The 57,671-nt window shown below is 45.8% G+C and carries 52 protein-coding genes, 1 pseudogene and 1 riboswitch (1 of these 54 running past the window's edge); of the genes and pseudogenes, 26 read left to right on the forward strand and 27 right to left on the reverse strand.

Translation table 11 applies throughout. The annotated features are described in order from the left end of the window. Positions 1-413, reverse strand: a pseudogene (locus tag Q0R37_RS02340) (nitrogenase); the annotation flags it as partial. Positions 414-626: 213 nt separating this feature from the next. Between Q0R37_RS02340 and Q0R37_RS02345 the strand changes: the two are divergent. Then, entirely contained in the window at positions 627-1,079 is a 453-nt protein-coding gene (locus Q0R37_RS02345; RefSeq protein ID WP_294750668.1) for a GNAT family N-acetyltransferase, read from the forward strand. A 42-nt stretch (positions 1,080-1,121) separates the two neighbouring features. Here Q0R37_RS02345 and Q0R37_RS02350 read toward each other — a convergent pair whose 3' ends face one another. Further along, on the reverse strand, positions 1,122-2,042 hold the full coding sequence (locus tag Q0R37_RS02350; protein ID WP_294750670.1) for a LysR family transcriptional regulator: 921 nt from the start codon (positions 2,040-2,042) through the stop codon (positions 1,122-1,124). A gap of 365 nt (positions 2,043-2,407) precedes the next feature. Further along, positions 2,408-2,710, reverse strand: a complete 303-nt coding sequence (locus Q0R37_RS02355; RefSeq protein WP_294750672.1) for a rhodanese-like domain-containing protein — start codon at positions 2,708-2,710, stop codon at positions 2,408-2,410. A 25-nt stretch (positions 2,711-2,735) separates the two neighbouring features. Between Q0R37_RS02355 and moeB the strand changes: the two genes are divergently transcribed. Continuing rightward, a complete protein-coding gene (gene moeB / locus Q0R37_RS02360; RefSeq protein ID WP_294750674.1) occupies positions 2,736-3,548 on the forward strand; it encodes a molybdopterin-synthase adenylyltransferase MoeB in 813 nt (270 codons plus the stop codon). Here the strand turns inward: moeB and Q0R37_RS02365 are convergent. Continuing rightward, on the reverse strand, positions 3,535-4,290 hold the full coding sequence (locus tag Q0R37_RS02365) for a tRNA threonylcarbamoyladenosine dehydratase (protein WP_294750676.1): 756 nt from the start codon (positions 4,288-4,290) through the stop codon (positions 3,535-3,537). The two genes, moeB and Q0R37_RS02365, sit on opposite strands and share 14 nt — an antisense overlap. Positions 4,291-4,592: 302 nt before the next feature. On the opposite strand from Q0R37_RS02365, the gene Q0R37_RS02370 reads away from it, so the two are divergent. From Q0R37_RS02370 to metK, 7 genes are all read left to right on the forward strand, one after another. Further along, positions 4,593-4,838 (forward strand): hypothetical protein, encoded by a 246-nt coding sequence (locus Q0R37_RS02370; RefSeq protein WP_294750678.1) that lies wholly within the window; start codon positions 4,593-4,595, stop codon positions 4,836-4,838. 10 nt (positions 4,839-4,848) lie between these two features. Further along, positions 4,849-6,231, forward strand: coding sequence for a glutamylcysteine synthetase (locus Q0R37_RS02375; protein ID WP_294750680.1), 1,383 nt, complete (start codon positions 4,849-4,851; stop codon positions 6,229-6,231). 9 nt (positions 6,232-6,240) lie between these two features. After that, the gene (locus Q0R37_RS02380) at positions 6,241-7,386 is read left to right on the forward strand and encodes a glutathione synthase (RefSeq protein WP_294750681.1); all 1,146 of its coding nucleotides are present in this window, start codon (positions 6,241-6,243) and stop codon (positions 7,384-7,386) included. A gap of 21 nt (positions 7,387-7,407) precedes the next feature. Beyond that, on the forward strand, positions 7,408-8,166 hold the full coding sequence (locus tag Q0R37_RS02385; protein ID WP_294750683.1) for a class II glutamine amidotransferase: 759 nt from the start codon (positions 7,408-7,410) through the stop codon (positions 8,164-8,166). Positions 8,167-8,174: 8 nt separating this feature from the next. After that, positions 8,175-8,624 (forward strand): hypothetical protein, encoded by a 450-nt coding sequence (locus Q0R37_RS02390; RefSeq protein WP_294750686.1) that lies wholly within the window; start codon positions 8,175-8,177, stop codon positions 8,622-8,624. Beyond that, positions 8,611-8,820, forward strand: a complete 210-nt coding sequence (locus Q0R37_RS02395; protein WP_294750687.1) for a hypothetical protein — start codon at positions 8,611-8,613, stop codon at positions 8,818-8,820. The genes Q0R37_RS02390 and Q0R37_RS02395 overlap by 14 nt, the downstream gene beginning before the upstream one ends. A gap of 257 nt (positions 8,821-9,077) precedes the next feature. Continuing rightward, a complete protein-coding gene (gene metK / locus Q0R37_RS02400) occupies positions 9,078-10,268 on the forward strand; it encodes a methionine adenosyltransferase (RefSeq protein ID WP_294750688.1) in 1,191 nt (396 codons plus the stop codon). Positions 10,269-10,307: 39 nt separating this feature from the next. Here metK and Q0R37_RS02405 read toward each other — a convergent pair whose 3' ends face one another. Continuing rightward, positions 10,308-10,988: a hypothetical protein gene (locus tag Q0R37_RS02405; RefSeq protein ID WP_294750690.1), complete on the reverse strand. Its 681-nt coding sequence runs from the start codon at positions 10,986-10,988 to the stop codon at positions 10,308-10,310. A gap of 399 nt (positions 10,989-11,387) precedes the next feature. On the opposite strand from Q0R37_RS02405, the gene Q0R37_RS02410 reads away from it, so the two are divergent. After that, a complete protein-coding gene (locus Q0R37_RS02410; protein ID WP_294750692.1) occupies positions 11,388-13,337 on the forward strand; it encodes a BspA family leucine-rich repeat surface protein in 1,950 nt (649 codons plus the stop codon). A gap of 174 nt (positions 13,338-13,511) precedes the next feature. On the opposite strand, the gene Q0R37_RS02415 is transcribed toward Q0R37_RS02410, so the two are convergent. The 5 genes from Q0R37_RS02415 to Q0R37_RS02435 all read right to left on the reverse strand — a co-directional run bounded on the left by Q0R37_RS02415 (position 13,512) and on the right by Q0R37_RS02435 (position 17,746). After that, positions 13,512-15,227 carry an ABC transporter ATP-binding protein gene (locus tag Q0R37_RS02415; protein WP_294750694.1) on the reverse strand — a complete coding sequence of 572 codons (1,716 nt, stop codon included), beginning with the start codon at positions 15,225-15,227 and terminating at the stop codon, positions 13,512-13,514. Continuing rightward, on the reverse strand, positions 15,224-15,649 hold the full coding sequence (locus tag Q0R37_RS02420) for a S24/S26 family peptidase (protein ID WP_294750697.1): 426 nt from the start codon (positions 15,647-15,649) through the stop codon (positions 15,224-15,226). The genes Q0R37_RS02415 and Q0R37_RS02420 overlap by 4 nt, the downstream gene beginning before the upstream one ends. Beyond that, a complete protein-coding gene (locus Q0R37_RS02425; RefSeq protein WP_294750699.1) occupies positions 15,649-15,909 on the reverse strand; it encodes a PqqD family protein in 261 nt (86 codons plus the stop codon). The genes Q0R37_RS02420 and Q0R37_RS02425 overlap by 1 nt, the downstream gene beginning before the upstream one ends. Before the next feature lie 5 nt (positions 15,910-15,914). After that, entirely contained in the window at positions 15,915-16,649 is a 735-nt protein-coding gene (locus Q0R37_RS02430; RefSeq protein WP_294750701.1) for a hypothetical protein, read from the reverse strand. A 257-nt stretch (positions 16,650-16,906) separates the two neighbouring features. Continuing rightward, on the reverse strand, positions 16,907-17,746 hold the full coding sequence (locus Q0R37_RS02435) for a VanW family protein (RefSeq protein ID WP_294750703.1): 840 nt from the start codon (positions 17,744-17,746) through the stop codon (positions 16,907-16,909). 232 nt (positions 17,747-17,978) lie between these two features. Between Q0R37_RS02435 and Q0R37_RS02440 the strand changes: the two genes are divergently transcribed. Together Q0R37_RS02440 and Q0R37_RS02445 are read left to right on the forward strand one after the other, a co-directional pair. Further along, positions 17,979-19,433 carry a polysaccharide biosynthesis C-terminal domain-containing protein gene (locus Q0R37_RS02440; RefSeq protein WP_294750705.1) on the forward strand — a complete coding sequence of 485 codons (1,455 nt, stop codon included), beginning with the start codon at positions 17,979-17,981 and terminating at the stop codon, positions 19,431-19,433. Between the two features lie 250 nt (positions 19,434-19,683). Further along, on the forward strand, positions 19,684-20,343 hold the full coding sequence (locus Q0R37_RS02445) for an N-acetyltransferase (RefSeq protein WP_294750707.1): 660 nt from the start codon (positions 19,684-19,686) through the stop codon (positions 20,341-20,343). Positions 20,344-20,473: 130 nt separating this feature from the next. On the opposite strand, the gene Q0R37_RS02450 is transcribed toward Q0R37_RS02445, so the two are convergent. From Q0R37_RS02450 to Q0R37_RS02490, 9 genes are all read right to left on the reverse strand, one after another. Beyond that, positions 20,474-21,163 carry an L-ribulose-5-phosphate 4-epimerase gene (locus Q0R37_RS02450; protein ID WP_294750709.1) on the reverse strand — a complete coding sequence of 230 codons (690 nt, stop codon included), beginning with the start codon at positions 21,161-21,163 and terminating at the stop codon, positions 20,474-20,476. Then, on the reverse strand, positions 21,153-22,586 hold the full coding sequence (araA, locus tag Q0R37_RS02455; RefSeq protein ID WP_294750711.1) for an L-arabinose isomerase: 1,434 nt from the start codon (positions 22,584-22,586) through the stop codon (positions 21,153-21,155). Before araA ends, Q0R37_RS02450 begins: the two co-directional genes overlap by 11 nt. Positions 22,587-22,605: 19 nt before the next feature. Then, positions 22,606-24,192 (reverse strand): FGGY-family carbohydrate kinase, encoded by a 1,587-nt coding sequence (locus Q0R37_RS02460; RefSeq protein WP_294750713.1) that lies wholly within the window; start codon positions 24,190-24,192, stop codon positions 22,606-22,608. Further along, entirely contained in the window at positions 24,189-25,280 is a 1,092-nt protein-coding gene (locus Q0R37_RS02465; RefSeq protein ID WP_294750715.1) for a sugar ABC transporter permease YjfF, read from the reverse strand. Before Q0R37_RS02465 ends, Q0R37_RS02460 begins: the two co-directional genes overlap by 4 nt. A gap of 30 nt (positions 25,281-25,310) precedes the next feature. Further along, positions 25,311-26,408 carry an ABC transporter permease gene (locus Q0R37_RS02470; protein ID WP_294750717.1) on the reverse strand — a complete coding sequence of 366 codons (1,098 nt, stop codon included), beginning with the start codon at positions 26,406-26,408 and terminating at the stop codon, positions 25,311-25,313. Continuing rightward, positions 26,408-27,919, reverse strand: coding sequence for a sugar ABC transporter ATP-binding protein (locus Q0R37_RS02475; protein ID WP_294750719.1), 1,512 nt, complete (start codon positions 27,917-27,919; stop codon positions 26,408-26,410). Before Q0R37_RS02475 ends, Q0R37_RS02470 begins: the two co-directional genes overlap by 1 nt. Positions 27,920-28,063: 144 nt before the next feature. Next, positions 28,064-29,107, reverse strand: coding sequence for an ABC transporter substrate-binding protein (locus tag Q0R37_RS02480; RefSeq protein WP_294750721.1), 1,044 nt, complete (start codon positions 29,105-29,107; stop codon positions 28,064-28,066). A 149-nt stretch (positions 29,108-29,256) separates the two neighbouring features. Then, a complete protein-coding gene (locus Q0R37_RS02485; RefSeq protein ID WP_294750723.1) occupies positions 29,257-29,949 on the reverse strand; it encodes an AraC family transcriptional regulator in 693 nt (230 codons plus the stop codon). A 52-nt stretch (positions 29,950-30,001) separates the two neighbouring features. Beyond that, entirely contained in the window at positions 30,002-31,090 is a 1,089-nt protein-coding gene (locus Q0R37_RS02490) for a GntR family transcriptional regulator (protein ID WP_294750725.1), read from the reverse strand. A 329-nt stretch (positions 31,091-31,419) separates the two neighbouring features. On the opposite strand from Q0R37_RS02490, the gene Q0R37_RS02495 reads away from it, so the two are divergent. Beyond that, the gene (locus Q0R37_RS02495; protein ID WP_294750727.1) at positions 31,420-32,835 is read left to right on the forward strand and encodes a GGDEF domain-containing protein; all 1,416 of its coding nucleotides are present in this window, start codon (positions 31,420-31,422) and stop codon (positions 32,833-32,835) included. 125 nt (positions 32,836-32,960) lie between these two features. After that, a complete protein-coding gene (locus Q0R37_RS02500) occupies positions 32,961-34,949 on the forward strand; it encodes a metallophosphoesterase (protein WP_294750729.1) in 1,989 nt (662 codons plus the stop codon). A gap of 65 nt (positions 34,950-35,014) precedes the next feature. On the opposite strand, the gene abc-f is transcribed toward Q0R37_RS02500, so the two are convergent. The 7 genes from abc-f to Q0R37_RS02535 all read right to left on the reverse strand — a co-directional run bounded on the left by abc-f (position 35,015) and on the right by Q0R37_RS02535 (position 43,609). Continuing rightward, positions 35,015-36,541 (reverse strand): ribosomal protection-like ABC-F family protein, encoded by a 1,527-nt coding sequence (gene abc-f / locus Q0R37_RS02505; RefSeq protein ID WP_294750731.1) that lies wholly within the window; start codon positions 36,539-36,541, stop codon positions 35,015-35,017. A 335-nt stretch (positions 36,542-36,876) separates the two neighbouring features. Next, positions 36,877-38,757, reverse strand: a complete 1,881-nt coding sequence (locus Q0R37_RS02510) for a serine hydrolase domain-containing protein (RefSeq protein WP_294750733.1) — start codon at positions 38,755-38,757, stop codon at positions 36,877-36,879. Between the two features lie 11 nt (positions 38,758-38,768). Then, a complete protein-coding gene (locus Q0R37_RS02515; protein WP_294750735.1) occupies positions 38,769-39,545 on the reverse strand; it encodes an ABC-2 transporter permease in 777 nt (258 codons plus the stop codon). An 11-nt stretch (positions 39,546-39,556) separates the two neighbouring features. Then, a complete protein-coding gene (locus Q0R37_RS02520) occupies positions 39,557-40,297 on the reverse strand; it encodes a hypothetical protein (RefSeq protein ID WP_294750737.1) in 741 nt (246 codons plus the stop codon). Next, positions 40,266-41,150, reverse strand: coding sequence for an ABC transporter ATP-binding protein (locus tag Q0R37_RS02525; protein WP_294750739.1), 885 nt, complete (start codon positions 41,148-41,150; stop codon positions 40,266-40,268). Before Q0R37_RS02525 ends, Q0R37_RS02520 begins: the two co-directional genes overlap by 32 nt. A 3-nt stretch (positions 41,151-41,153) precedes the next feature. After that, complete coding sequence (locus Q0R37_RS02530) at positions 41,154-41,525, reverse strand: GntR family transcriptional regulator (RefSeq protein WP_294750741.1); 372 nt, start codon at positions 41,523-41,525, stop codon at positions 41,154-41,156. 197 nt (positions 41,526-41,722) lie between these two features. After that, the gene (locus tag Q0R37_RS02535; protein ID WP_294750743.1) at positions 41,723-43,609 is read right to left on the reverse strand and encodes a glycoside hydrolase family 3 protein; all 1,887 of its coding nucleotides are present in this window, start codon (positions 43,607-43,609) and stop codon (positions 41,723-41,725) included. Between the two features lie 225 nt (positions 43,610-43,834). Between Q0R37_RS02535 and Q0R37_RS02540 the strand changes: the two genes are divergently transcribed. The 10 genes from Q0R37_RS02540 to Q0R37_RS02585 all read left to right on the forward strand — a co-directional run bounded on the left by Q0R37_RS02540 (position 43,835) and on the right by Q0R37_RS02585 (position 55,127). Next, a complete protein-coding gene (locus Q0R37_RS02540; RefSeq protein WP_294750745.1) occupies positions 43,835-45,370 on the forward strand; it encodes a serpin family protein in 1,536 nt (511 codons plus the stop codon). 252 nt (positions 45,371-45,622) lie between these two features. Then, positions 45,623-46,084, forward strand: a complete 462-nt coding sequence (locus Q0R37_RS02545; RefSeq protein WP_294750747.1) for a sigma-70 family RNA polymerase sigma factor — start codon at positions 45,623-45,625, stop codon at positions 46,082-46,084. Further along, positions 46,081-47,247 (forward strand): hypothetical protein, encoded by a 1,167-nt coding sequence (locus Q0R37_RS02550; RefSeq protein ID WP_294750750.1) that lies wholly within the window; start codon positions 46,081-46,083, stop codon positions 47,245-47,247. Before Q0R37_RS02545 ends, Q0R37_RS02550 begins: the two co-directional genes overlap by 4 nt. A gap of 120 nt (positions 47,248-47,367) precedes the next feature. Continuing rightward, on the forward strand, positions 47,368-48,759 hold the full coding sequence (locus Q0R37_RS02555) for a dockerin type I domain-containing protein (protein ID WP_294750753.1): 1,392 nt from the start codon (positions 47,368-47,370) through the stop codon (positions 48,757-48,759). Between the two features lie 16 nt (positions 48,760-48,775). Next, complete coding sequence (locus Q0R37_RS02560) at positions 48,776-49,603, forward strand: hypothetical protein (RefSeq protein WP_294750755.1); 828 nt, start codon at positions 48,776-48,778, stop codon at positions 49,601-49,603. Next, the gene (locus Q0R37_RS02565; RefSeq protein WP_294750758.1) at positions 49,597-50,646 is read left to right on the forward strand and encodes an acyltransferase; all 1,050 of its coding nucleotides are present in this window, start codon (positions 49,597-49,599) and stop codon (positions 50,644-50,646) included. Before Q0R37_RS02560 ends, Q0R37_RS02565 begins: the two co-directional genes overlap by 7 nt. 46 nt (positions 50,647-50,692) lie before the next feature. Further along, positions 50,693-51,430 carry a GNAT family N-acetyltransferase gene (locus Q0R37_RS02570; RefSeq protein ID WP_294750761.1) on the forward strand — a complete coding sequence of 246 codons (738 nt, stop codon included), beginning with the start codon at positions 50,693-50,695 and terminating at the stop codon, positions 51,428-51,430. 46 nt (positions 51,431-51,476) lie between these two features. Next, the gene (locus Q0R37_RS02575; RefSeq protein ID WP_294750763.1) at positions 51,477-51,821 is read left to right on the forward strand and encodes a hypothetical protein; all 345 of its coding nucleotides are present in this window, start codon (positions 51,477-51,479) and stop codon (positions 51,819-51,821) included. A 48-nt stretch (positions 51,822-51,869) separates the two neighbouring features. After that, positions 51,870-54,092, forward strand: coding sequence for an ATP-dependent RecD-like DNA helicase (locus Q0R37_RS02580; protein WP_294750765.1), 2,223 nt, complete (start codon positions 51,870-51,872; stop codon positions 54,090-54,092). 15 nt (positions 54,093-54,107) lie between these two features. Next, a complete protein-coding gene (locus Q0R37_RS02585; RefSeq protein WP_294750767.1) occupies positions 54,108-55,127 on the forward strand; it encodes a rod shape-determining protein in 1,020 nt (339 codons plus the stop codon). Positions 55,128-55,209: 82 nt separating this feature from the next. Here Q0R37_RS02585 and Q0R37_RS02590 read toward each other — a convergent pair whose 3' ends face one another. After that, positions 55,210-56,040: an Mrp/NBP35 family ATP-binding protein gene (locus Q0R37_RS02590; protein ID WP_294750769.1), complete on the reverse strand. Its 831-nt coding sequence runs from the start codon at positions 56,038-56,040 to the stop codon at positions 55,210-55,212. Between the two features lie 139 nt (positions 56,041-56,179). After that, a riboswitch (FMN riboswitch) is annotated at positions 56,180-56,294 on the forward strand. 105 nt (positions 56,295-56,399) lie between these two features. Here Q0R37_RS02590 and ribD point away from each other — a divergent pair. Together ribD and Q0R37_RS02600 are read left to right on the forward strand one after the other, a co-directional pair. Beyond that, on the forward strand, positions 56,400-57,509 hold the full coding sequence (gene ribD, locus Q0R37_RS02595) for a bifunctional diaminohydroxyphosphoribosylaminopyrimidine deaminase/5-amino-6-(5-phosphoribosylamino)uracil reductase RibD (RefSeq protein WP_294750771.1): 1,110 nt from the start codon (positions 56,400-56,402) through the stop codon (positions 57,507-57,509). Continuing rightward, positions 57,490-57,671, forward strand: partial view of a riboflavin synthase gene (locus Q0R37_RS02600; protein WP_294750774.1) — the 5' portion only. Its footprint extends 463 nt past the window's final position; the window shows 182 of its 645 coding nt (coding positions 1-182); the start codon lies at positions 57,490-57,492; its stop codon lies beyond the right edge, outside the window. Before ribD ends, Q0R37_RS02600 begins: the two co-directional genes overlap by 20 nt.

The following is a 57,671-nucleotide window of genomic DNA, read 5'->3' on the forward strand; positions in this document are numbered from 1 at the left end:
AGGTTGGTGCAGAATATCCTGAGATTCTGTACAGGCTTGTGTCTTCGGGTAAGTCCCATTTTGAACGCAAGATTGAACCACGCATTGTCAGCCGCACAGCCTATCGGTGAATGCTGTATAAGTATGCAGTCAGTAAGATTTCCTATCTGACATTCCACAATTGCATTGGCGCACATGGTCTGCTGATTGAGCGGAGTTTTCAGTTCGCACAAACGACAGGCTTTACTGCCGTTTCCGGGACAGCCTCCGTGCTTCTGAGCGTGAATATCATTGCCTTTCTTTTTTTCTTTTCTGCCTTCATAGTCCGATTCTTCAACAAGTTCGGAAGCGGCACCGTCCCATGCGATGATCGTACCGAGACGCATTTCACGGTTTTCAACGCTGGTCATTTCAAGATTTATTTTCTTAGCCATTATCAGTTCTCCTTTGTTTTGGGGTATACATATATTATACATAGGCAAAGTATGATTTGTCCAATACTTGTTTCCGAGATTCTATTCTCAGAAATTCCGATAACCACGGTTAACACACGGAAATTCTTCAATATATCGTCAGTTATAGTTGACAGATGTGTTCTTTTACAGTATAATTATTATAATCGGCTCAGTACAAAGGAGGTGAACACAATGGCACTGATCTACAGAAAACTTACAGAAAAAGACCTTGTTACATTTATAGAAATGCGTATAAACCAGCTTCGTGAGGAAGGTGCAAAAGAAGACATCGACCTCAGGCCTGCACTGAAGGACTACTACACTCGGCATATGTCAGACGGCACATTTTTATCATGGCTGGCTGTAGATAATGATAAAATTATCGGCACAAGCGGTATGTCAATAGTCGAAAAACCGCCGTATTTTGGCTGTCCAAGCGGCAGGATAGGGCTTCTTTCAAGTATGTTCACCGATAAAAACTACCGCCGACAGGGTATTGCCAAAGAGCTGCTTTCAAGAGTTGTAAATGAAGCCAAAGAGTGTGGCTGCGGAACTGTTCAGATAACGGCTTCGGATATGGGAGTTCTGCTATATACTGATTTCGGATTTACGAAGAACAATAATTTCATGCAATACAAATTATAAAGAAAAGCCTGAAAGCTGTAATTCTGCTTTCAGGCTTTTTCCTTATTCTCTTACTTTCAGTTCACGTTTCACTTCGTCAATAAACTGCTTTCCCATACTGCTAAGCGCATTGTTTTTCTTTGTAATATAACCGATATTCATCGTACTCTGGGCACTGTCCGCGTTTTTGAACGGTATCACAATGAACTGGTCTCCGCTGAGCTTTTCGGAATAGATACTGGAACACAGCGTGTAGCCGTTAAGTCCTGCCATAAGATTCATCATTGTTGCACGGTCAGTCGCCTTGACGGTCTTCTGATAGGCGTGTTCAATGAGTATCTCCTCGGCGAAATATATCTCCGTATCATTTTCCTGTTCAAAGGAAAGACAGGGGTAAGGATCAAGCTGCTCAAATGTCAGTTCTTTTTCTTTGGCGAGAGGGTGTGAACGGGCAAGATAGACACTGGCGGGACATTCTATCAGCGATATAAAATTCAGTTCATTCTCACGGAGAAGCCTGTTTATCACACGCTGATTCGCCTCGCATGTGTAGATTATGCCTATCTCACTTTTCAGCGAGCTTACGTCCTTTATCACGTTTGCAGTCGCAGTTTCTCTCAGTGCAAGGTCAAACTGGTTAGAGTCGTAATGCTTAGCCATTTCAATAAATGCCTTGACCGCAAAGGAGTAGTGCTGCATTGACACCGCAAAACGTCTGCGGAAGTTCATTTCCTCGCCGTATTCCTCCATTACTTCCTCATACTGCTGATAGACTCGTTTTATTTTTGCAAGAAATGTCTCCCCCTCAACAGTAGTGGTAACACCTTTGTGGGTTCGGTGAAATATCTGTATGCCCAGTTCATTTTCAACGTCCCTGACAGCGCCTGTCAGTGTAGGCTGAGCGATGAACAGCTTTTCAGCCGCCTTGTTCATCGAACGTGATTCTGCTATTGTAATTAGATAGTTTATCTGTTGTAAAGTCATAAAACACCTCGTAAAAAAACAGCCTCTTCATTGAAGAAGAAGCTGTTTTGTCATTCATTAATGTATTTTTAGGAGGTCATACACTTAATGTTTCAGCTAAATATTGCTTTCTTATGTAACATCGGCTTTTGCTGCACATTCGGTCTGTTCCTCTCACGATGGAGCGGAGCATATCAAGCATATAGGAAATAGTTTTTTTCATTTTTTAACCGCTCCTTTCGTTTGGTATGGTTTAATTATATCACCGTAAAATGAACTTGTCCAATGCAAAAAATCCATTGCCGACTATAGAAAAATATTATATCCGATATCCTTGAAAAGCTAATGCGTATATGGTATACTTATTAAATAAGTAGGAATTGTTTTTACAGTTTTGAACTCACCAGACTTACGATATATGCAGCATGACCGCCCTCAATATTATAAACTTCATACCCGCGGTCTTCCAGTATCTCTGCAACTTCTTCGCTGAGATCACCAGTTCTGCACAGAACGTAAACAGGCTTATCTTTCGGCAGCTTTGAAAGTCCGGATGAGATCTCGTCAAATGGCACATTTACCGAACCCTTGATACTATTGCTTTCAAATTCTTTTCTGCTTCGTATATCAAGAAGAAGCACTTTTCCTGTATCAAGAGCGGATATTTCCGATGCATTTATTCTTTTCATATCAAATTCCTTTCAGGAGGTAAAAATGGCTTTAACAGATAAGCAGCTCGAACGTTATTCGAGGCATATAACTTTAAAAGAAATTGGGGTAAGAGGGCAGAAAAAACTCCTTGCCGCAAAAGTACTCATCATAGGTGCAGGAGGTCTCGGCGCACCTGCCGCAATGTATCTTGCCGCCGCAGGTGTCGGAACCACAGGTATTGCCGACTGCGACAGCGTGGAACTTTCAAACCTGCAAAGGCAGATAATCCACACTACCGGTGATATAGGCAAGCCTAAAGTTCAGTCCGCCGCCGAAACTATAAAGTCTCTCAATCCCGATGTTGAAGTTATCACATATCACGAATACGTAAACAGTAAGAACATCGCATCCATGATAGCGGATTACGACTTCATCATTGACGGCGCGGACAACTTCCCTACCAAATTTCTCATAAATGATGCCTGCGTACTTGGTCACAAGCCCTTCTGTCACGCTGGTATACTGCGTTTTGAGGGACAGCTTATGACTTATGTTCCCGATGTTTCCCCATGCTATCGCTGTGTATTTGAAGCTCCGCCTCCGAAAGACGCTGTACCAAGCTGCCGTGAAGCAGGTGTAATAGGTGCAATGGCAGGGATAATCGGGGCGATGCAGGCTCTTGAAGCCGTGAAGTACATCACAGGTCAGGGAGAACTGCTTACAGGCAGTATGCTCGTATTCGACGGGCTGAAAATGGAGTGGCGAAAAGTAAAACTCCCGAAAAGAAATCACCACTGTCCCGTATGCGGTGATACTCCGGCTATAACAGAACTTGCAGATGAGGAACAGGTATCCTGTTCTCTCAGACCGCAGTAAGGTCCTTTACGACCTCTCCTGCAATAATAAGTCCGACAACAGAAGGGACAAATGCTGTACTGCCAGGAATGTCACGACGCTCTGTACACTTATGCTTTGCTCCGGGAGGACAGATGCAATGTGTACGGCAGGATATGGACATATCCTCGATAGGACGTGTCGGCTGTTCCTCGGAATATACTACTTTGAGTCTTTTGACCTTTCGTTTGCGGCACTCTATTCGCATCACCTTTGCAAGGGGACACACCTTAGTCTTATAAATATCAGCAACACGAAACGCCGTGGGATCAAGCTTGTTGCCTGCGCCCATACTGCTGATAATAGGGATATGAAGCTCCTGTGCCTTCATAACAAGAGCAAGTTTTGCCGTAACGGTATCGACTGCATCAACAATATAATCATACTCTCCGAATTGGAACTCATCTTCGTTTTCTGGCAAGAAAAAGCACTTATGTATACGGATATCAACATCGGGATTTATCTCCCTCATTCGTTCAGCCATAACCTCTGCCTTATACTTTCCCACTGTTTTTCTTGTGGCGATTATCTGGCGGTTAAGATTTGTAAGACAGACCTTATCATCGTCAATAAGGTCGAATTTATATACACCGCTTCTCACAAGAGCCTCGCAGACATATCCCCCCACACCGCCGATACCGAACACTGCTACTCTTGCGTTTGCAAGCCTGTTAATTCCTTCGCTGCCTATCAGAAGCTGTGTTCTTGAAAACTGATTCAGCATTTATCTCACCTGTTTCCATAGTATTATTATAGTTATAATATGATTATATAACCGCTTAGAGTAAATGTCAATAAGCAATTCACAGAAAACCTATTGACAAAGTATGCGTATTATAGTATAATATTAACATAGCAAATCAGTATGAATTGGCGGAGGTGTTTGTTATGCAGGTATATATGTGTAAGATGAATATGAATATGTGTATAATAGCAAGCTCCGCGCTTACTGTATCATAGGCTTTTTCTGCCTGTAAACTGACAGTCTGCCGCGGAGGCAGACTATTTTTTTACAGGAGTGATAATATGAAAAGGATAGAAGTGATTTCCCTCGACAGAATAGGGCTTGTAGGTGAGATTTCCAACGTCATCAGACGTCTTAACGGTAACATTATAACCCATACAGCCAATGTATTGACAGACGAAAAGAATAACCTCGTTTCACATTTTACTGCCGATATCCACTTTGAAACAGCTTCTGAAGATGAAACTGTTTCACGCAGACTTCGCAGGATAAAAAATGTCAGACAGGTAATAATATCCGATCTGTGAGGTGATAGCAATGAACGAAACAATCAGAAAAGCAATATACGATAAATACATAGCACCAACTACAAAAGAACGTCCTGACTATATCGGCGTGGAAATTGAAATGCCTGTAGTAAACCTCTGCGGGCAGCCTGTTGACGAAGCTGTTTCCATTAAGACTGCCGAAAGCTTCATCAGGCAGTTTGGTTTCATCGCCTCAGGCAGTGACACTGACGGCAATATAACCTCTGCGAAGCATGAGCAGACAGGTGATATACTGTCCTTTGACTGCTGTTATTCAAATCTTGAATTATCCCTCGGCAAGGCTGTAGGTCTTTTTGAAATAAAGGATAGATTTGAGCGCTACTGCTGCTTTCTCAATACTGAATTTGCAAAGCACGGCTATACTCTTACGGGTATGGGCGTAAATCCCAATGCGGATATAAATCACAATCAGCCTATCCAGAATGAGCGCTACCGTATGCTTTATCATTACCTGCACTCTTACCCGCAGCATAAGAATGAAGTGGCGATGCGTTTCCATGAACGTCCTGATTTTGGAACTTTTACAAGTGCCTCACAGGTACAGCTTGACGTGAGATATGAGGAGCTTACAGACGTTATCAACGTTTTCGGCCTGCTTGAACCATACAAGGCTCTGCTGTTTGCAAATTCATATCTCTCCGATTATCCCGAATTCCTGTGTGTGAGGAATATGCTCTGGGAGCACAGTATGCAGGGCTATAATTCCCATAATGTCGGAATGTTCGGCAAAAAGGTGTCGAGCATAGACGAGCTTATTGACTATATAGGTACGCAGTCCATTTACTGCACCATGCGCGACGGCAGATACATTGATTTCACACCTTTGACTTTAGATGAGTTCTTCTCCCGTGACTCTGTTGAGGGAGAATACTTCGACGGCGAAAAGTATCAGAAGATAAGGTTTACGCCTCAAATTTCCGACCTTGAATACCTGCGTACATTCAAATTCGAGGATCTGACGTTCAGAGGTACTATCGAATACAGAAGCTCCTGCTGTCAGCCTCTTTCGGAGGCTCTGACAGTTGCGGCATTCCACACAGGTCTGAAAGAAAAGCTGTATGAGCTGAAGGAACTGCTTGAAAACGATAACGTGATCTATTCTCACGGCTTCAATGCATTAGAGCTTCAGAAGCTGCTGTCCAAGCGCAGTAAGCCATATTTCGTTGACGAAAACAGGATAGAACAGCAGCTTATACGCATACTCGACCTTTCATCAGAGGGACTGAAACAGCGCAAGCTCGGCGAGGAGATACTGCTCGCTCCACTGTATGAAAGAGCACAACGACATACTAATCCTGCCAGAACAATGCTTGACGGAATAAATAACGGCATCCCCATGATAAACTACATTGAGCAGTACGCTGCTATATGAGGTGAAAATATGACCACAAGCAAATATTACTACAGCGGAAAATTCGGCATTGAGCGTGAAACTCTCCGTGTGGACGGTCAGGGCAGACTTGCTCAGACTCCTCACCCTTTCGGCAATGACGAGCATATCACAAGGGATTTCTGTGAGAATCAGATTGAGCTTGTAACTCCTGTCTGTCATAGCGTTGACGAAGCAGTTGAAGCCCTTGCAGAGCTTGATAAAAGAGCCCGTGAGGAGCTGACTAAAAACGGTGAGAGCATCTGGCTGTACAGCAATCCTCCACACTTTGACAGCGAGGACGATATACCAATTGCAGACTTCACAGGAGACCACTCCTCAAAGCGTGCCTACCGCGAAGTCCTTGAACAGAAATACGGAAAAAAACTTATGCTTTTTTCGGGAATACACTTCAATTTCTCATTTTCAGAGGAATTTCTCCGCGAACTTAATACAAATAATGAGGACTTTCATACATTCCGCGACGAGCTTTATCTCAGGCTTTACAAGCAGCTTATGATACACAGCTGGCTTCTGGTATTGCTGACCGCAGCAAGTCCTTACTATGACGCTTCACTTGACAAGGACGGAAAAAGCGGTATAATTATGAGTGAATATTCGTCCCTGCGAAACAGCAAACGGGGTTACTGGAACAAGTTCCTGCCCATACTCGACCACAGGAGCTTAAAGACATTCACAGGCAGTATCAAGAAGCATATTGTGACGGGTTCGCTGTACTCCGCAAGCGAGCTTTATCTGCCCATACGTCTTAAACCAAAGGGCGTGAACAGCCTTGAAAATCTTGCGGCAAACGGAGTTGACCATATCGAGCTGAGAATGTTCGACCTTAACCCGTCCGCACCTCTCGGTATAGAAGGCAGAGATCTTGAATTTTCTCATCTGCTTATTCTTTATCTGCTCTCGCAGCCTGATTTTGACTTCACTCCGGAGCTACAGGAAAAGGCAGTGCGCGATCATAAAAATGCGGCTCTGCTTGAACCCGATACAAAACTTTTGGAGCGCGGACTTGAGGTTATTGAAGAAATGGAAAAGCATTTTTCTGATAACGAAAAGGCACTTGAAGTAATTGCGTTTGAAAAGAATAAAATAACCAGCAATGCCTGTTTAAGTAAAACGATTCTGAATTATGCATTATGAACGGAAAAGGCGGTGACATAAATGTGCGAGCTTCTCGGCTTCACTTCTGAAAAAAATACGGATATATCGGACTATCTGCGTACCTTTTTTGCTCATAGCAGAAGCAATCCTCATGGCTGGGGAATGATGTACGAAAACGGCAGCAGAATAATTCTGAAAGAGCCTGTCTGCGCCGCTGAAAGCTCTTTTCTCGGCGATATGATAGATAGTCTTGCCCCACAGAAAAACCTTCTCGCACATATAAGATTTGCCACCGTAGGTTCTATAAATGAAAACAACTGCCACCCTTTCACAGGCAGGGATATCTCAGGCAGAGAATGGACTCTCATACATAATGGTACTATCTTCAACAGCAGGCATAATCACCGATATGCTGCTGCTCAGGCAGGTGATACAGACTCCGAGAGGTTCTTCCTCTCGCTGCTCGACCATATGAACGAGCATATCTCACGAGTTGCTCCCAAGGAGCATGAACGCTTTGAGATAGTCAATCATTTCATAGTTGAGAATGCTCCTCGAAATAAGCTGAATCTGATGATATACGACGGTGATATGCTCTATGTACACAAGAATCTGAAAAATACCCTGTGCTTCAAACGTCTTGAAAGCGGTATGATATTCTCCACAAAGCCCCTTGATGACGGAGTGTGGATACCGTTTCCGATGGCACAGGTCATCGCCTACAAGCAAGGACATGAGGTATATCGCGGCGACCGCCACAAGGGTACTTTTGTACCGACTTTAGAATACATCACAGCTATGGACGCAATGTATATATGAGGTGAATTATGAGCTATAATTTCTACGGCTGGGAAACTGCATTAGTACCGCCGATAAATAACAAATTCAAGGGCATAGATACTCCGCGGAAACTATATGATGCATTAACAGAGATATGGTGTGAGTACACCTGCGCTCCACGTCTGCGCGTCAAGTGGAGTAAGGATAATATAACTCTCGGACAGTGCTCCATAACCGCTTTTTTAGCGCAGGATATCTTCGGCGGAAAGGTCTTAGGAATACTCCGTCCGGGTGGAAATTACCACTGTTACAACGTTATTGGTGATGTGATTTTTGACCTTACAAGCGAGCAGTTCGGCGATGAAATACTTGATTATACCGATAATCCCGAACAGTTTCGAGAAGTACATTTTTCAAAAGCTGAGAAATATGAGAGATATGAGTATCTCAAAGAAAAACTTAAAGAGTATACGGAGATGAATCATGAGCACGAATGAACTCAGACAAGCCCTTGTCGCAGACGATGAACTGAGCTTTTCTCATAACGGCAGGGATTATCTTTTATACGGCTGGAACCAGTGCGACGGCTATGTGCTCAGTATTGAATGTGATGGCGAGCTTTTGTGGCAGTCAGCACCAATGTCTAAAGCTGCCTGTACAGAAGAATTTCTCAGGTATTATTCCGAACTATAACCGATAATAACAATTTCGGATTGGACAAATGCTGCGATATGCGGTATACTAATAACATCACAAGGAAAGGAGCTGTTCACGATGAAAAAGATATGTTGCTGTTGTTTCTCGCTTAGCAATAGAATAGTCAATTGTCGGAGAAACAGCACTTTCGCTATCTGACTGCGCCTTTGTGTGCAGAAATAAAGATCAAGGGAAATGCAAGGTTCTGCATTTCCCTTTTTTATGTCTAAAATCAAATTTAAGGAGAATTTATTATGAGCAAGTATATTTTTACATCAGAATCAGTTACAGAGGGCCATCCAGATAAGGTGGCAGACAAAATCTCAGACACCATCCTCGACGCATACCTTGAAAAGGATCCCAATGCAAGAGTCGCAGCCGAGACCGTGATCAAAAACAACACCGTTATCCTCGCAGGAGAAATAGGCTCCTCTGCAGAGATAGATACAGAAAAGGTAGTCCGCAATGTTATCAATAATATCGGATACAACCACGCTGAGCTTGGCTTTGACGGTCATACCGCCGAGATAATCAACCTTCTCGACAGACAGTCTCCCGATATCGCGCAGGGCGTAGATTCGGCTCTTGAAGTAAGAGATGAACACGGCGACGAAATTGGTGCAGGCGATCAGGGTATCATATTCGGATATGCAGTTAATGAAACTCCTGAGCTGCTCCCACTGCCGATATCACTTGCACACAAACTTGCATACAGACTAACGGAAGTCCGTAAGAACGGTACACTTAAATATCTTCGCCCCGACGGAAAAACTCAGGTATCCGTTATCTATGAGGACGGCAAGGCTGTGGGTATTGACACCGTACTTATTTCAACTCAGCACGATGAAAATGTAACACAGGAACAGCTCCGCAATGACCTTATCGAAAACGTTATAAAGCCGATAATTCCTGAGGAATGGCTTAACGATGAAGTAAGGATACTCGTCAATCCCACAGGAAGATTTGTTATCGGCGGACCTGTCGGCGACAGCGGTCTCACAGGAAGAAAAATAATCGTTGACACATACGGCGGAGCTGCACATCACGGCGGCGGTGCATTCAGCGGAAAGGACTCCACAAAGGTCGACAGGAGCGCTGCTTATGCTGCAAGATGGGCTGCAAAGAATATCGTTGCTGCTGGTCTTGCAGACCGCGCCGAGATACAGCTTGCATACGCTATCGGAGTTGCTGCTCCAGTTTCAATTTACGTAAATACTTTCGGAACAGGTGTACTTCCTGATGAAGAAATACAGGCGGCAGTTTCAGAAGTGTTTGATTTTACGCCAAGAGGAATCATCAGGGAACTTGAGCTTAGAAAACCTGTATTTGCCGCAACAGCTGCTTACGGTCACTTCGGCAGACCTGATACTGACTTCTCATGGGAGAGAACAAATAAAGTGTCAGCATTGAAAAAGGCACTCATTGCCACTGTTAAAGCGAAATAAAAGCTCCTACCGATTGATTTTATATTTACCAGATAGTAATTACTCCAACAACGTTACATTACCATTTCGCTCAACGTGTTCCCGAGCGTACTCGATACCGTCGGCAGGCTCGTCCTCGATTATCGAAGCCACAGCAGCAATGCCACCGATAATATCAGGTGCAGGAGCTCTATTACTGCTACAGCTGTGAGCAGTCTGAAGTTTTTCTTCCTGTTCTGCTCGTCTGAGCATCTCAGCTGCGATAAGGTCTGCTCGTTCAGCTTCCCAGCCTGTGATGACAAGTCCTTCGCTGATTGTTGCAGGTTCGATACCTCTGCCGTCACGTTCTGTGACGTTTGCTTCTGTATCTCCTCCGACTTCTCCAACACCTGATCGAATATCACTTTCTGATTTCGCAGGTGCTGTTTCATCTGCTCGGCAGTCATAGTCTGATCTGTCTGAGCTTCGACCTCCAACAGCATTTCTGTCAGCAATTTCAGCTGTGCTATTGTAGCCTGCCAGTTGCTGTCGGAGACGTACACCATTGTCGGTGTGTCCGAAGCCTCCTGCAAGTTCTGCTTGGAGGCGGCTTTCATTTCTTCGTATTTCGAATTCATACTCCATATTCTCCTTCCTGTATGTGGCTTCGTGAAGCTTGTTGTCACGGCACTTACGTCCATTCGGACAGATGTATGTGATGTATTTTCTGCTGTCCTCCCATTTCACATCGTAGCCGTACATATCACGGGTGTTTTTGAACTCCTGATACGCTGTGGGCAGCGAGCAGTTGAGAGCAGTCTCATACTTTTTACCCTCGGTCTTACATATTTATCATACCACACATCACACATCACACAAAAATTCAAGAACGTTAATAAAAATTTTACATAATAATTCCAAATCGGTGAAACCATTCATGCATATACATTTTGTAAACCGCAATTTCAACATAAAATATCAGGATATTGTGTACAAAAGGACATAGATACGGAAAAGTTATACTGAATTTTAAATATGAATATATTGTAAATTCTGCGTGAAATTATATCATTTTTTGCCAAAACGTGGTATAATATTTACGCACACTGGAACAGTTGCACAACAAATAAAACCAAAATAATTAGCAAGGAGGCTCCATTTATGAAAAACAAATGGAAAAAAACTGCTGCATTTACGCTTGCATTAGCGATCTTGGCAGTAAATTCAGCAACTTCATGGTCAAACACAAACAAAATTTTTGCACAGGCAGCAGAAATAAGCGAAGCTGCGGTCACAGCGGATACCGATTCAGCCGATGCCGCTAAAGAAGGCGAGGACGAGTCATATTATGACGCAGAAACTCAGACTATCCATCTCAAAGGCTGCATAAGAAACAGTGAAGACGGTTCAGGTCTTGTTATCCCTGAGGGAGTAGATCGTTGGGAAGTACAGGCTGTTGTAGCTGACGAAGGAACAGTGTTCCCCCAGGACAGCAGCAGCTTATTCATTGGATTACCGTACGTTTTCTCATTAGACCTTAAAAACGCCGACACATCAAATGTTACAAATATGTCAATGATGTTCCGCGGTCTCAGTGCACAGGAGATAGATCTTAGCGGCTTTGATACAAGCAATGTTACCGATATGTCGGAAATGTTCTTCTCCTCTTACGTTCCCAATATTGATCTCAGCAGCTTTGATACAAGCAAAGTAACCAATATGGCAAGTATGTTTGCTTACAGCTTTTTCAGCACTCTTGATCTCACCGGCTTTGATACTTCAAATGTTACGGTAATGACTAATATGTTCGGCGGCAGCTGTAATCTTGAAACGATCTATGTAAGCGACAAGTGGTCTGTAGAAAATGTTGACCGCGAACAGTACAATGATCAGGATATGTTCTATGACTGCACTTATCTCAGCGGCGGCAAGGGAACAGCTTTCGACCCGAACTTTACTGATTCAGAGTATGCACGTATCGACGGAGGAGAAGAAGCTCCGGGATATCTTTCGGCTGTTGGCGATAAGAAGGATCTCAGCTATTTTGACAAAAAGACAAGTACCCTCCACCTTAAGGGATATGTAAAGAACGGCGGTGTTTATGGAGGAATGATCCTTCCGGAGGGAGTTGCTAAGGAAGATGTTCTCCATATTACAGCTGATGAAGGAACCATCCTTCCTTTAAACAGCAGTTCATTATTCTTTGACATGGTAAATCTTGAAACGGCTGATCTGAAAAATGCTGCTTCATCAACTATTTTCGACATGAGAAGTATGTTTGAATTCTGTAGCAATCTTGTATCTGTTGACCTGACCGGCATTGATACAAGCAATGTCAAGGATATGGGCTTTATGTTCGCAGAGTGCGAAAAGCTTGAAGCTATTGATCTCAGCGGTTTCAATACATCATCCGTTAACAATATGTGCGGTATGTTTGAATACTGTTCAAGCCTTTCATCACTTGATCTCAGCACTTTTGATACAAGCAGTGTATGGGATATGGGCATGATGTTCAGAGGCTGCAGCTTTGAGGCGCTTGATATCACAAGTTTTGATACAAGCTATGTAAGCTATATGGATTATATGTTCTCAGATTGTAAGAATCTTAAAGAGCTTGATCTCAGCAACTTTAATACAAGCAATGTTTTCATTATGAGCGGTATGTTCTCAGACTGTGATTCCCTTTCATATGTTGATCTGAGCAGCTTTAACACAGCCAATGTATTTGATATGAGCCAGATGTTTGAAGGCTGCCAGAGCCTTGAAATACTTGACCTGAGCAGATTTGATACAACTAATGTTGAATATATGGGCGCAATGTTTGCAGACTGTTATAACCTCAAGACAATATATGTCGGCAGCAAATGGATAACATTGAAGGTCGACAGAACGATCGGCGGAACTGATATATTCAAAGACTGCTATAAGCTCACAGGCGCCAAGGGAACAGTATATGACCCATACAATACAGGCGTCGAATATGCACATATCGACGGCGGCAGATTTGTTCCCGGATACTTTACAGCTGATCCTGCTATCGTAGAAAATACTGTTAAGGATGTTGCAAACAAGGTAAAGGATATATTTGACAAATATAAGCCCTTCAAGTGATCCCGATAACAGATCAGGCACACTTTTTTACAGTTTCCTGTAAACGCAGAAGCTGTGCAAAAATACGTTTTTCGGAGCAGCTTTGATAAGCCGCTCCGTTTTTCTTTCGCCAAAAGTAAAACTAAAAGCTCCCCGTAAGGAATCATTGATCCTTTACGGGGAGCTCGTTAATAATTATTTCTTATCGGTAACACCGTTTTCCGTGAACTTCAATATCCTGTCGCAGATATCCAGCGCTGCAGGTCTGTGTGTAACTATCACTACGGTTTTATCGGTCATATTTTTCAGATTTTCAAGTACCTTCCGCTCTGTTACTTCATCGAGGGCGCTGGTAGCTTCATCAAGGAGCAGTATAGGACACTTGGAGTAAACAGCCCTTGCAATTGCGATACGCTGCATCTGTCCCTCGGAAAGACCTGTTCCGCGCTCGCCGAGAAGTGTATCCGCACCATTGTCGAGCTCGCTGACAAACCCGTCAGCACAGGCTATTTTCAGAGCATCATTTATACGCTCATCATCATGGAGCCCGCTTCTGTCCGCAAAGCTTACGACCTCGCGGATAGTACCGCTCATGAGCTGGTTTCCCTGCGGAACATAAGCGAAAAGCCTGTGGAACTTTGCGGAAAGCTCATTGGTATTTCCACTCTTATCGGTTATGTAGCGTCTGCCGCCGTCAAGCTTGTAAATACACATTAGCAGCTTCAATACAGTACTTTTTCCGCAGCCGCTGTGCCCTGTGAAGGCAACGTACTGACCTTTTTTTATTTCAACACTGATGTTTTTCAGTACAACAGGCATTGAATCCTTATTCAGCTTTCTAACGCTTTCACCCGAGGGATAATATGCAAATTCAGCATTTTCAAGTCCCATAGCCGAAAAATCGCTGCGGTAAAAATCAAGTGTCTCCTCAATATCCATAGGTCTGACATCGGAATCGTTTTCAAACTCCTCTATCTCCATAAGGCGCTCCGCACTTGCCGTCATAGCATAAAACTTTGGCAGATATGCCGTAATATTTGCAAATGGCGACTGAATCTGCGAAATGAGCTGAGTGATAGCGGTAAGAGTTCCGTAGCTTATAGCACCCGTGAGGATGCCGTAGCCGCAGTAGATAACTCCGCCGACGTACATTCCCTGCATTCCGGTCTGGAAGCCTATGTTGCAGAAATTTGAAAATCTCACGCGCTTCATACGCATATTCTTATGGTCGTTCATTTTAACGGCAGCTTCATCCTCTGTCTGTTTTTCAGCCGCAAACGAGCGTATCATCATCAGACTTCCGAGGCGCTCCTGTAAGTAAACCCTGAGCTTTCCGTCCCGTTCCTGAATATTTTTATGCAGCTTTTTCAGTACCTTTCTGAAACCGTAAGTGGCAAAAAAAAGTACGATGCCCACGGGCAGAAGTACAAGAGCAAAACGGTAATCAAGAACTATCATCATGGCCATTGCACTGACCATTTTAACTATCATTCCAACAAGTCCCGGAAGTATTTCCACGCTGTTCTGAGCCACCACAACAGTGTCGCTGGTAAGTCTGTTGAGCCATTCTCCCGAATGGACTGCGCTGACTGTTCCGAAATCCTTTGTAAGGATATTGCCGAGGAGCCTCTGCTTGAAAAGGTTCTCCAGTGATGAACGGGATTTCTCCTCAAGCCAGCGGATAATTGCCCTCATTGCCACCTGTGCAAGCACAAGAAGCACTATCATGACAACATAGAAAATGAAACCATTCTTATTGCCGTCAACGGCATTATCAACGATATTTCGGAGCAAAAGCGCATAAAGCACTCCACTTGCGCCGTGTAGCGCATTGGCCATCATAAGCCACAGTATATTCCATTTTTTCCTGCCTGTTACGGCATAAAGCCATTTTACAGCGTTATTCTTCATCGCTTTATCAGACTTTTAAGCTTATCGCGGACATAAAACAAGGGACGTTTTACGGACACAAAATCTACCCACAGATGCACGTAGAACAAGTATAGCTTTTCATCAACAGAATGCCATTTCCCTTTGTGACAGAACTCGGTTACTATTCCCTTGATCTGTTTGGGATCGACATACTCGTACTGCCAGCAGTTATCGCCAATAATTATATACTTGCCGTTCTCAAAACGTACTACACGATGAATAACACCCTGCATATTCGGTCTTACGTACATTACAAGGTCATATCTTTTAGGTCTTTTAGTCAGCTTCTTTATCAGCACTGCATCGCGTCCGCCTCGTATCATAGGGCGCATACTTATACCACTCGGTACACTCAGATAACTGCCGTGCTGTTCAAGCTGTTCAAGCTGTACCTTACCCATCAGTCGTCTATCGCACCGATTTTTCTGAGCTGTTCGATGACTTTCTTTACATCACGCTCCATAGCATCTTTCGGTCCGTCATACTTCTTCTGCATCTTTTCAACGATCTCAGCCTCTGTAGTATCCTTTTCGAGGCAGCCTATAATGAAGCCTGCTGTCTCGTTGCTGCGGACAAGTCCCGAAAACTTGCTTGCTCCCGTTGAAACGAGGAGCTTCTGATCTCCGTCATCGTGTGTGATAAAAGCCCTATTCAATTTCATAATAATCAACCTTTCATACCGTTATATGCGACTTCTGCCGCATCAATATCCATATTGCAGGCAAGCCTGTACAGCTCGGTCTTTTCCGACAATTCATCTATAAGCCTGAGAGTTTTCGCCATTTGCAGCGTCCTGAGCGGGCGATATACCTGCTGAAGGAGCATTGCATAAGCCTCGGATTTGTCGATCCTGACTATACTGTTTTTCTCACCGCGTGTAAGTATGCAGACAGCCTTCAGCGGGACCGACATATTGCAGCCGAGGCGGTGCTTTCCGTTGTAAGGCGTTCCGTATGCGACAACTCCGCTGTCCGTGATCTTTAGAAGCGGCTTATCGTCATTTACCATGACAGCCTTCTCTCCGAGATACTCGCGCCAGAGCCTTGTATGTGTGGATTTTCCCGTTCCCGACTTTGCGGTGAAGAGAAATCCCTGACCGTCAACCGCTATAACAGAGCCGTGGAACAGTATCGTATCATAATCAGGCATCTTTTCTGCGATTTTGCGGTAAACTGCCAGTTCCTCACGGTAGTCGTCAGAGGAAGCGAGCGGTTCCCTTCCCTCACGTTCCGCACATCTTATCTCGCGCTGAGTCTCAAAATCAATATCTTCCTGCGATATGATCACAGAAAAATCGGCAGCTTCATCAGTCTCATAATCGCAGCAATAGCTGTGGACCTTTTCATACATAGAGGTCACTTCAATGACCTTATCCGCTATTTTATAATTACGTGTAAACATTTTTCCCCCCATAAGTTAAAATGATATTAACATTATAACACATAATTACGAAAAATGCAACAGCCGCAGAATAATAGTGGTATATTTATTATCCGAGTAAAAAATTAAAACAACTCTTTTCTTGCATTTTTACCTGTTAAATGTTATAATACGGCATGAGCGGGACCATAAAGGCAGTACTTAAAGACGAACGCCTGACTATAAAGATCACACTGTAATATAGAACGAGCCGCAGGCATTGCCTGCGGCATTTGTGCTTATTCAGCTGCTGCTTCGTCGTTCTCCCTTATTTCAAGGTCGGTCGTATCATAAAGCACCTTTGCATGATTAAGACGTATCAGCTTCTTTTCAAGATGTTTTCCTGTGACCTTGTCTACCTTGTCACGATACACCTCGCCGTTTCGGTAAACAACTCCGTTTTCGCGGGAAAAGAACACATTTTCAGCGCTTATATGATACTTGTACCTCTGAGGCATGTCCGCTCTGAGCTCTCCGCAGAGATACTCGGGAGTTGTATATATAACGAGCTGATAAGTCCTGTTTGTCGTATTCTTGAAGCGGTAATCCAGATAATTATACATTATGGAAGTGCCTGTGCCGAAGGGTATCTTTCTCTGAAAATCAGGGAAAAGATCAAGTCCGTCATGGTGATGATGTTCTGTTATTTTAAGGTCGGAATGAAGTACCATCCAATGGATAAGATTTGTCATCTGACACATTCCGCCGCCTATTCCGGGTTCTGTGTGGTCGGCAAATATGGTAAGTCCTTCCTTATAGCCCTTCTTTTCCGTGGTATTTCCCACGAGATGCCAGAATGAGAAGGTCTCACCCGGACGTATGAGTATCTTGTTTATCTTCGGCGCAGCGATTGAAAGATTAACAGCTTTGTTTTCCTGCAATCTCATGTCAACATTGCCCAGTCTGCGCCTTATAAGTGAATTATGCCTGTATATCACATACGGCAGTCTTTCCTTCTGCTTCGTCTTTGCAAGATGCTTTATGCTGCAAAGATTTTTCAGAGACCTCATCAGGATACATCTTTTCTCCGAGATAGCATATGTAAGCGGCGATATCTCACAGAACAGTTTTCGCTTCATTGTAGTTACACCCTCAAATCAATTATAAATCGTCATTTTGCAGATAACTTCTCTTTATATCTGCAAGTGAATAATAAAATCCTTTATAGGTTTATTATAGCATATTTTGTCGCTGCTATCAACAGTTAATAAGATTTTGAACAGCCCTCCAGCGCCTAAATATTTTGTTTTTCTGATGACAAAACTGTAAAAATATGATATAATGTTTTAGCATCTCGTTTGGAGGAAAAATATGAACAAATACAAAAAACTCGCAGTCAACACGCTCATCTTTTCACTTGGCAGCTTTGGCGCAAAAATATTCTCCCTTTTGCTTAATAATCTTTACACAAAGCACCTTAGCCCGTCAGATCTTTATACAAAAAATCTCCTTGAAACACTTGTGCTTTTTCTGCTTCCTGTGTTCACTTTTTCACTGACGGAAGCTGTTGTGCGATACGGACTGGACAACGAATATGACAAAAAACAGATATTCACCACTGCAGGTATACTGACATTGGGCGGACTTGTCTTATTGCTGCCCGTAACTCCGTTTCTGCACCTTATCCCCATACTCAAGCCCATAAGAAGCTATACTATCCTGCTGTACATCTACATATCCGCTTCAGCGCTGAGGGCGCTGTGTTCACAGTTCGTAAGGGCAAGGAATATGGTCAGGCTTTTTTCCATAGACGGTATCCTTGCGACTATATCCCTTTTTGTATTCAATATCATCTTCATATCAGAGCTCGGAATGGGGATAAAGGGCTTCATGATCTCGATGATACTTTCCGATATCTGTTCGGCATTGTTTCTTTTTACAGCGGCAAAGCTCCGCAGATTTGCGGATATAAAAAGCTTTGATCCTTCCTTCGGACGAACTATGCTCCGTTTCACCCTGCCTCTTGTTCCCACAGCGGTAATGTGGACCTTTACAGGCTTTTCCGATCAGATATTCATTGGAAATATGCACAGTGACAAGTTCATACTCGGTGAAAAAGCGGCAGGCATCTACGTTGCTGCTACAAAGATACCTAATCTTATATCCATGCTCTCGACTATCTTCATACAGGCGTGGAATATGTCTGCTATAACGGAAAACAATTCTGCCGACAGGAACATATTCTACGAAAATGTCTATTCCGCCTATGAATCTCTGCTTTTTATAAGCTCAGCGTGTCTTATTCTGCTTATCAAGCCTGTTTCCGCTTTGCTCATAAACTACAGCAGATATCCCGAGTACAGGATAGCATACAGCTATACTCCGCTGCTTATTGCGGCTGCGGTATTCACCTGTCTGAACCTGTTCCTTGCAGGCATCTACACAGCCACAAAACATACCAAAAACGCTTTTTATACGATATTCGCTGTTGCTGCGGCGAATATCTTACTTAATCTCGGACTTATCCCCGTATTCGGCATACAGGGAGCAGCCCTTGCGACCTTTCTGAGTTACTTTATCTGCTACTGCATAAGAATGGCCGATGCAAGGCGCTATGTTCCCTTTCATTTTTCAGCTGCAAAAACTGCTGTGAATACGCTTCTTCTCCTGCTTATGAGCGTACCGATCATATTTGAACTTGATAAGTGGTACATTTACGAGCTCCCCATTGCTGCCGTTATCGCTTTCATCAATAAAAGAGCTGTATTTGATACAGTCAGGAAGCTGCTCGGCAGGGATAACAACAGCTCTGAGATCACAAGATGATCTTTCCTTTTATCTTAATCCGCTTCACAAGTAACTTTTACCTTGACAAGCAAGGTCTGAGGTGATATAATGCAATTAAAGCAGGCAGAACGGTATTTCCGCTGCCTCTGCTCAATTAATTTCATTTTAAGGAGATCGTTGTTTGAAAAACAATAACAGACCTGAGATAGCAGCGTAAACGGAAGGTTTGCGAATACTATCCCACACAAACCTCCCGTGTCCGGTCAACTATTTCAGGAGGAAAAAAATAATGAAAAATAATGACTATATCATCCGCAGGGAAACAGAAAAAGACTACCGCGAAGTTGAAAATATCGCCCGTGAAGCTTTCTGGAACCTCAACAAGCCCGGCTGCCACGAGCACTACTTCATACATATCATGAGACAGCATGAGGACTTTATCCCCGAACTCGACTATGTTATCGAAGTCGGCGGAAGGATGGTCGGCTGCGTTATGTACTGCAAGGCTAAGCTCAGAGATGAAAACGGCAGTGAAAAACAGATCGTCACTATGGGACCGATCTGCGTACTCCCCGAATATCAGCGAAAAGGTTACGGAAAAGCTCTGCTGAAGCACACCTTCGGTATAGCTGCCGATATGGGATACGATACTGTTATCAACTTCGGTAATCCTGATAACTACGTTGCAAGAGGCTATAAAAGCTGCCGTAAATACAACGTCTGCTTTGAGGGTGACTTCTTCCCTGCTGCGCTTCTTGTAAAAGTGCTGAAGGACGGTGCTCTTGACGGAAGGAAATGGTTCTACTGTCCCAGCGATGTGGAGGAGCTCTGTAATGACGAAGAAGCTGTCGGAGATTTCGACGCGCTCTTCCCGCCAAAGGTAAAGGGCTGGCAGCCAAGTCAGGAGGAGTTCTATATACACAGTCATTCAGTCATAAACCGCGAATGATATCATAAAGCTAAAAACAGCAGACATTGTCTGCTGTTTTTATTTTTACAAAAGGAAAAGGCCTCGCTTTTGATGCGAAGCCTTTTCCTTTTGGAGAGAAATTCTATTTGTAATGGATCGGTCACTAAGATTATTTGGATTGTCCGTAATAGGCATTTGCACCATGCTTACGGAAAAAGTGTTTATCAAGAAGTCTCTGCGGCATTACGCCCGTATCGGGACGAAGTGTCTTTGTAATCCACGCCATAGCCGAAAGCTCCTCAAGAACTACCGAGTTATGAACAGCTTCCATGCAGTCACCGCCCCATACGAAAGGACCGTGATTTGCCACCAGCGCAGCAGGAACATTCTTATAATCGGGACAGCATTCCACAATGACCTTGCCGGTTTCAAGCTCGTAATCGCCCTTGACCTCTTCATCGGTCATTTCCCTTGTACAGGGTATCTCACCGTAGAAATAGTCTCCGTGAGTAGTACCGAGAGGCGGTATTCCCATGCAGGCCTGTGCAAATGAAGTAGCATAGCGGCTGTGAGTATGAACTACTCCGCGTACTCCCTCAAAATTCCTGTATATCTCAAGATGTGTGGGTGTATCGCTTGACGGTGAAAGCTTTCCGTCGACCTTTTTGCCGTCGAGAGTCAGAACAACTATATCATCAGCCGTCATTGTATCGTATTCAACTCCGCTGGGCTTTATCGCCACAAAACCTGTCTCATGATCGTATTCGCTGACATTTCCCCATGTGAATGTAACAAGTCCGTACTTCGGGAGCAGAAGATTTGCTTTAAGGACTCTTTCCTTAAGCTCTTTAACGTCCATAGATCACATCTCCGATCATGATATCGCGTTCAAGCTTTTCCTTTGTTGTGTCCTTGTTGATAACTACGAGTTCGATACCCATGATACGTGCGAAATCTCTTACAGTTTCATCGGTGATATCGTAAGAAAGGACCGTATGATGTGCTCCGCCCGCGATTATCCAGCATTCAAGGCCCTCAAGGAACGAGGGTGCAGGTCTCCACATAGTTCTTGCAACAGGGAGATTAGGCATTGACTGGAAGGGCTTCTCGCACTCTACATCCTGCTGGATAAGTCTGAGTCTGCCGCCGATGTCGATAAGTGAGAGTGCCTTTGCCGAACCTGCTCTGCCCTCGAAAACTATTCTTGCAGGCGGTTCCTTTCCGCCTATTCCGAGGTGGTGAACCTCTATACGAGGTCTGTCTGCCGCAATTGAAGGGCAAACCTCAAGCATATGCGAACCGAGTATGAGCTTGCGCTCGTAATCGTATGTGTAATCCTCCATAAATGAGGTGTTTCCGTCGGGATACATTGCCTTTACAATAGCTGTCATACCTGCTGTTTTCCAGTCGCCCTCAGCGCCGAAGCCATAGCCCTTATGCATAAGGTGCTGTGTAGCAAGTCCCGGGAGCTGCTTCATGCCGTAAAGATCCTCAAATGTATTGGAGAAAGCCTTTGCGCCCTCGCGGACAAGTATCTTCTCTATTGCGATCTCTTCACGTGCCTGATATCTTATAGTCTCATCGTCAGCCTTGTCGTAGTCGTAAAGCTCTGCATATTCCTTCATGAGCTTGTCGATCTCGGCATCAGTAACAGCGTCCATGCACTTAACAAGGTCGCCGACTGCGAAGGTATTTACCTGCCAGCCGAGCCTGAGCTGAGCTTCGATCTTATCGCCCTCGGTAACAGCAACTTCACGCATATTATCACCGAAACGAACTATCTTAAGGCTCTTGCTGAACATTACACCAACAGCGGCACGCTGCCATTCAGCTATCTTAGCCTGTACCTCGGGATCCTTCCAGTGTCCTGCAACAACTGCTCTCGGCACGCGCAGCCGAGCCCCAATGAAGCCGTGTTCCCTGTCGCCGTGCGCCGACTGGTGAAGATTCATGTAATCCATGTCGATCGCTTCATTGGGAATAGTCTCGTTAAACTGCGTATGAAAGTGAAGCCAAGGCTTTTGTAAGATTGCAAGACCGTTTATCCACATCTTTGATGGTGAAAAGGTGTGGCAGAAAGTGATTATACCTGCACATTCGTCGTCGTAATTTGCTTCCTTGACGATGCGCTCTATCTCAGACTCTTTCTTTACAGTGAGCTTATACTCAACAGGGAAAGGAAGCTTTAATCCGTCAACTATTTTCTTTGAGTCCTCTTCTACCTGTCTCAGCGTTTCTTCGCCGTACAGGAACTGTGAACCCGTTATAAACCAGAATTTCATACTTTATCTATCCTTTCGTTCATTCGGACACAGCTGCTCTCACAGCTGAAAGTCCAGAAATATATTTTTTCATATATGCATTGATACCGTCCGTATCCTCCTTTGCCGGAACTACGGTAGTACCTTCCATGCCCGCAAATACGCGGCTGTTAAGGTAATCCTCAAGGCTCTCGCCGCTGCTCCTGCCGACCATGTATGCAGCAAGAAGAGCAATTCCCCATGCGCCGCCCTCTCCCGCAGTTTTCATCAGCGTCACATCGGAACCGAGAGCTGCTGCGAGGAAATTCTGACTCGGGAAAGGTGTTTTGAAGAAGCCGCCGTGAGCATATATACGGTCGAGCTTTACGTGCTCCTGCTCGGTAAGTATATCCATACCTGCCTTAAGCGAAGCAACACATGAATAAACAAGGCTCCTCGCAAGGTTTCTGATACTGAATTCGGAATCGGGGCTTCGCATAAGCAATGGTCTGCCGTCCTTGATCCCTGTAACAGGCTCGCCTGCATAATAGTTATATGAAACTATGCCGTCGCAGTCGGGACTTCCCTCTGCGGCAAGTGAATAAAGCGTATCGTACAGCTTTCCCTTTGGGAGCTCCATCCCGAACTCCTTTAAAAGTCCGCCGAACATACCGAACCATGCGTCAAGGTCCGACGTACAGCTGTTGCAGTGTACCATAGCAACAGGAGCTCCGCAGGGAGTAGTCACGATATCTATCTCACGGTGTACTTCCGAGAGGTTCTTTTCGAGCACTATCATTGAGAATATGGAAGTTCCTGCCGAAACATTTCCTGTTTTCGGGGTAATGCTGTTTGTTGCAGCCATTCCTGTCTGTGCGTCTCCTTCGGGAGGACAGAAAGGAACTCCCGCACCGAAAGTACCTGTGGGATCAAGCAGTCTTGCTCCCTCTTCCGTAAGCTTGCCCGCACATTCTCCTGCGGGCACTATACGGGGCAGCAGCTCCGCAAGCTTTACACGAAGCTCTGTACCTGCTGCAAGCTCGTCAAACTTTGCGAGCATACCCTTATCGTAATCACAGGTCTGCGGGGCGATCGGGAATATTCCCGAAGCATCGCCTGCGCCGATAGTCTTTTCACCTGTCAGGAGATAATGCACATATCCTGCAAGGGTAGTCATGAATGCAAGCCTGCCTATATGAGGCTCCTTATTCAGAACAGCCTGATACAGATGAGCTATGCTCCAGCGCTGAGGGATATTGAATGAAAATACCTCAGTGAGCTTGTCGGCAGCCTCTTCCGTCATGGTATTGCGCCACGTTCTGAAGGGAACCAGCTGCTGATCGTTTTCATCAAAGGCAAGGTAGCCATGCATCATTGCGGATATACCCATGCCTGCTGCTCTTTCGAGCTTTACACCATAGTTTTTCTCTACATTTTTCATAAGGTCGGCAAAGCATTCCTGAAGGCCCTTCTTCACATTGTCAAGTGAATAAGTCCACACACCGTCAAGCAGCTCGTTCTGCCAGTCATGGATACCTGCCGCAAGCGGCGCATGATCCTCACCGATAAGGACAGCTTTGATACGTGTTGAGCCGAACTCGATGCCAATTACCGCTTTTCCGTTTTTAATCAGTTCTGCACTGCTCATGTTTTAACTCCTTTTGCTTCCGCAGGCTTTTCCGCTGAAAGATTTTCCTTCTTGCGGCGGGCAATGATTATACTCTGGATAACGAGGAATATACAAAGCATCGAAGCGTTTGTGATACCTGTCCACCATGCCTGATCGAGACCTGCTGATGATACTATGTTCTGAATGAGAGCAAGTGAAAGTACGCCGAAAAATGTACCGATGATATTTCCGACGCCGCCCGTAAGCATTGTTCCGCCGATGATCGACGAAGCTATGGCGTTCATCTCCGCTCCCGTTGCGTGAGATGCCGAGCCCGAGCCTACGTGCATAAAATAAACAAATCCGCCGATTCCGCCTAAGATACCGCACATAAGATATGCAAGGAAGGTCGTTCTTTTTACGTTTATTCCGAGCATAAGTGCGCTTTGTCTGTTGCCGCCCACCGCATAGAAGCTTCTTCCTGTCTTTGTCCATTTGAGGAAGAGGAAAAGTGCGACAACGATCAGGAGAGCAATAACAACGCCGATCTCTATGTAAGCGTCGATATAGTCGCCTCTTTTGTTTACCGATCCCATACCCGGGATGATGATCCTTGTTTCCTTGAGCTTTACAAAAGCTTCATTCTGCACGTTGAAGGGGTTTGTATTAACAATGGTAGTCATACCTCTTGCAAAGAACATTCCCGCCAGTGTAACGATAAACGGCTGAATGTCAAGGTAAGCCACAAGGAAGCCCTGTATGATACCGAATGCAAGTCCGATACCGAGAGATATCATTACTGCACCGATCACGCTGCCGCTGTGCATATCAAGGTAAACGGCCGAACACATACTTACAAGAGCAGCCATTCCGCCGAGAGAGATATCTATACCGCCCGTTATCATGACCAGTGTCATTCCGCAGGCAAGTATTATCAGTGCAGCATTTGCGTTAAGCATATTAAAAAATGTCTGTGCTTTGAGGAAGCCCGCACCAAGTCCGAATATCGCAAAAGCATACATGAGTATGAACACGATTATGGTTATTGACATGAGCAGATTGGTGTCGGATAATCCTCCAAGCAGACGACGGTGTTTTGCGCCGTTTTTCATATCTGTTTGCGGCATAAATCATTCCTCCATTCCACGTCCGCGTTATCAGGCCTTACTCTCCGCTTTTTCGGGAGAACGCAGCTTTTTGAAAAATGCTGCCAGCTTTTCTCTTACGATCGGTGCGCTCAGTATAACGAGAGCGATAACAACTACCGCCTTATACGCAGGAAGAGCGTCCGCCTGTACCTGAAACTTGTAAAGTGTTGTTGTAAGGAACTGTATTACATATGCTCCGAGTATGGAAGCATATATGTTGAATTTACCGCCGCTGAGGGAGTTTCCGCCAAGCGCCACAGCAAGGATTGCATCCATTTCGATATCCTTTGCCACTACAGAGTAGTTGATAGTCGAAAGACGGCTCACCTTGATAAATCCTGCAACCGCTACACAAAGTCCGAGTATAACGTATGTCACGAACTTGATGAGTGCAGGATTGAGACCGTTAAGGCGCGATGTCTTTTCATTGATGCCCACAGACTGAACATACAGCCCAAGATTTGTGAACTTCAGCGCCAGCCATGTTAATATAAAGCATAAAATAGCGATGAAGAACGGAGTAGGTATCGGTATTCCGGGGATGTATCCGCCGAAATATGTAAATGTCCTGTCACTTACCACAGGGAGCTCATTGTTGTTTATCCATGCTGCGATGGAGCGTCCTGCCGTAAAGAGTATCAGGGTAGCGACCATAGGCTGTATCTTGAAAACGGATACCAGAGCTCCGTTGAAAGCTCCGAATGCCATTGCCACAAGGCAGCTTACGAGAAATGCAGCTATAATGGGAGCCTGCAGTGTCTCTGGATGAGAATTCGTGCCGCAGAGCACTCTCAGCACCACGCTTCCGCTTATAGCGATGGCAGCGCCCACACTGATATCCTGTCCGCGCGAAGCAGCCGTGACCAGCGTCATGCCTATTGCAAGTATTGCAAGCTCTGAGCCGTAGTCGATTATTGATATAAGGTTTCCCGAGAGGACGGGATCGCCTTCGCTGTTGTGTCCGAGGGTTATTTTGAAAAACGACGGATCAACTATAAAATTGAATATTGCAAGTATTATCAGAGCAGCGATCGGTATAAAGATCTGCTTTCTTATTATTGCTGACAAAAATGAATTTTTTTCAGCCGTTCCGACTTTTTTCTGCATTACCGATCACCTCCTGCGATAGTATTCATAATGGTATTCTGAGTGAGCTCGTCACCTGTAAGCTCGCCTACAAGCTTACGGTCACGCATAACGAGCAGCCTTGAACAGGTACGCAGCATCTCGTCGGTCTCCGATGAGATGAAGGTAATGCTCATGCCCTCGGAAGCCAACTTCAGAACAAGCTTCTGAATATCGACCTTTGTACCAACGTCGATTCCGCGGGTAGGTTCATCGAGTATAAGGTATTCGGGATTTGTAAGCAGCCAGCGTCCGAGGATGACCTTCTGCTGATTTCCTCCCGAAAGTGACTTGATCGGTGTATTTACGGAAGCAGTCTTTATATCGAGGAGCTTTATGTACTCCTCTGCGAACTTGACTGCCTCAGCCTTTGAGAACGGCTTGAAGAAGCCCTTCTTGACCTGTAATGCAAGTATGATATTGTCCTTTACGGAAAGATCTCCCACTATTCCGTCGCGTTTGCGGTCCTCGGGAAGATAAGCGATGCCGTTTTTCATAGCATCTATCGGCTTGCTGATCTTAACTTCCTTACCATTGACCTTTACTTTGCCGCCTGTTACCTTATCGGCGCCGAATATGGCTCTCACGCACTCGCTGCGTCCCGAGCCGAGAAGTCCTGTGAAGCCGTTGACCTCGCCCTTGCGGATATTGAAGTTGAAAGGCTTTATGCCTTCAGAGCTGCAAAGTCCTTCAGCCTCATAGACGAAGCTCTTGTCCTTGTCGCTGAATGTCGGGATGTCGTTCTTGATATCAGCCATATCGTCAAGCTCCTTGCCGAGCATTTTCGATACGAGCTGTACACGGGGCAGCTTTTCGATCTCGTATTCGCCCACAAGCTGTCCGTCACGCAGCACCGTTATACTGTCACAGACCTCATAGACCTGATCAAGGAAATGGGTAACGAATATGATGCCTACTCCACGCTCCTTGAGCTGTCTCATAAGCTTGAACAGCTTTGCGACCTCAGATTCGTCAAGAGAAGATGTCGGCTCGTCAAGTATAAGCACGCTGCACTCCATATCCACAGCTCTTGCTATAGCTACCATCTGCTGCACTGCAATAGAGCAGCTTGCGAGCTGCTGAGTCGGTTTTACTGCTATACCGAGCGAATCCAGCAATTCTCCCGCCTTTTTGTTCATGCTCCTCCAGTTTACGAGCCTGCTTTTGCCTCTGCCGAGGAAGATATTCTCTGCCACTGAGAGGTTCGGGCAGAGGGATATCTCCTGATATACCGTGCTTATTCCGAGATTCTGAGCTTCCTGAGGCGAATGTATCTGAACAGGACCGTTCTGTCCTTTGATGAAGATATCTCCGCTGTCCTTTATATGTACACCCGTAAGCACCTTTATGAGTGTTGATTTTCCCGCGCCGTTTTCACCCATAAGTGCGTGTATCTCGCCGCCGCGCAGAGTAAAATCAACATTCCTGAGAGCTTTTACACCGGGAAAGGACTTGTATATCCCCCGCATCTCCAGCAATGATTTCTCCTGCATTGCTTTTCCTCCTAAGTGAGTTTTCATGCTTTTCCGTAATCTCCCATACGGAAAAGTTTTTAAAATTAGTGCGGTGACATAGAGCATTCACGGATGCGTCACCGCACTTGATCATAGTTATTCAGTGTCCTGTAACACTTTGCATCAGATACCGTACTGCTCTACGTCAGCGTCGGTAATGGTCTTAGCATCAAAGCCCTTTTCGTCCATGACGATCTTCTTGTCCGAAAGAGTCTCGCCCTTTTCAAGCTTATCGATTATGTCAAGGATATAGGACGACTGGAAAGGATTGCACTGTCCGTCATAGTTCCAGTTGCCTGCCTTGAGCTCCTTAAGCGCCCACTTGTTGCAGTCGAAGCCTATAACGACTACATCCTTGTCAACGCCGTGTGAGATATTTGCTCTGTCGAGAGCAGCGACCGCGCCCTTGGCCATATCATCGTTTTCAGCATAGATAACATTAAACTCCTTATTTGCATCTATAGCTGCCTGAACGATCTGCTGCGCCTTTTCAGCATTCCATTCAGCTGTCTGCTGAGTAACGATGTTCCAGCCGAGCTCCTTTGCAGTGTCGTCAAGAGCCTTTGAACGACCCTTCTGAGCAGCCGAGCCCATTACGCCCTGAAGGTGGATGATATCGTATGCCTTGAGGTCCTGTGACTTGAGCCAGTCAACTGCCTGCTCGCCCTCCTTATCCATATCGGAAACGATGGAAGCATCATAGAGGCTCTCGTCAGCGTCGATTGTACGGTCGAAGAGGATAACTCTTACGCCTGCGTCCTTAGCGTCCTTGAGAACGGAATCCCAGCCTGCCGTATCGGCTGCGGAGAGAAGAAGATAATCAACTTCGTCCTGAATGAACTTCTGAGCGGCATTGATCTGCTCCTCATTCTTAAGGCTGTACGCAAATGAAGCATCAAAGCCGTTTTCCTTTGTGAAGGTAGCCTTAAGATCATTAACGTTGGCTGTACGATAGCCCGACTCGTTCGGATCGTTATTGATAATGCCTACTTTTATCAATGAACCCGACTTGTTGTCGTCGCTCTTTGGTGTGTCTGCATCTGTAGCCTTGGGTGCTGTTGTTGTGTCGGTCTTGTTTGATGAGCTGCTTGTCTCGCCGCAGCCTGCAAACATTGCTCCGCAGAGTATCGTACTTGCTGCCATTGCCAGAATCTTTTTCATTTTCATAATTAAAATTCCTCCATCCGAATTTATTATGCCATTAACGTACATTCCGTTAACTTGTACTTACATTATAATCAATTTGTACTTACATTGATACCGAAAATGTTACACTAAATGTTTATTATTTTTGGGGTATACTGTCTGTTTTCATTTCAGGGGCAGACATTCGCACTGTTCTGGAACTGTCTCGGAGTCTGTCCCGTGTACTTCTTGAATATCTGGCTGAAATACCTGTAATCGCGGAATCCCACGTCATAGGCCACCTCGTATATCATCTTGGAAGTACAGCACAGCAGCTCCCTTGCGTGACCTATCCTTGCAACCGCAATATATTCGGACAAGTTTTGTCCGTACTCCTTTTTGAACTGTGCACTGAGGTACGAAGGACTGAGTCCTACAGCCTCTGCAACGATAAGGAGCGAAAGCTCGTCGTTCATGTAGTTCTTGTCTATGTAGTCCCTTGCCTTGGCAACAATGCTCCTGCTGCTCTCTTTAGCCGATTCTATGCGCCACATTATGCAGTCGCGGACTATCTTATGCAGGAATTTCAATGTATCGTCAGCAGTCATTAGCTCAGTGCCTATTTCGTCAGCTGTGCCGAAATGTCCGAAGAACTTTTCATTGCTTATACCGATCTTCCTTGCAAATGTATGGGCTGCGACATATATGTCCATACAAACATACAATCTTATCATCAGTGACTTTATCCTTATATATTCCACCTCACTGAGGATAGAATCAAGTATCTCGTCACAGCTTTCCAGGCTCCCGCTTTGCAGCAGGTCCTCAATCTTCTTGATATCAAGACGTTTGACGTCCTGTACCATGTCTTTTTTCTCGTTCATGCTTAATATCCCTCATATCAGATCACATTTCTCAGAGTTGTACATACGAAGCTCAGAGTTTTTTCACGGAATCCCGTATTTTCAGTTCGGGAGTAAATATTATGTCGTTATTCTCGGCTGTGAATGAGCTTATCCTGTCGATAAGCTTTTCAGCAACTGCTTCACCGAGCTTTCTCTGCGGATGAACTACCGTAGTAAGTGGAACATCGCATATAGACGCATATTTTGAATCGTCAATGCTTATCACGGAAAGATCATCGGGAACGCGTATATCATGCTCCTTGCAGAATTGCAGGAGCTTTATCGCAATGTTGTCATTATAACATACGACCGCAGTTGTCTCGTTCAGGAACTCCAGCAGATGATTTCCGCCTGAGGTAAATAAAAAATTCTTGTCTGTAGTAGCGAACCACAGTACATTTTCCTCAGCATTTTTCAGACCGTGAGCTATGCAGCTCTTTGTAAAGCCGCTGTAGCGCTTATGTCCCTGTATATCGTCAAGAGCGAAAATGCCCGCGATCTTGGTATGTCCGCAGTCGAAAATGTAATCCGCCGCCATTTTGCCTGCCGCTTCATCGTCCATAGCCACGCAGGGATACTCCGACCATGTGTACTTGGCGTTAAAGAATACCACGGGGATATTCTTGCTCCTGAGCTCACCGTAAAGAGCCATATTCGGATTAGGCAGAGCGCTCTTGGAGGGCTCGACTATAAGCCCCTGAACTCCGCCGGATATCATGCTCTGAAGCGCCTGCTGCTCCTCGGCAACTTTATTGTGAGTTATGGCAAGCTGCATGGAATAGCCCGAATCATTGAGCACGCTTTCGATACCAGTAACGATCTGAGGGAAAATATAATCAGTAAAATAAGTGGATATTACTCCGATATTGCGGGTCTGGACCTGTGAAGCAGGGATATTCTGCGAAATGCCGTTTGAAACGAAAGCTCCGCTGCCTCTCACTCTGCAAATAACATTGTCGTTTTCAAGACACATAAGAGCCTGCCTCACGGTCTGTCTGCTGACGCCGTGGATCTCGCAGAGCTCCTTTTCGGTGAGAAAACGATCTCTTGGTCTGAGACCTTTAGAAGTGATGTAATTCTTTGCCCATTCCACGATCGTCAAGTATTTATAGTCTTCCATAATATCCTCCCATGGCCGAAAAACACGATCGGCTTTTTCTTCATAATACCATACAATCCGCAGTTTGTAAAGACAACTTTTGCAATATGCTTACAAATTTGTATGTACACACAAAAATGCTTTTCCCCGATTGTGCATTACGTCAAATCAAGGGAATATTTTCGTCCATACATCTTCCGTAAATTAAAAGAATTTGTATTGTATGGCTTAAAAAAAATAGTTTTTATCATAAAATATTAATAAAATATCGATTGAATGTTATAATAAAATATGGTATAATAACATTAGCATCAATTCTGAAATGCTATCTGATAGAGAGGTGTTTTGATATGGATTTTCGCAATTTTCTCGAATCCTTTGACTCTGTTACCTGCATAATGTCAGTCGAAAAAAAAGCAGACGGAGGATACGGTGACATTAGAATAGTTGACGGCAACAAGGCATATATTGATTCAATTGAACGGAACAACGACGGAAACACCGATATAGCCAAGGAAAAAGTATTTGTTCCGAATTCACTTTATACCAAATATTTTCCCCACGATATGAATTTCGAGGATTTCTGCTACCGTGCCGCGGTCAAAAAAGAGGTGCTGCACACATACGTACACCCCGAACGCTTCGACATATGGTTCAATCTTTTCTTCATGCCCGTAAAAAGCGACGATGATAATATCGGATACTGCACATACACTTATACTATCACATTAAACGCAGATTCAAAGCTTATGTCCGATATTCCGCTCGAAACAGCTTCAAATGTGCTTCAGGCGTGTATAAAGCTCTACAGCGGTTCGGATTTCCAGACCTCGATCAACGATGTCACAGCTCATATTCGTCAGCTCTGCAACGCCAACCGCTGCTGCATACTGCTCACGGATTTCAATGCGGGTATGTGCAGACTTTTAAGTGACGATCATGTTGTTGAAGGTCCGCAGGGACCGATAACGGGTATAATCACCCCTGAGTTTTTTGATATTGTACAGACATGGCCTGCAACTATCGACGGCAGCGACTTCCTTATGATAAAAAACGAAAATGATATGCAGGCTCTTAAGGCACGTAACCCTGCATGGTATGAATCCCTTAAACAGTACGATACTAAAACTCTTGTTCTTTTCCCTCTCAACTATAACAGAGAGACTAAAGGCTATATATGGGTGACCGAGTTTGACGCCGAAAACGCTCTCAAGATACGTGAGACACTTGAGCTTACCACTTATTTTATCTCATACGCTATAGCGAACTATCAGCTCCTTAACCGTCTTGAGATAATGAGTACCCTCGATCTCCTTACAGGCGTCAAAAACCGCAATGCCATGAATAATCGCGTTAATGCCCTTGTTGACGGCAAGGAAGCCTATCCCGATGATCTCCGTATCGTATTTGCCGATCTTAACGGACTAAAACAGGTCAACGACACAAGCGGACATATCGCGGGAGATCTTCTCATCAAAAATGCCGCGTTTATATTGCAGGAGATCTTTATCGGTCAGGACGTTTATCGTGCAGGCGGCGACGAGTTCACTGTATTTATATCAGGAATGAGCGACGATGAATTTGAGAAGAAGATCGCCAAGCTCAAAAGCTACGCAGACAGCCCCGAGGGCGTAAAATTTGCTGTAGGCTACTGCTCGGATGAAGGCAGACACGATGTAAGATTTGCAATGGCAACTGCCGATGAAAGAATGTACGAAGACAAGGAAGAATACTACAAGCGCTATCCCGAGCGCAGACACAAGTAAAACTTCGTCCCGAAGCGGGAAAAGTCCGCTTCGGGGCTTTTTTATGCATATTTTCCACCAAAGACGCATATGTTCCCTTTGACATATCGTGTAAATAATGTTATAATAAGTGTATAATTATTAAAGTGTCGAAACATCATACGGAGGTGACACTTATCAAAATACATACCAAACTTTCTCTTCTGCTCGCGGCTGTATCTTCCGCTTTTATCATGCAGTTTTCCAATACATATGCTTACGCGGCAGCAGAGGACTTCTCAGCAACAGTTCCGCAGGCTTCCGAAAAAGGCATCATCACTCTTGGCACAGATCAGCAATGGTTCAAGGCCACAGAGCTTGAAAACGGCAGGAATTACCTTATCGGCATAAAAAAGCCCGACGGAAGCACTGTTCTCCTCACAGCCGACGACCATATAACCCCTGAATACATATGGCATTTCTCCGAAGAAAAAATGGTCACCAGCACTTCGCCTCATTACAATTATCTGTATACTGATACTCACCGCCTCTGCTGCCACGAGAACGATCTTTATCTCTCGCAGAACTGGTGGACAGACGGCGATCAGACATGGGATTACCATGACGGAAAGCTCTTTTTCAATGACAACGGCACAAGGACCTACCTCACATATTCCGAGAGCAGCTCCGTCCCCTTCGGCTGTACGGACAATGCTGCCGATGCAGCCGATATAGAGCTTTTCACAAGGGGCGAAGAGCTTGCGCGATGCATAAAAAAGCAGCCGTGCTCAGACAGCTTTGTTATCGAGGGCAGCGGATATGCCGCGCCCGAATATAATGTTGAGCTTATCAGTGACGATATAATCACAGACAGTGTAAGGTGGTTCACGGACGGCGAAGAAAGCGGCACAGGCGGGCTGAGCTTTACTGCCGACAACCTCACCGACCTTCCCGCAGGGATACACCACGTAAGCTGTATCGTGGAAGCTCACGACAATGAAGATCATTACTACCGTGAAAAGTCACAGGAAGCTCTTTTTGTAGTCACAAAAGGCGTTGTTCCCGATTCAGTCATCACATTTTCCGATGTGCATGAGCAATATGACCTTATAAGTAACGCCATCGGCAATATCCTTGACCGCACAGGAGGCTATATTCCGTCGCTTATAGTATGCACGGGCGATCTGATAAACGGTCCGACAATGGACTATGATACAATGATAAATACCTATGCCCCAAGGCTTAAGCCCTATCTCGGCGGACTTGATACGGTATACGTTGCAGGAAATCACGACTCATCAAAAGCTGTTTCCGAGCTTTCCGTAAAAGCTGCACTCGGCGCTGACAGCGGCTTTTCAGACGGCTGCGGAGTCATATTCCGCGGCAGCTCCGACAGTGTTTCCTCAAACGGAAAAAACAGCACTGCCGCAAGGGACGTGATAGTTTACGGCATCAACTACGGAGCTCTGGAAAACGATACTTCCTCAGTGCAGGATTATGGCAGCGTAAAAAGTCAGCTGGACAGTTTCCTCAGCGAAACAGCAAAGAACTACAAAGGCGAGATCATCATTATTTCTGCTCATGCAGGTCTCCACGCATTGGGGATACAGCCTCAGAGCGGCAACAGCGTCGGAGCGTGGGCAGGCTCTTCCGCCTACAATATAAGCAATTCTTACGATATTGCCGAGCTTATAAACTCATATTCAAAAAAGTACGGCATGAACATTCTTTTCCTGTTCGGACACGACCATTCACGGGGCGAAACCGAGTTCATACTCACTGAGGGCGACAAGCTCATATGTCCTACAGATTCCGAAGAGCATAAGACAAAGGAGCTCACCCTTGACTTTACATATGCACAGTCAGGCTACCTTTCCACAGTCATCGGGATTGCCGACGCTCATTACAGCTTCATATACAGAAACGGCAATGACCTCGCGTATGAGCTGTTTCACGCAGGCTCCTCAGAGTACATAAGGCATACGGATATCCCTCTGCGGAATGTAAAGCTGCTCTCCTCGGGAAGCTCTTCTCCTGTAGTGAAGACCGATAATAAGATAAAAGACAGCCCTAAAACTTCCGCAAGCTTCAGGATAACACCTTTTCTGATAATATCCCTGTGTCTTGTTCTGATAAGCCGAAAGCGCAAAAAATAAGCATAAAATCTTATACTCATAATCCAAAAGCCCGAAAGCGATAAAAAACGCTTTCGGGCTTTTTGTTACAGCTCTATCACCTTAGTTGCGACCTTTTCGCGGAAACACGAATCATGCTCCACAAACAGCATTGTAGGTCTGTATCCGAGCAGAAGCTTCTCGATCTGCATACGTGAAAAAACATCAATGTAATTCAGCGGCTCGTCCCATATATAAAGATGAGCGGGAGTAAGCAGGCTTGAAGCTATAAGTATTTTCTTTTTCTGTCCCTCGGACAGCTCAGTAAGCGGCTTTGCAAACTGTGAGCGTTCAAAATCAAGCTGTCTGAGAATAGTACAGAACATACTCAGGTCAATACCCTTTGAATAACAAAAATCATTTATACTCCCCCTCAGCATGGAAGTATCCTGATCCACATAGGATATCACAAGTCCCGAAGCAACTTCGCAGATACCGCTTTCGGAAATGTTCTCCCCCTTTGACGCATCACCTGATTTTGCGAGTATAGTCTTTATCAGCGTCGTTTTGCCGCAGCCGTTCCCGCCGTTAAGTGCAGCTCTGTCCCCCCTTTTCAGCTCAAAGGTAAGTCCCGAGAATACATCATTTTCCGCCCCCCTGTACTTTAAACTGAGTTCACGGACATTGATAAGAACGCTGCTGTGATGCACGAGCTGAGTGAGCTTCAGCTCGGGAGTCCTCTCAATATCGCCGAGAAGCCCCTCTTTTTCCTCGATCTCCCTGCCTATGCGCTTTTCGATACTTTTGACTCTGCTCTGCATTTTCTTTGTCTTTGCACCGATGAATGAGCGTGTACTGATACATCTGTCATTCTCTTTTATGGGATCGAAGCCTATTTTTGTGCGCTCGCTCTTATCAGCCCAGTCGGAAGTCCTTTTGGCAGCCTGTCTCAGCTTTTTTATCTCCTTTCTGTGCTTCTCGTTTTCAGCCCTTGCAAACTGATCCTTGCGCTGTTTATTCTCCCACCAGCTTGAGAAATTGCCGCTCTGTACCTCTATGCTCTTCCTGTTGAGCACAAGGACGTGGTCTATGCAGGCGTCAAGAAGCTCGCGGTCGTGTGATACAAGTATGAACCCGCTCTTTGACGCAAGATACTTCTTTACAGTTTCCCTTGCATTGCGGTCAAGGTGATTTGTTGGCTCGTCTATCAGCAGAAACTCGTTCTCTCCCGAGAACAGCACCGCAAGCAGCACCTTTGTACGCTCTCCGTGGCTGAGCGTACGGAACGGTCTGTATAGCAGCTCCGCAGTTTCGTCAAGCTGACCGAGCTCACAGATAACGCGCCACTCCTCGCAGCCATGCTTTATATCACCGATGAACTCCGAAGCTGTACTTTCGACCTGTTCAGCTGTAAGCTGATACGGGAAATACTCAAAAGCCGATGAAGCATCTATCGAACCGCTGTAATTGTATTTCCCCATGAGAAGACTCAGAAATGTCGTCTTGCCCTTTCCGTTCCTGCCTATAAATCCCAGCTTCCACGAAGTATCTATTGAAAACGAGACATTTTCAAAAACGTTGTCAAAACTTCCCTCATAACCGAATGTGAGGGAATTAACACATATCTGTGACATGATAGTTCCTCCTTCCGAGGTCCAAAAAAGGACCTTTTGCTGCCAAAAGATCCCATTACGCACTTATAACCTCACGGAAAAAGGGTGACTTACCTGTAAAACGGTCACCTTGCAATATATAAAAGCAAAAAGAGGTTATGAGAACATAATCCACTTTTGGCAACATGACAAGACAGTATGCCTTTACATCACACTGTCAGATTGATATTCATGTGTTCAAAAGTGAATTATCTTTTCATCCTCACACCTCTTTCGTGTATTTCTATTTGTATTATAACACAGCTTCTTTCGTTTGTCAAGGAAAATGCCGCAGTCAAGCTGCGGCATCATATATATCAACATCCCCAGAATCTGTACATCTCGAACACAGCTATTGCCGAGGCTGTCACGATATTGCCTGCAATGCTGAAGAAATAGCATATCTTACCGTATTTTGAAATCTTTCTTCTGATGATAAAAGCTGCTCCCGCAGCCGCAGCTGCCGCACAGACCACAAAGCTTATTATCTGTGTAACACCTGCACAGGCACCTAAGGACTTTGAAATTCCTGTGTCCGACATTGCCGCCACCAATAAAACAGCTATCGCAAGAAGTGAAGCTGCCTTTGCAAGCTGAGCCCACGTGAATATGAATTCACCCTTGTACGGGCTGATGATCTTTGCTTTTTTTAGCCTGCGCTTTGCAAGGAGCACGAATATAGCTGAAATGCCTGCAAGGAAAAATGCAGACAATAAGCATATCTTCGGCACGTACATCTTTACAGGGATATACTCTGCCGACCCTAATCTTATTCCTTCGGTTCCGTCGGAATATCTGCTTCTTCCGAATATTTCGGCTCTGTCACTGTAATTGTCAACATATGTGAGCTTGTAAACGTCATTTCCTATATCGGTCATTCCTTCGATCTTGTCTCCATCAACAATTCCCAGAAGACTGTAAAATTTGCCTATTCCCTTTAAAGTTGTACGCGAAAAAGTATATTCACCCTTAAGCTCCACGGACTTTTCGTTTTGTGATGAAAGCTCCTTACCCGTATAATCTCCGAAAACATACTCAGGCAGCAAGCTGAACATCGGATTATAATTATGGTCGGAATTCGTAGTCAGCACTACAAGTCCGACCTTTGAATCACGGTTGAAAAGCATATTTGCAACTCCTGAATTTGTACCTCCGTCGTGTCCGTACACACGAACCGCATATTCCTGTGGCCAGAATCCGTAGCTGCAGCAGGGTATATCGGACTCGCCGTAAAATGCCGAACCCGAGAACAGCTTCTCCTGTGTTTCCGCCTTTTCAAAAAGCGGGTGCTCGTCGTCAACGAAAGCCTGTGCATATCTTGCAAGGTCACCGATAGTTCCCACAGCAGCACCTGAAGGATAGATCGGACAATATACCGGCTCGGCGCCTGTTTCCTCCCATATAGGCAGCATCATAGGCATTGTGTATGATCTCAGTTTTTCGCGCTGCTCCTTCACCCACATATTATCACTGTGGTCTGCCGAAACAGCCGTATGCTCCATTCCGAGAGGCTCAAGGATATTCTTATGGACATATTCGGTATAGTCCATGCCGCTTACCCGCTGAACTATAAATCCCGCAAGGGCTGCTCCCCAGTTGGAATAGGACGAGACCTCACCTGGACGAAAAGTCTGTGCAGGCTCGATCTTACGCAGTTCCTCCTCAAGTGAGCCTATATCATCCGCGTCCCTGACAAATAATCTGTATGTACTTTCGCACCAGCCCCCCTGATGATTCATAAGGTCTGTGACTGTAATAGTATCATCATAGGTAAGGTTATGCAAAAATCCGTCGGGAAGATAAGTGCGTATATCAGCGTCAAGGTCTATCTTTCCCTGCTCCCACAGCTGCATGATGCTGACCCATATCATGGTCTTGGATATGCTTCCCCACTCGTATACAGCATTTTCGTCGTTGACAATATCATCTTTCATATTGATGTATCCCTCATAATTGGTATACAGTATCTCGTCTCCGTGAAAAACTGCGGCAGACGTAGGCGGCAGCTTACTATTAATTTCTGAACCGTATGTATTTGTTAAGAACCCGACCTTTTTTTCAAATGCACTAACGGAAATACCTGACGGCAAAGTTAATTCTTCGTCTTTTTCCGCTGCAAAAGCAGTGCCTGAGACCGCGATGCCTGCCGCAAGAACCAAAGCCGCAGCCCTGCCTATCATTTTATTTATAAGTTTCATGACAATCCCCCTTACAGCTCTCTCTTTTCATAGTCCACAACAGCGCAGACTGCCATATATACTGCAAATCCGTAGCCTGCTGCGATGAACAGCAGCATTGCCAGCATTCCGTCAAAGGGGACTGCAAGTGACTTTATAACCGAGAAGAACATAGCGTTCACGGGGAACACTATTTTCTTCAAAGGCGTGAACACTATTATCGCCACTAAAAATCCAAAGCCGAAATATCCACCGACTACCTTGAGAACTCCCTTCAGTGCAGCATTCTTTTTTGGCTTGTAGCCCTTTTTGTAGTATTTTCTCAGCATTGATGACATTACCATAAGCGAGATCATGAATATCATACCGAACACTATCCTTGAAGCTGCTTTATTTATAAACGGCATAAGAGCAGCCTCGAGGAACTTGTTCGTATCAGCATAAGCGCCGTCCGTCCAAACAGTATCATAAAGTCCGCTTTTATTGGTAATTGACATTATAATGAAGGTTATTATCCCTGTTATTGTTGTAATGAGTGTAAGCAGGGCAAATCTTGCGATGACTACGCTTTTTCTGTCCGTAGGAACTACTCCGAAGCTCTTTCTGTAGCCTTTTTTCTCCTCATTGCTGAGCAGCATATTACACATAACGATAGCAACGACCAGAACAAACAGTGAAACGAAAGAGCCTGCAAAGATAAGAGCTATACCCAACACTATCGTAAAGAACAGAAAGAACTTAAAGTCAGTATCCTTTTTCCCCTTGAATCCCATGAGATCTATACGCATAAGATCTATTATCCTTTTCATAGTAACCACTCCTATATTTCGTAGTCAGCCGTCTTTTTCTCTGCGATGCGGCAGAATAAAATGCCCAAAGCCACAGCAGCGGCGTTGAGAGCGATCCCCCATATCCATGTACCTGCAGTCGTTGACGGAAAGAGCCATTCATCATACGGCGGTATTATTCTTTTCATAACAAGCTCAACACTTGCTATGATCGCGATTATTACAAATGAAAAGACAAGCAGTACGTTTCTTATATCGTGTTCATGCTTTTCTATAGCCGCCCTCATGTTAATGAACGTGACCTGTACGATCAGCAAAGCACATACAAATATAACGAGATGAACAAATTTAAAAATACTGCCCGGTGCCACTTCAATGCCGTCAAGAATGTGTATTTCTTTGCAAAACACTTCAAACTTCAGCGGGAATATCTCATAAAGCTTTGATATTTTGCTTATCCCCATGAAGATAAGTGTAATAAGCTCGCTAACAATGACAGAAACGATAGTCTCTGCAAACTCAGCTCTTACAAAGGAAGCTCTGCTCACAGGAAGTATACCGCGTACTCTTCGGAAATTCGGATTATTTGCAGCCGCCTGTGCAGGACTGAAGAACACTGCACATAATACTGTAAGCAATCCACCGAATATGGGATTGAATATACCGAAAGCAGTCAGTATAAGGCATATAATAAGCATTCCGCCGCAAAAAGGCAGCGCAGAATTTACTGAGGTAATAAAATCAAACCTTATCAGCTTCATTATCTCCTTCACGGCGATCCTCCTTTGCAATATAGACCAGTATCTCGTCGATGCTTGCCTTTTCGGTCTCAAGCTCGTCGGAGAGCATAGCTGTATCCTCCGCTTTCATCATGGCGTCGAAGCCGTTTCTGTAGCCGTGGAAGCCTATGAGCTTATCCTTAACCCCCGAGGGTATATCCTCCTCTGCTCCCTTAACTACAACATAGCCGTCTGTGAGCTCATCCTTAGTACCCGTGAACCAAACCTTTCCGTTGTGGAGTATAGTCACATAATCGGCGATACGCTCCACATCGGAGGTGATATGGGTCGAAAACAATACGCTTCTTTTTTCGTCCTCTATGTACTCGGCAAGTATATCAAGGAGCTCATCACGGGCAACAGGGTCGAGACCGCTTGTAGGCTCGTCAAGTATCATGAACTCAGCGTTGTGAGAAAGCGCAACAGCTATCATCAGCTTCATTTTCATGCCCTTTGAGAAGTCCCCCACAGCCTTATCTGTCGGCAGTCCGAATTTCTTTATCCTTGCGGCATACTCGCCGCTGTTCCATTCCTTGTAAAAGGGTCTGAACTGTTGTTCTATCTGCTTTACATTGAGGTTATCGGCGATGTATAAACTGTCGAAAACAACTCCCAGCTTCTCCTTTATGGCGATAGTATCCTTTACGCTGTCAAGCCCGAAAACGCTTATCTTTCCGCTGTCGAACTTAGCCATATCAAGTATTGAGCGGATAGTCGTGGTCTTGCCCGAGCCGTTCTCCCCAACAAATCCCATGATAAAACCTCTCGGCAGCGAAAAGCTCACATCTTTGAGCGCAAATCCCGCATAAGTCTTGTTAAGTCCTCTGATCTCAAGAATATTATCCATAAATCATTCCTCCATAAATCTTTTCAGAGCTTCAACTATCTCGTCATCGGAAAGTCCCGCATTTCTGCCGTTTGCCACCACTTTGTCCATAGCCTCCTCCATTTCGCAGAGCATACGCTCGCGGAGGAGCTCGTTATTGCGCGGTGCAACGAAGAAACCCTTACCCGTAACGGATATGATGAACCCCTCGTCCGCAAGGTCGTTGTAAACTCTCGTAGTGGTTATCGCACTAATCTTGAGGTCACGGGCAAGCTGCCTTATGGACGGGAGCTGCTCGTTTTCCTCGGTTTTTCCCTCAAGGATCTGAGCCTTGATCTGTTCCTCTATCTGCTCATAGATAGGGACATCTGATTTGTTTTTTATGATTATCTTCATGAAGAGCCTCTTTTCTTTAACTGCATATACTGTACATGCCTGTACTTATCTGTATATATACAGTATAGCACCTATGATGCCATTTGTCAATACCCATTTTTGACTTTTTTCATTCATCTTTAAATGCAAAAGAAAAACCCCTGAAATTCAGGGGCTTTCTGATATAATAATATTAAAATCCGTCTTTTTCCGCGGCGTTAACTGTGGGGAGTGAAATCCTCACCGTAATTAAGTCCATAGCCCTTTTCAAGCCAGCATTCGTCAGTACCTATCTGCTTTACGGAGCTATACCACGGGCTCGGGAGCTTTCCGCTGAAATCAGCGCAGCCGCAGAGAACGTCAGATATTCCCTTGCCCTCAGAGCCGGGGAGATAACACATCACCACGCTGTCCCATTTATCATAGTCCTTTTCGTCGATAAGCACCTGTCTGCCCGCAATGATACAGGTAACAGTGGGCTTTCCGAGGTCCTCGGCTTCCTTGATAGCCTTGCGGTTCTTTTCAAGTCCAAGCTCGCCGCAAAGCTCAAGATCCTCGGTATCTCCGTTCCACTCGGAGTATACCTGTTCGCCGACAAAATTCACGACAACATCTGCGTTTACAGCTTCATCCGGATTGGTTATAACTGTGATGCCGTATTTCTCTGCATTTGCCTTGAAGGCTTCAAGGGGAGTTGTAACACCGGGGATATTCCTTGTGTAGCTCTCAGCCCAGTCGAGAGTCCAGCCTCCGCACTGTACGCTTGCGTCGTCGGAAGCGGGTCCTATGATATAAACGGAAGAGCCCTCCTTAAGAGGAAGCACATCGTTGTCATTTTTCAGAAGCACAAGGCTCTCCTCCACCATCTGCTCCGCGATGTCCCTGTATTCCTGTGAACCGACATCGCTCTGCTTTGTAGATATATTCTCAAACAGCGGATCATCGAAATATCCGAAATCCTTCTTGACCTTAATGATACGTGTAACAGCATCATTAACACGTTCTTCCGAGATATCACCGTTCTTTACGGCTTCAGCGATTATTTCCCTTGCCTCATCGAACCTCTCGGGCTCCATAAGCATATCAATGCCTGCATTTATGGCAGCGACCACCTGCTCATCATAGGTCTTGTCGGGAATATGCTGTATAGACTCCCAGTCGCTGACGATAAAGCCCTCAAAGCCCATTTCTTCCTTGAGCATCATGATATACTTCTTGTTTTCGTGCATCTTGACACCGTTGAGCATAGCATGGCTTATCATGATAGTCTGTGTTCCTGCGTCTATCATATCCTGATATACCTTGAGAAGCTTTTCTATCTCTTCGTCTGAAAGAGCAGCCTCGCCTCTGTCAATAAGATAGCCGCCCTCACCTGTGCCGTAAGCAGCACTGCCCTCTCCGAAGAAATGCTTTGCACATGAGATACCGCCGCCGTCGATATAGCCCTTGATGTATGCAGAGCCGAGCTTTGAGATAATATCAAGGTCTGAGCTGTAGCACTCATATGTACGTCCCCAGCGTGGATCAACGGACTGAGTTACCACAGGGAAGAAATTCCACGGGATACGGCATATCCTTGCTTCATCGGCAACAGCCTGTCCCATTTTGTATGTCAGCTCCTCGTCATTGGCAGCTCCCACGCCTATATTATGGGGAAAGATCACCGAACCGAGACAGTATCCCACACCGTGAGAGTGATCGCTTCCGTAAACGAAAGGGATACCCGCTTCCGACCCGATTGCGCCTGTCTGGAGAGCGTTTATCATCTGCTGCCATTCGCTGCTTGTAAACTCCATTCCCGTATTCTCACCGAGGATGCTGCCGTAATCGTTTTCCTTCATTATATTTTCGGGATCTTCTTCTACGTGATATATGGCAGGCTGTACCATCTGAGCAGCCTTCTGTTCGAGAGTCAGCTGTGAAACGACCTCCTCGGGTGTCATCGAAGCATACTTCTGATATTTCGGCGTACCGTCGTCGGCTGTTGTTATTTCCTGTGCAGAGGTCGTTGTCTGTGTCTTATCGTCAGTATTGTTTTTTTCGGCACACGATACCGACGACAGAAGAAGTGTAAGCGGCAATAAAAGTGACAATGCTTTTTTCATGATCATTCTCCTTTTCATAAAAAATAGTTTGATAGTATTCCGTCTATAATTAAAAGTTGTTCCTATTATAGCACAGAACAAGCAAGAGTTCAATAAACAGGCAATGTCAATCATTTACAATTTGTTTACAATCCAAGCCGCACATTTTACCGTCTTAAAACGTTATACTATGCAGAAAGCACTTCCGTGCCGAAACAAAATTGCATATTTTAAGGAGGTATACTTATGAAATTCAGAAAGATGATCGCAGCAGCCGCTGCATTATGTATCGCTGCACCTGCCGCAGCAGGAGCTATGACAGCAATAGCCACCCAGCCCATAGACAAGGTAGTTGCAGGTGACGTAAATGTGGATTATATATTCAACCTCTCCGATATAGTACTTTTCCAGCGCTGGCTCAAGGGCGACAAGGACCTCTTTCCCGCTTACGGTGAACCGGGACCGGGCGCAGACGCTAACGATGACGGAAAATTCGATGTTTTTGACCTTATTGCCATGAGGAAGCTCCTCATCAGTGCGATTGACAAAGCTCCCGAGCCAAGCTTTGCTCCGCAGGCAAAGAACCTCTGTGCGGGCATAGAACAGTCACCATTGACGTCAGGTATAATCATGGAGGAGGGCTATCAGAATTATAAGGAATTCATCGACAGCCAGACAAAGTTCACAGTAGACCTCTTCCAGAGGACATACAGTGAAGGCAAGGGTCAAAACGACCTTATCTCGCCCTATTCCATAGTACAGGCTCTCGGCATGACCGCCAACGGCGCAGACGGCAAGACCCTTGAGGAAATGGAAAAAGTTCTCGGTGACGGTATGCCTATCGAAAGCCTCAACCGTTATTTCCGCGGCGAGCGCGAAATGACCGTGAATAAGAGCGAATGGGCTAAATGGTCATTCAGCACGGCCAATTCAATATGGGCAATAAACGACAGGAGCCGCATACAGGTGCTCCCGAGCTTTATACAGAACTGCGTGGACTACTACGATTCCGAGTTCTATATCGCTCCTTTTGACGATACCACGCTCAATGACGTAAACAACTGGGTAAACGAAAAAACCAACAAGATGATCCCGAAGATCCTCGAAGCCGTGGAAGACGACGACGTTATGTACCTTGTGAATGCCGTTGCTTTTGAAGCAGAGTGGGCTTCCCCGTATGAGATGATCAGCGACGGAAAGTTCACAGCAGCAGACGGTACTGTTCAGGAAGCCAAAATGCTGGAAAGCTACGAGACATACATCGGTGATGAAAACACAGACGGCATCGTTAAGGACTATTCAGGAGGAAGATATGCCTTTGCAGCACTCCTCCCCGATGAAAACACATCTATAGACAAATACATAGAGGAGCTCACTCCCGAAAAGCTCACAAATCTGCTCCAGAGCCGCTATGGCAAGAACTATCAGCAGGCAGACGCAAAGCTACCGAAATTCAAGTACGAATACGGTAACGAGCTCAACGACGAGCTTAAAGCTATGGGTATGTCCACTGCTTTCAACAGTGGTGCTGATTTCTCGAATATGTCAGCAATAGCCGATATCAATCCCCTTCATATCGGTTATGTAATGCACAAGACCTTCATCGACCTCGATGAAAAAGGTACAAAGGCAGCTGCGGCTACTATAGTTGTAATGAAGGACGAATCTGCTCCCATGAAGCCCGAGAAGGAAATAGTTTTCGACAGACCTTTCGTTTACTGCATCTATGATACCAAGACAGATATACCTATGTTTATTGGCGTACTTAATTCATTAAGTTAATTTTAAGACTTTTTTAAGTATTGTTTGCTATATTTATGTGTAAAGCCGTATCTGCACATAAACGGCAAAATCGTTTTCTCTTTGTAAGGGGGAAACTCAGGTACCGTATCTTCATGATACGGTTTTCCTGTATATAAGCACTTTTTTCATAAAAAGATAAAAAAATTGCCATATCGCCGCTTTTTTGTTGATTTATTCAACCTTCTATGATATAATGTATACTATAAGACTATTAACGAAGGAGGCGATCCTGTGTCATTTGATATAAATGAGCAGTACGATAAGATATACCGTTACTGCTTTCTGCGTGTCAGGCACAAGGAAACCGCCGAGGACCTGACGCAGGAGACCTTTCTTCGTTACCTCGAACACCCACATTACAACAGCGTTGACAAGACCTTGCAGCTGCTGTACACTATCGCGGGCAATCTCTGTCTTGATGAATTCCGCAAAAAGAAAACAACAGAGCTTTCGGATACGGAGGTATCTGCCGAAAACGTCGAGGACGACGTACTTTCGGGAGTTGACCTGAAACAGGCTCTGAACATGATCTCGGCGGAGGACAGGGAGATAATACTTCTGCGCTATGTCAACGAAGTGCCCGTGAACGTTATCGCAAAGCTGTATAATATCTCGCGCTTTGCTCTTAACCGCAGGATAAAGCGTATCCTCGGCGATCTGCATGAGTATCTGGGAAGGGAGGAGCTTATATGACCGATAAAGAAAAACAAGCTCTGAAGGAAGCCTTCGGATTTGAAGAGCCTGACAGAAAAGAAATATTTGCTCGGGAGTTCATAAAACTTGACAGCGGCAAAGCAAAAAAACCGCTGTTCCCCACTATTGTAAAATTTGCAGCAGCGGCTGCGGTCATGACAGCCGTTATCGGCACAGCAGTCACGATGCCGAAGGATATAAAGCACTTCGGAAACAATGACAATATAACCGAATTAACGGAAGCCGTGACTCCTGCGGACAGTGAGATAAAAGGAGAATCAGCATCGACTTCCGCAGCAGTTATCGCCAAAACAACATCAAAGGCTGCCGTTTCTACTTCAAAATCTTCAACAACAACAGTTTCTTCAGCAAAAGCCGCTGAGTCCACATCTGCCCCTGCACCGTCAGGAACGACCTCTTCGTCTCAGCACAGCGCAAACACCACGACGGCAGCAGGCAACAGCAAAAGCGAAAATATCACCACCACAACACAGTTAAGAGCAGACGAATCCAAAGACGAAACAGTAACAATTACAGGACGTGATATGACGGTATCCGTCGGTAAGACCTATCCCCTGCGGGATAAGCTCATAAGTGCAGATGCATTTATAATGAAGGAAGAATCCGCTCATAAGCCGGGGATATCAGACAGTCCTTCCGATAACGCGTTTCCGCCAAAAGATAGCGACAATTGCGGCATAAATATAGACATTTCGGAAATGTATGATAATTCCTGTGCCATAGTACTTGCAAATCTTGATGAAATAGTGTATACTTCTATAGACGGCAAAGCTTACACAGCCGAAAACATCAATGTTATAAGAGTTTACAAAGGCGATCTTGAACCAAATGACAGGATAACCGTATTTTTCGGCGGCGGCTTCATGCCTGCCGAGGAATATGCTGAGTTATACGGTTTACCTCCGATAGAAGATCAGGAAGAGTACTCCGTCAGAGTCGAGGGCGACAGCGGCGGCGAACAAAAACAGGGACAGACTTACGTATTCTTCCTGAAAAACAGCTATTATCCCGTTCCCGACGGAGCATTCGAGCCCACAAGCAGCGGAAATATGTCGGTTTATGAGCTTGAGGACGGAGTATGCACGGCTGTCGGAGACGGACGCTCATACTTCATGATCTCACAGGCAGAAAACGGTTCCTGAAAAAATACGCCGAAAAAATTTTTCGGAATTCCAAAAAACTTTTTTGATTTTGTGTCACATTTTTCTTCCCCGATTCGTATATTAATATGGAAACGTTAATAAATGAAAGGAAGTCTTTTTATGAAACATCACAAGCTTCTGAGCCTTATCCTTGCCGCGGCGATATCGGCAGGATGTATTCTTCCGCTGTCGGCAAGCGCAGCTGTAACAGGTGACATAAACGGCGACGGTTCAGCGGATTCGGCAGACCTTTCCCTGCTGCAGGGCTATGTTCTCGGAAAGGAAAAGCTAACGGAAACTCAGGTAAAGTCCGCCGATCTCAACGGCGACGGAAAGACAGATGTATACGACGTTGTGAAGCTGAGAAAAACTATCCTCGCTTCCGACAGGAGCATTTCCTTCACAGCTGTCTCCGACAGGCTGACAACAGGCTATACCGACGCTTTCAGAAAGCTCGGTACAAACGACGGAGGAACTGCGGTCACTTCGGCTGCCGAGCTGAAAAATGCTCTTTCGCCTTACCTGAACGAGACTCTCGTAAATAATTATCTTGTGAAGTACAACGATACATTCTTCGCAGGATCGGTACTCCTTGTAAAGCCCGTGTATCTTGCTTCTTCCAACTATCAGAAGAAAAAGATATACACCAACGCGGACTGCGGTTGCAGCACGAGCTATGCAGGAACCTATACCACGAAAAATGTTACTTCCTACCTTAATATAAGAGCAGAACACTCCTACACCTCGGAATCCATCGGAAGGATCCCGCCCAATGCCATAATCCCCGTAAGCCACGGAAACGGTCAGTGGGCGCACGTCACCTATGACGGAGTTTCGGGATATGCAAATATGGACTATATGCAGAAGGTCTCCGAACCTGCTCCGTCCTATGAATTCATTCCCGATATAAAAGTCGATGCAGTAAAGTATTCCGACGGTAAGCTAAGTATCACGGCAAGCGAGTACAAGTCCACCACAACAACGGATTTCGCACCCGCAATACTGATACAGACAACTATTTCCAGAAAGGACTACTATGCAGGCGGAACGGAATGGTCTGTTACGGTAACACAGCCCCCCGAGCTGAAATACGATTATCCCCTTGCCAAGGCCCGTCTTGACGCCGTAGGCTGGGATCTCCAGTCAGCATTCAAGTCGGCAGCTGCGACCACATATTACGGTCAGAAGCCGGATATGCCGCAGACCACAGACTACTCGCTCGAATGGTACGCTGATTACGGCTTCAAAAACGGCAAGGGCAACTGCTACGTTATGGCAGCAATGTTCTGTGAAATGGGAAGGCTTCTCGGATATGACATACATCTTATCTCAGGAAAAGTACCGCTCAAGGACGGCACTATGGGTCCCCACTCATGGACTGAGGTAATAATAGGCGATACGACCTATATTTGTGATCCTGATTTCGCACATGAAACGGGTCAGAACGGATATATGATAACATATGGTCAGTCAGGCACATGGAGATATGTAAAAGAACTCGTTATGGACTGATCAAGGAGGATAAAATATGAAAAAAGCAATCGCAACTCTCACTTTCATCGCAGCCCTCACTCTTGCAGGCTGCGGAAAAGTAACCCCTGCCGCTGATGTTGAACCTGCAACAACAGCTACCAAGGCAGCAAGCATCAAAATAGAGGATACTACCTCGGCAGACAAAATGAAGCTCATAGGTGACAAAGCCACAGGAACTTCTGTATTTGCAATAACTGTTGACAACAAAACAGGCAAATCCATCAAGGGCTTTACCGTAAAATCGGGCTCTGAGGAAAAGTTCCCGAAAAATATGCTTCAGAACGACGATACGTTCCTGAAGAACGAAAGACGTATGCTCTACTATGTTCCCGTAAACAGCGAGGGCTACGCCATCGGCAGCAGCGACGCCATCGCCAATGAGGAATACCTCATAAAAATAGATTTCAGTGATGATAAATCGGCAGTTCTTCACCAGTTCCCCTTCGGTGACCTTGAAGGCTGCGAGCTGCACCTTGACAAGGATATCGCCTATATCGAGTATACATCGAAGTCCGACCAGAAGGTCAGCACAAAGGAAGCCGAGACAATGATAGCTTCCGTGGAAGCTGAAAATCAGGCTGCAACAGAGGCTGACAAGGATGACGAGCCTGTATACACTCAGCCCGTTTACGATGAGCCCATATATACTCAGCCCGCAACAACTCAGTATATCGCTCCCGCAACAGCGTATATCGAGCCTACAACAGTCTACATAGAGCCTGCCACAGAAGCTCCCGCACTTACGGAAGCTCCGACCGAAGCTCCATCAAGTCCCGACGGCGGATGTATAGCAGGTCAGGGCGGCGGAGCACTCACATGGTAAACAATCGTGTGCTCTATCTGAGCCGTATAAAAGCACTTGCCTGTGCAGCCGTTGTTGTACTGCATACATTTTTCACAGCCGCAAATTATGCGGCTGTTCCGTATCAGCTCAATACCATGTCCGCCGTAAGGAACTGCATGATGTGGGCTGTACCGTGCTTTGTCATGGCTTCGGGAGCACTTCTCCTAAACAGTAAAAGAATACTGACATCGAAGAAGCTGTTCGGAAAATATATTCCGCGAATGGTGTTCGCACTCCTGATATTTTCGGTGATATTCTCGGTATTCGACGCCTTTACCACGGCACATTATACTCCCGCACAGACCCTCGGGGACATTCTGAGCGATATATTCCTCGGCACAGGCTGGCCGCATATGTGGTACATATACCTCATGCTGTCAATATATCTGCTGCTGCCGTTTTACAAGATGATATGCGACCATGCGTCCTCGGCACAGATAAAATACCTGCTGCTCCTATACACGATATTCCTCTCACTGATACCATTTATCGAGACCATATCGGGAAAAAAGCTTCCTTTCTATATATGCGTATTCAGCATATATCCCCTTTATCTTTTCCTGGGTCATGCACTCCATACAGGTATCATAAAGCTGCCCAAGAACGCCTGCGGTATCATGTTCCTCATATGCACGGGTATCACAGCAATGCTTACAGTATACGGAATGTCCGTCGCAAAAAGCTCACCCGAGACAAGCAGCAAGATAATATCTCTTCTCGGAGTATACTCCTTCCCCTTATATATAGCGGCTTCGGTAGGAGCATTCGGATATATACGCAAGACAAGAAATACTCCCGTGCCTGTTCTTGATACAATAGCCGCAGAGCTTGACAGCTGCTCATTCGGCATCTACCTTCTTCATATGGCAGTACTGAAGCTCATATTTGCGGTCATAAAGTTCGATCCGTTCAAACACGGCGGAACTATAACCATAATAGGCATATGTATCATCGCACTTATTATTTCATATGCGCTGACAAAGCTGCTCAAGCTCGTCCCATATTTTAATAAGATAATATGACAAGAAGCTCCCTTTCGGGAGCTTTTTAATACACAGAGGTGCAGCAATGAAAATCATAAACAGTAACGATCACGGTAAGTTTATAAAATATGCGGAGGAAATTGATATTTGCAGGGTGTTTCCTCTTTCCATAGTACAGAGATTCCAGAGCGGAAGCATATACACATCTGAAAACTGCGTTCTTTTCCGTCACAGGAACAACTTCACATTTCTCTCGGGAACTCCCGATGAAAATGAGCTCAGTGAGATACATGAGCTTATCCTCTCCGAAAACCTGAAATTCATCTGCAGCGATCCCTCACTGAGCGAAAGTATTTCTCAACTGGGCGCAGTTGAGCTAATTCCCCGTGATTTCTACAGCTACCCTGCGGAGACCGCTCCCGAACTCCAAATACCCGACGGGTTTATAATCAGAAGTATTGACAGGGAACTTTTTGACAGCATCACGGGCAGAGTTCCGCCGTCGCTCTACTGGGACAGCTGCGAACAATTCAGCAAAAACGGTACAGGCTTCTGCATAATGCAAGGAAATGAAGCCGCTTCATGGGCTTTCACCTCGGCTGTCAGCAGCGAAGAAGCCGATATAGGCATTGAAACAGCCGAAAAATACCGTCACCGCGGGCTTGCTCTTGCGGCAGCTGCCGCTGTGATAAGGGAAGTTCTCCCCGACCGCCGTCCCACATGGACCTGTCAGCGCTCTAACCGCGGCTCTGCACGTATAGCCGAAAAGCTCGGATTTGTCAGATCGTCGGAGTGTGTGCTGATAAGAAAGCCTCTTCCGTAACAGCTCAGCCTTTATCCGCATATAATAATGCGAAAGGAGTGGTTTTATGGAAACCGCCGAGATAATTGCCGTTTCAGTTGCTGCACTTCTGATACTCACCGAGATATTATGCCTTTACCTCTGCTCAAAGCTGAAAAGCAAAAACTGTCCCATGTGCATTATCATTCCCATACACAGGAATGACAGCAAATTCACCGAGCGCCTTGACTGTATAGGCTCACACATTGAGGAGGGCGACCCGCTCATAGGCAATGTGCTGCTCATGGACATTGACGCAGACGAGAAACAGATACAGCACTGCATGGAGTTCTGTCAGCGCTATCATGCCGCAGAGATAATACTCCCGAAGGATATCGAAGCCTCAGTGAAAAAACATTTGCATTTTGAATGAATTTATAGTATAATATAAGTTGAATGTTTATGTGCAGAGGTGAAAACGGTGGAGCATGAGTTTCTTCATATCGAAGGTACTGTGGAAAATGTGCTATACAAAAACGAAAATAATGGCTATATCGTTCTCGACCTTGACGCAGGAGGAGAGCTCATCACCGTTGTGGGAGAGCTCGGCGACATTGAGGAGGGCGAGGGTCTTATCCTCGAAGGCAGCTATATCACCCACCCCCGCTTCGGCACACAGTTCAGCGCGGTATACTGCGAAAGAAAGCTCCCCGAAAGTGTGGTAAACATAGAAAAGTATCTCGCCTCGGGAGCTGTCAAGGGCATAGGTCCCGGACTTGCAAAGAAGATAGTTGAGGTTTTCGGCGACCGCACTCTCGATATCATGGAGAACGCACCCTTCAGACTTGCTGAGATAAAGGGTATATCTCCAAAGAAGTGTGACGAGATAGCGGCAGAAGCGCAGAAGCTGTTCTGCCTGCGTAACCTTATGTCGTTTCTGTCACAGTACGAGGTCAAATCCCGATTTGCCATGAACACCTACAGAAAGTACGGCTCAGACGCCATGACGCTGCTTCGGGTAAATCCCTATCTGCTCTGCGGAGAGTACATAGACCTTGAATTCGCAAAGGCTGACACCATAGCCCACGATATGCACATCGCCCGCAACGACAGCAAGCGCATCATTGCGGGAGTTCAGTACATACTCCGCGCAAACGGCGGCATAGGCCACACCTGTCTCCCCCTCGAAGTGCTTGCAAAGAAAACTCAGGACACTCTCGGAGTATCGGAAAGCGATTTCTACAGCGCATACAACGCTGCACTTGACGATGACGAGCTCTTTGAGTATATCAAGGGCGATATCGAGTTCGTGTATCTCCCCGATTATTTCTACGCCGAGAGCTTCATTGCTGACAGGATACATATACTGAAGGACTTCTCCTCTCCCGAGGACTTCGATTATGGCACCCTCATAGATATCGAGGAAGAGGAGCATAACATAAAATACGAAAAGCTCCAGCGGCAGGCAATAACCACCGCTGTCTCACGGGGACTTATGGTGCTTACGGGCGGTCCCGGTACAGGAAAGACCACGACCCTTAACGCTATCATTTCCATATTTGAGAAGCGGGGCATGAAGGTGCTCCTTGCAGCTCCCACAGGCAGAGCCGCAAAGCGTATGTCGGACCTGGCTGGCTGTGAAGCCAAAACGATACACCGTCTGCTCGAAGTCGTATACGACTCGGGCGACAGGCTCACATTTGCTCATAACGAGAATAATCCCCTTGACTGCGACGTACTTATCATAGACGAGATGTCAATGGTTGACGTTGTGCTCTTTGAGAAGCTGCTCCGTGCCGTAAGGCTTGGGTGCAGGCTCATAATGGTGGGCGACAGCGACCAGCTGCCCTCAGTAGGCGCAGGAAATCTGCTTGGCGATATCATCGACAGCGGCATAGTTCCCGTTACCGAGCTGAAAGAGATATTCCGACAGGCTCAGCAGAGCTGCATAGTCACAAACGCACATAAGATAGTCGCAGGAGAATATCCCGACCTTACCCGCAAGGACAGCGACTTTTTCTTTTTCAAACGCAGCGACTATCAGCAGGCTTTGCAGCTCATAACTGACCTTGCAAAGACAAGGCTTCCCAAAGCGTATAACTACTCCCCCACCGAGGATATACAGGTGCTCACACCGTCAAGGAAGGGCGTTACAGGAACGGTAGAGCTCAACAAGCTCTTACAGGCGGAGCTCAATCCTCCCGCTAAAAACAAGCAGGAGAAAAAGGGCTACGTATACACCTACCGCGAGGGCGACAAGGTCATGCAGACGCGGAACAACTACGACATAACGTGGTCAAAGGACGGCGAACAGGGCGCAGGGATATTCAACGGAGATATCGGCCGTATCATAAGCATTGACAACAGAAGCTCCCTTGCAGTCATAGACTTTGACGGCAGAAAGGCTACCTACACCTTCGACCTTCTGTCTCAGGTAGACCTTGCCTACGCAGTGACCGTACATAAAAGTCAGGGCTGCGAATTTGAAGCGGTCATACTCCCCATAATGGGCGGCTTTGATAAGCTGTGCTACAGAAATCTCCTGTACACGGCAGTTACAAGAGCAAAAAAGCTCCTCATAATCATCGGAAGTGAGGAGAATATATATAAAATGGTAGACAACAACAAGCGCACGCGGCGTTATACCTGCCTGCGCCATATGCTCACAGGGCCTGCAAAGACAAGCTCCCCCTTTGAGCAGTGAGAAAGGAAAATAAAAATGGCAAATACTGATATCGGAATCGACCTCGGTACTTCAAATATCGTTATGACTATGGGAAACAAGGGCGTTGTCCTCAGCGAACCCTCAGTCATAGCCTACAACACAAGAACCGAAAGAGTCCTTGCAGTCGGAAAGGAAGCCTATGAGATGATAGGAAGAAATCCCGACTATATCGCAGTAAGACGTCCCATAAGCGAGGGAGTCATCTCCGACGACGACCTTACCCACAGCATGATACGCGAGTTCATCATAAAGGTAACGGGGAAGCAGCTCATGAAGCCCCGTATCGTTATCTGTATCCCCTCATTCATTACGGATATAGAGAGCCGTGCTGTTGTTGAAGCCGCAAAGAGCGCAGGTTCAAGGCAGGTATACCTCATACAGGAGCCCATTGCGGCAATGATAGGCGCAGGAGTGAACATAACAAAGGCAAAGGGACACATGATAGTTGATATCGGCGGCGGCACCACAGACGTAGCTATCGTTTCCATGAACGGAGTTGTAAGGTCTCATACGGTCAAGGTGGCAGGCAATGCCATTGACCGTTCCATAATCAAGTATATGCAGAACAAGTACAAGCTACTCATCGGTGAAAGGACTGCCGAAAAGGTAAAGATAGAGCTGTGCAACCTCTACGACCCCAGCGACGAGGTGACCTATATCGTCAAGGGCAGAAGTCTTCTCAAGGGACTTCCCGCACAGGTGCTTCTCAGCGAAACAGAGCTTTTTGAGGCTATAGAGGACGATACCTTTGCTATCATGGAGGCTATCAGAAAGGTACTGGAGGAAGCTCCTCCCGAGCTGGTGGGCGATATCTACGACAACGGACTTCTCCTTACGGGCGGCGGAGCGCTTCTCGGCGGACTCACTCAGCTCATAAAGCGTACTCTCGGCATTAACTGCAATATCGCCAAGGACTCCATTAACTGCGTGGCAAAGGGCACAGGCATGGCATTCGGAAGAATGACCACTCTCCTTGACGGCTTTGAAGCTGCTACGGTATATAAATACAGATAAGCAATCGCGGGCGCACAGTGTGCGCCCCTACAAATATCAAAAGGGCGGAAAAAATCCGCCCTTGTTAATTACTATGCACTTATCACTTTTCAAGCGAAACTATCTTCTCGGCAGCCTCTGTGAGCCACTCGCCCTCGAAGAGCTCTATCGTACCCTGATCGCAGAGCTTTGCAAGCTGAGGGTCAATGGGGAGCTTTGCAAGCACGGGGATATCGTACTGAGCAGCTATATCCTCGATATGGCTCTCGCCGTAGATGCTGTGGCGCTTGCCGCAGTCGGGACATTCAAAATAGCTCATATTCTCGATTATACCGAGTATGGGGATATTCATGAGCTTAGCCATTTTTACTGCCTTCTCCACTATCATGGAAACAAGCTCCTGCGGTGAAGTTACGATAACGATACCGTCAACGGGCAGGGACTGGAAAACAGTAAGCGGAACATCACCTGTTCCCGGAGGCATATCAACAACGAGGCAGTCAATGTCCTTCCATATAACGTCTGTCCAGAACTGCTTTACAACTCCTGCGATAACAGGACCTCTCCATACAACAGGGTCGGACTCGTTCTCAAGGAGAAGATTTATAGACATGATGTCAAGTCCCATTTTTGTTTTTGCGGGTATTATACCGAACTCGCAGGCATCAGCCTTCTGATGTATGCCGAAAGCCTTGGGTATTGAAGGACCTGTGATATCAGCGTCCATTATTCCGACATTTTTGCCAAGTCTCTGCATTGAGACCGCAAGCAGTGACGATACGAGGGTCTTGCCGACGCCGCCCTTTCCGCTGACAACTCCTATCACCTTGCCGATACTGCTCATGGCATTGGGCTTTTCGAGCAGGCTCTGAGGCTCTGTTCTGCTGCCGCAGTCGCTTCCGCAGCTTGAGCAGTCATGTGTACATTCGCTCATTAAAAACACTCCTTATGATATAATGATAATATTATACCACACAATTCAGAAAATAGCAATAGGATATTGACAAATGAATAACACAGTGATATAATTATTTAGAGCTTAGAACTTAGATCTGAGATCTTAGTTCTTAGTTCTGTATCTTCGGGGTTAGGTGAAAGTCCTGACCGGCAGTATAGCCTGCGAGCCTTATGGGTTGATTCGGTGAGATTCCGAAGCCGACGGTAAAGTCCGGATGAAAGAAGATGAGCCGCACTAAGTGCAGTATATGACTTCATGCCCCGGATTACGGGGCTTTTTCTCTTTTCGCCCATACAATTATCACTAATTAATATACACTACTATCAGGAGGAACTATGACTCAGGAAGAATTTATGCACGAAGCTGTACTGCTTGCCCGCAAGGGTATGGGCTTCACATCTCCCAATCCCCTCGTCGGCGCTGTCATCGTCAGAAAGGGCGAGATAATCGGCAGCGGCTACCACAAAAAATACGGTGACCTCCACGCAGAGCGCAATGCCTTCGCTGACTGCGAAGCACGGGGTATCGACTGCAAGGGTGCGGATATGTACGTGACCCTCGAACCCTGCTGCCATCACGGCAAGCAGCCCCCATGTACGGAAGCTATACTCTCACACGGCATAAAGCGTGTGTTCATAGGCTCGTCAGACCCCAACCCACTCGTTGCGGGAAAGGGCACTCAGATGCTCAGGGACAGCGGCATAGACGTTACTGAGGGAGTATTGAAGGACGAATGTGACGCTCTCAACGATATTTTCTTCCACTACATCACAACGGGCCTCCCCTTTGTGACAATGAAGTACGCAATGACTCTCGACGGTAAGATCGCCTGCTATACGGGCGACTCCAAATGGATAACAGGTGAAGCCGCACGTGCTTACGTACAGCAGGAAAGACTGCGCCACAGCGCCATAATGGTCGGTGTGGGAACTGTCCTCGCAGACGATCCCATGCTCACCTGCAGGCTTGAAAACGGCAGAGACCCCATACGCATAATCTGCGACAGTATGCTAAGAACTCCCCTTGACTGCAATATAGTAAAGACCGCAAGAGAAGTCCCCACTATAATCGCAACAGTCTCTGAGGACAGAGAAGCTGCCATGCGCTTTGAAGAGGCAGGCTGCCGTATTATAAAAACATCTCAGAAGAACGGCCGCGTTGACCTTAACGAGCTCATGAAGCTCCTCGGAAGCGAAAGACTGGACAGCATACTCCTTGAAGGCGGCAGCGAGCTGAACTGGTCGGCTCTCGAATCGGGTATAGTCTGCAGAGTACAGGCATACATAGCCCCGAAACTCTTCGGCGGCAGCGGAAAGACACCTGTAGGCGGCATCGGTGTCCCCTCTCCCTCGGAAGCTGTCATGCTCGAAAACACAAGGCTCATCAATATCGGCGACGATATACTCATAGAAAGCAGGGTGAAGAATGTTCACGGGAATAATTGAAGAGGTAGGCACTGTAAAAGCGGTTAAACGCTCGGGGACTTCCTCTTTTATTGAGATACAGGCGAAAAAGGTCCTTGAGGACGTTCATCTCGGTGACAGCATTGCCGTAAACGGCGTGTGCCTTACGGTAACTCACTGCGACGGAAGCATATTCCGCGCAGA

Source organism: uncultured Ruminococcus sp. (assembly GCF_946415235.1).
GTDB lineage: Bacteria > Bacillota > Clostridia > Oscillospirales > Ruminococcaceae > Ruminococcus.

What these genes read in the sequence shown, in the direction of transcription:
- Q0R37_RS02345 (WP_294750668.1), top strand. Translation starts at nt 627, where the DNA reads ATGGCACTGATCTACAGAAAACTTACAGAAAAAGACCTTGTTACATTT.
- Q0R37_RS02350 (WP_294750670.1), bottom strand. Translation starts at nt 2,042, where the DNA reads ATGACTTTACAACAGATAAACTATCTAATTACAATAGCAGAATCACGT.
- Q0R37_RS02355 (WP_294750672.1), bottom strand. Translation starts at nt 2,710, where the DNA reads ATGAAAAGAATAAATGCATCGGAAATATCCGCTCTTGATACAGGAAAA.
- moeB (WP_294750674.1), top strand. Translation starts at nt 2,736, where the DNA reads ATGGCTTTAACAGATAAGCAGCTCGAACGTTATTCGAGGCATATAACT.
- Q0R37_RS02365 (WP_294750676.1), bottom strand. Translation starts at nt 4,290, where the DNA reads ATGCTGAATCAGTTTTCAAGAACACAGCTTCTGATAGGCAGCGAAGGA.
- Q0R37_RS02370 (WP_294750678.1), top strand. Translation starts at nt 4,593, where the DNA reads ATGAAAAGGATAGAAGTGATTTCCCTCGACAGAATAGGGCTTGTAGGT.
- Q0R37_RS02375 (WP_294750680.1), top strand. Translation starts at nt 4,849, where the DNA reads ATGAACGAAACAATCAGAAAAGCAATATACGATAAATACATAGCACCA.
- Q0R37_RS02380 (WP_294750681.1), top strand. Translation starts at nt 6,241, where the DNA reads ATGACCACAAGCAAATATTACTACAGCGGAAAATTCGGCATTGAGCGT.
- Q0R37_RS02385 (WP_294750683.1), top strand. Translation starts at nt 7,408, where the DNA reads ATGTGCGAGCTTCTCGGCTTCACTTCTGAAAAAAATACGGATATATCG.
- Q0R37_RS02390 (WP_294750686.1), top strand. Translation starts at nt 8,175, where the DNA reads ATGAGCTATAATTTCTACGGCTGGGAAACTGCATTAGTACCGCCGATA.
- Q0R37_RS02395 (WP_294750687.1), top strand. Translation starts at nt 8,611, where the DNA reads ATGAGCACGAATGAACTCAGACAAGCCCTTGTCGCAGACGATGAACTG.
- metK (WP_294750688.1), top strand. Translation starts at nt 9,078, where the DNA reads ATGAGCAAGTATATTTTTACATCAGAATCAGTTACAGAGGGCCATCCA.
- Q0R37_RS02405 (WP_294750690.1), bottom strand. Translation starts at nt 10,988, where the DNA reads ATGTACGGCTACGATGTGAAATGGGAGGACAGCAGAAAATACATCACA.
- Q0R37_RS02410 (WP_294750692.1), top strand. Translation starts at nt 11,388, where the DNA reads ATGAAAAACAAATGGAAAAAAACTGCTGCATTTACGCTTGCATTAGCG.
- Q0R37_RS02415 (WP_294750694.1), bottom strand. Translation starts at nt 15,227, where the DNA reads ATGAAGAATAACGCTGTAAAATGGCTTTATGCCGTAACAGGCAGGAAA.
- Q0R37_RS02420 (WP_294750697.1), bottom strand. Translation starts at nt 15,649, where the DNA reads ATGGGTAAGGTACAGCTTGAACAGCTTGAACAGCACGGCAGTTATCTG.
- Q0R37_RS02425 (WP_294750699.1), bottom strand. Translation starts at nt 15,909, where the DNA reads ATGAAATTGAATAGGGCTTTTATCACACACGATGACGGAGATCAGAAG.
- Q0R37_RS02430 (WP_294750701.1), bottom strand. Translation starts at nt 16,649, where the DNA reads ATGTTTACACGTAATTATAAAATAGCGGATAAGGTCATTGAAGTGACC.
- Q0R37_RS02435 (WP_294750703.1), bottom strand. Translation starts at nt 17,746, where the DNA reads ATGAAGCGAAAACTGTTCTGTGAGATATCGCCGCTTACATATGCTATC.
- Q0R37_RS02440 (WP_294750705.1), top strand. Translation starts at nt 17,979, where the DNA reads ATGAACAAATACAAAAAACTCGCAGTCAACACGCTCATCTTTTCACTT.
- Q0R37_RS02445 (WP_294750707.1), top strand. Translation starts at nt 19,684, where the DNA reads ATGAAAAATAATGACTATATCATCCGCAGGGAAACAGAAAAAGACTAC.
- Q0R37_RS02450 (WP_294750709.1), bottom strand. Translation starts at nt 21,163, where the DNA reads ATGGACGTTAAAGAGCTTAAGGAAAGAGTCCTTAAAGCAAATCTTCTG.
- araA (WP_294750711.1), bottom strand. Translation starts at nt 22,586, where the DNA reads ATGAAATTCTGGTTTATAACGGGTTCACAGTTCCTGTACGGCGAAGAA.
- Q0R37_RS02460 (WP_294750713.1), bottom strand. Translation starts at nt 24,192, where the DNA reads ATGAGCAGTGCAGAACTGATTAAAAACGGAAAAGCGGTAATTGGCATC.
- Q0R37_RS02465 (WP_294750715.1), bottom strand. Translation starts at nt 25,280, where the DNA reads ATGCCGCAAACAGATATGAAAAACGGCGCAAAACACCGTCGTCTGCTT.
- Q0R37_RS02470 (WP_294750717.1), bottom strand. Translation starts at nt 26,408, where the DNA reads ATGCAGAAAAAAGTCGGAACGGCTGAAAAAAATTCATTTTTGTCAGCA.
- Q0R37_RS02475 (WP_294750719.1), bottom strand. Translation starts at nt 27,919, where the DNA reads ATGCAGGAGAAATCATTGCTGGAGATGCGGGGGATATACAAGTCCTTT.
- Q0R37_RS02480 (WP_294750721.1), bottom strand. Translation starts at nt 29,107, where the DNA reads ATGAAAATGAAAAAGATTCTGGCAATGGCAGCAAGTACGATACTCTGC.
- Q0R37_RS02485 (WP_294750723.1), bottom strand. Translation starts at nt 29,949, where the DNA reads ATGAACGAGAAAAAAGACATGGTACAGGACGTCAAACGTCTTGATATC.
- Q0R37_RS02490 (WP_294750725.1), bottom strand. Translation starts at nt 31,090, where the DNA reads ATGGAAGACTATAAATACTTGACGATCGTGGAATGGGCAAAGAATTAC.
- Q0R37_RS02495 (WP_294750727.1), top strand. Translation starts at nt 31,420, where the DNA reads ATGGATTTTCGCAATTTTCTCGAATCCTTTGACTCTGTTACCTGCATA.
- abc-f (WP_294750731.1), bottom strand. Translation starts at nt 36,541, where the DNA reads ATGTCACAGATATGTGTTAATTCCCTCACATTCGGTTATGAGGGAAGT.
- Q0R37_RS02510 (WP_294750733.1), bottom strand. Translation starts at nt 38,757, where the DNA reads ATGAAACTTATAAATAAAATGATAGGCAGGGCTGCGGCTTTGGTTCTT.
- Q0R37_RS02515 (WP_294750735.1), bottom strand. Translation starts at nt 39,545, where the DNA reads ATGAAAAGGATAATAGATCTTATGCGTATAGATCTCATGGGATTCAAG.
- Q0R37_RS02525 (WP_294750739.1), bottom strand. Translation starts at nt 41,150, where the DNA reads ATGGATAATATTCTTGAGATCAGAGGACTTAACAAGACTTATGCGGGA.
- Q0R37_RS02530 (WP_294750741.1), bottom strand. Translation starts at nt 41,525, where the DNA reads ATGAAGATAATCATAAAAAACAAATCAGATGTCCCTATCTATGAGCAG.
- Q0R37_RS02535 (WP_294750743.1), bottom strand. Translation starts at nt 43,609, where the DNA reads ATGAAAAAAGCATTGTCACTTTTATTGCCGCTTACACTTCTTCTGTCG.
- Q0R37_RS02540 (WP_294750745.1), top strand. Translation starts at nt 43,835, where the DNA reads ATGAAATTCAGAAAGATGATCGCAGCAGCCGCTGCATTATGTATCGCT.
- Q0R37_RS02550 (WP_294750750.1), top strand. Translation starts at nt 46,081, where the DNA reads ATGACCGATAAAGAAAAACAAGCTCTGAAGGAAGCCTTCGGATTTGAA.
- Q0R37_RS02555 (WP_294750753.1), top strand. Translation starts at nt 47,368, where the DNA reads ATGAAACATCACAAGCTTCTGAGCCTTATCCTTGCCGCGGCGATATCG.
- Q0R37_RS02560 (WP_294750755.1), top strand. Translation starts at nt 48,776, where the DNA reads ATGAAAAAAGCAATCGCAACTCTCACTTTCATCGCAGCCCTCACTCTT.
- Q0R37_RS02565 (WP_294750758.1), top strand. Translation starts at nt 49,597, where the DNA reads ATGGTAAACAATCGTGTGCTCTATCTGAGCCGTATAAAAGCACTTGCC.
- Q0R37_RS02570 (WP_294750761.1), top strand. Translation starts at nt 50,693, where the DNA reads ATGAAAATCATAAACAGTAACGATCACGGTAAGTTTATAAAATATGCG.
- Q0R37_RS02575 (WP_294750763.1), top strand. Translation starts at nt 51,477, where the DNA reads ATGGAAACCGCCGAGATAATTGCCGTTTCAGTTGCTGCACTTCTGATA.
- Q0R37_RS02585 (WP_294750767.1), top strand. Translation starts at nt 54,108, where the DNA reads ATGGCAAATACTGATATCGGAATCGACCTCGGTACTTCAAATATCGTT.
- Q0R37_RS02590 (WP_294750769.1), bottom strand. Translation starts at nt 56,040, where the DNA reads ATGAGCGAATGTACACATGACTGCTCAAGCTGCGGAAGCGACTGCGGC.
- ribD (WP_294750771.1), top strand. Translation starts at nt 56,400, where the DNA reads ATGACTCAGGAAGAATTTATGCACGAAGCTGTACTGCTTGCCCGCAAG.